Genomic DNA, 57671 nt, shown 5'->3' on the forward strand with positions numbered 1-57671 from the left:
GAGGTGAACTTTGGCGGTTGAAGCAAACGGCAATGATTTGTTGCAGGTGGTGGTGCTGTTGAGCGCAGGCGTCGTTGCCGCCCCGTTGTTCAAAAAAATCGGTTTGGGCTCCGTGCTTGGTTATCTGGCCGCCGGTCTTGTCGTTGGTCCCTTTGGGTTTGGGTTCTTTTCGGATTCGCAGGCCATTCTGCACATCGCCGAACTTGGCGTCGTGATGTTCCTGTTCGTCATCGGGCTTGAAATGCAGCCATCGCGGCTGTGGTCGATGCGCAAGGACATCTTTGGTCTCGGGGCATTTCAGGTGTTGGCCTGTATGGCAGGCCTGACGGTCATTGGCGTCAGCCTTGGTTATCCCGCCATTCCGTCGTTCGTGGCCGGTACCGGTTTCGTGCTGACCTCCACTGCCATCGTCATGCAGATGCTGCAGGAACGCGGCAGCATGTCGACGCTGAAAGGCCAGCGCATCATCTCCATCCTGCTGTTTGAAGACTTGGCGATTGTGCCTCTGTTGGCGCTGGTGGTGTTTCTCGGCAGCGGCGGCGAAGAAGTGACGGCATCGCAAAGATGGTTGTCCATTGGCATTGGCCTTGCAGCCATCGCAGCGTTGATTGTTGCCGGTCGTTATCTGCTTAACCCGTTTTTCCGATTGCTCGCCGCTTCCGGCGCACGAGAAGTCATGACCGCTGCAGCCCTTCTGGTGGTGCTGGGATCTGCTTTGTTGATGCAGATGAGCGGGCTTTCCATGGCCATGGGTGCATTTCTGGCCGGTGTGCTGCTGTCGGAATCGTCATTCCGCCACCAGCTGGAGGCCGATATCGAACCCTTCCGCGGCATCCTGCTAGGCCTGTTCTTCCTTGCTGTCGGCATGGCAATTGACCTGACCGTCATTGCCCAGAACTGGAAGATCGTCGTTGCCAGTGTGATCGGCTACATGGTGCTGAAGTCTGTCATCATCTACGGCGTGGCGCGTATTCTCGGCACCTGCAAACGTGAAAGCCTCGAGCGTGCGGTGCTGATGGCGCAGGGCGGCGAATTTGCCTTTGTGCTGTATGCTGCCGCCATTTCCGCCGGCATCTTCAACCGCGAAGAAAATGCGCTGTTGACCGCAACCATCATCATTTCGATGATCCTGACACCGCTGATGGTGATCTTGCATGATCGTCTGGTTCCTGCCGCCGTGCCAGATACCCATGATCTGGACCTGCCGGAAAATGTCGAAGGCACGGTGCTGTTGATCGGCTTTGGCCGTTTTGGCCAAATTGTCAGCCAGCCCTTGCTGGCGCGCGGTTACACGCTGTCGCTGATTGACCGTGATCCGGAATTTATCCGGGAAGCAGCGGAGTTCGGTTTCAAGGTCTATTACGGTGATGGTTCACGCTCTGAAATCCTGCATGCTGGCGGTGCTGCCACCGCCAAGGCTGTACTGATCTGCGTGGACGACAAGGAAGCGGCCATCCGCATTGCCGAGATCGTCAAGCACGAATTCCCGCTGGTGCCGGTGCTGGCGCGCGCCTTTGACCGTGCCCACGCCATCGATCTGTTGAATGCCGGTGTTGATTACCAGATCCGCGAGACGCTGGAATCGGCACTGAACTTCAGTGAAGAAGTGCTGAACGTGCTTGGTGAAGACATGGAAGTGGCAGCACGGCTGGTCGAAGAATTCCGCGATGTTGACCAGGAACGCTTCGCGCTTGAAGTTGTCGGCGGCATCTATGCGGGACGATCGCTGGTGCGTGGAAATGCCCAGCCGGCCGACCTTGTTGCGGCACGAACGGCAAAGAAACGTGCGCAGCAGGAAAGCGCCAGTGCAGAGGCGAGGGGATGACGGTTTACCGTCATTCTCCTGTCATGTGACGGTGCTTTCACACATGCATGAGAAGGTGAGGACAGATGAGTATCATACAGTCGGTTGAAGAATTGCAGGCCATTTACAATGGCGTTTCCGAAGCGTCGGTCGCCAAGGTCACGGAACGATTGACCGCCGAATACCGGCTGATGATCGAAACCTCGCCCTTTGTAGCCCTGGCAACCGTTGGTCCTGAGGGCATGGACTGTTCGCCGCGTGGCGACCGGGGCGGTGTTGTGCGGGTTGCCGATGACAAGACGGTGCTGTTGCCCGACTGGCGTGGCAACAACCGTATCGATTCCCTTCTCAATGTTGTTCGTGATCCACGCGTCGCGCTGATGTTCCTGATCCCCGGTTCCAACACCACCATGCGCATCAATGGCAAGGGACAGGTGTCGATCAATCCGGCTTTGCTGGAAAGCTTCGTGATGGATGGCAAACATCCACGCACCGTTTTGGTGGTGAGCATTGATGAGGTTTATTTCCAGTGCGCCAGAGCCTTGATGCGCTCGGAACTGTGGAACCCGGAGCACTTTGTTGACCCAGCGACACTGCCGACACCCGGTACCTTGCTGAAGGCTGCAAAGGCAGACTTTGACAAGGACACCTACGACAGCACCTGGGCTGCTCGTGCCGCCGTCACCATGTGGTGATGCGCGGTTTGCGGCGGACAGGACAACAGCCTGATCAATAAGACGACGACCAATAAAAAAGAGCCTGTCATGCTTGGGACATGACAGGCTCTTTTCATTCTGGATGTTTGGTGCTGGTTACTACTTGTAGATCAACCAGTTCTTGCCAACGTAATTCTTCTGCATGCCTTCTTCAAAGAAAATGCTGCGGTTACGCCCGGTTTCCTTGGCATGGTAAAGTGCGGTGTCAGACTGTGCGTAAAGCTCGCCAGGACCAGAGGCTTGCGACCCCATGGCATAACCGATCGAGATATTCACAGGGCCGTAATCCGTGCCCGAGCGCGAGTTGCGGAACGGTGTATTTTCCAGCGACAAGCGAATGCGTTCGCAGATTGTCATCACCTCATCGACATTGTTGCCTTCAAGGATGATTGCGAACTCTTCGCCGCCGGTGCGGGCCACAAACACGTCCTTGCGAACGTTGGAGCGGATGAGATTGCCGACGGTTGCCAGGATCTTGTCGCCAACCGGATGACCATAGGTATCGTTGATCCGCTTGAAGTGGTCGATGTCGAGCAACACGAGCGATGTCAGATGAAGGCCAATGGAACTGTCGAACAGGGAAGACAGCTTTTCATCAAAAGCGCGGCGGTTGGAAAGACGGGTCAGCGAATCCGTATTGGCGATACGCTTGTATTCGTCCAGTTCCTGACGAACCTGGTTCATCTCTTCGGAATGACGGCTGACGCTCTGCGCTGTCTTTTCACCATGGGCTGCGGTATTGCCGGTTGCATCCTGCAATACTTTGATAACGCTGCCGACAATATTGTTGCTGGTGATATTCTTGTTGGAAATACGCGCAACAGTTTCGACCAGCAGCTTGCTGTAGTTTTCCATTGAATTCTGTTCATGCTGCAAAAGCGACAGCAGGGATTCCAGCTCAGAGCGAACCTTGTCATGCGCAGTTTCAATGATACGGCCGTGATTATGGTCAAAATACTGGTCGCCCAGCGCGTCGAGTTCCTCCTGGGTCGCCTTGCTGCCAAGGGCAGCCAGCTCGCGGGTGAGGGCAGGGTTAGAGCCAATATAGGCTTCATAAAATAGACTGTAATTGCGGGGTATAGGTGCCACGCCCATGCTACGCATGGCATAGGTAATCTGACCGGCAATATCAGGAACCTGCGCCTTGGGCGTGGTTACTGTGCTCATCAAAGTCTCCAAATAATTCTAGGCTTAAATCATGCTAAATATTAGCACCCAATTTCTTTTGGAATATTTAATTTTGGTGATGTGTTCTATTATTTCGAAAATGATGATGTAAGTATAGTCGCAATTTAAGTTGCTGTTTTTATATTGCTTTTAAGGTCATCAACCGAAGATTGTTTTTGCTTTAGCGTTTTGCTTGTATAATTTTTTGCCATTGATTTTTCTTGGGTTAGTTTTGGGCATCAATGGTTTTTGCAATAACGCTAATACGTTGGCGAAAATTGCCAAATAAAAAACGGCCCCGTTTCCGGAGCCGTTCGATGTATATCTTTCAATCGACTTACTTCGGGCCGATCATCTCTTCTGGACGAACATACTGATCAAACTCTTCGTTGGTCAGGTAACCGCCGCCGACAGCCTCTTCACGCAGCGTCGTGCCGTTCTTGTGTGCAGTCTTGGCAATCTTGGCGCAGGCGTCGTAGCCAAGCTTGCTGTTGAGAGCCGTGACCAGCATCAGGGAGTTTTCAACGCCCTTGCGGATGTTGTCTTCGCGCGCTTCGATGCCAACAACGCAGTTGTCGGTGAAGGACACGGCCGCGTCGCCCAGAAGCTGGACGGACTGCAGGAAGTTGTAAGCCATCATCGGGTTGTAGACGTTCAGTTCGAAGTGGCCCTGGCTGCCTGCGAACGTAATGGCGGCCTGGTTGCCGAAGATATGCGCGCAAACCTGCGTCAATGCTTCAGACTGCGTCGGGTTGACCTTGCCTGGCATGATCGACGAGCCAGGCTCGTTTTCTGGCAGCGACAACTCGCCAAGGCCGGCGCGTGGGCCAGAGCCGAGGAAGCGGATGTCGTTGGCAATCTTGAACAGGGCAGCAGCGGCAGCATTGATGGCGCCGTGCGAGAAGACCATGGAGTCGTGCGCTGCAAGTGCTTCGAACTTGTTCGGTGCGGTGACGAAGTCGAGACCGGTGATGGAAGCGATTTCTTCGGCAACTTTTTCAGCGAAGCCGACTGGTGCGTTAAGGCCGGTACCGACGGCGGTGCCGCCCTGTGCCAGTTCGCAAAGGCCGGGCAGGGTCAGTTCAATGCGCTTGATGGCAGAAGCAACCTGTGCGGCGTAACCGGAAAATTCCTGGCCAAGCGTCAGCGGGGTGGCGTCCTGCGTGTGCGTGCGGCCGATCTTGATGATGTGGGCGAAATTCTTCGCCTTCTTGTCCAGCGCTGCATGCAGGTGCTTGAGGCTTGGCAGAAGGTGGTGAACGATCTCTTCGGCGCAGGCAATGTGCATGGCCGTCGGGTAGGTGTCGTTGGACGACTGGCTCATATTGACGTGATCGTTCGGGTGAACAGGCTTCTTTGAGCCCATCTCGCCGCCCAGCATTTCGATGGCGCGGTTGGAGATCACTTCATTGGCATTCATGTTGGACTGGGTGCCGGAACCGGTCTGCCAGACAACCAGCGGGAAGTGGTCGTTCAGCTTGCCGTCGATAACTTCCTGCGCTGCCTTGACGATGGTGTCGCCAACGGTGCTGTCCAGGCGGCCAAGTGCCATGTTGGCGCGGGCTGCTGCCTGCTTGACGATGCCCAGTGCACGAACAACCGAAAGTGGCTGCTTTTCCCAGCCAATCTTGAAGTTTCCAAGCGAACGCTGTGCCTGTGCGCCCCAATATCTGTCGCTTGCGACGTCGATCGGGCCAAATGTATCGGTTTCCGTGCGGGTGGCTGTCATCGGTCCTGCCTCTTAATGCTCAAATCCTCCGGCAAAACGGCACTTTTGCACGCCTTGCGCGCGCAGACATATAGAGCCATCCGCCCAGCATGGAAAGCCCATATGACCCTATCTTGAGTGTAACAATGGGGTTTGTCGAAAATCGAATATTCCGCGCCGTGGCATATCCGTCACATGGCGTTTTCGCGTAAAAACCACAGCAGTCATGATGTATTGATGTTTGTTATTTTATGTATAAGCCATCAAAAATAAAGGAAAATTTAACCATTTAATCCAACCCTGCATGGAGTGCTGACGATGGTGCTTCCGTAACGGAAAGTTGAGGTGCTCGATGCCCCGCACTGTCGTCCGTTTTCTTTTCAAAAAACCGGTAATCGGTTAGACAGTCATTAAATAAAGACAGGCGGAATCAGCTGCATTCCCGCCTTATGGTGTGAGGACGAAATTGCATACAGGATCTGGAAAAACATCGGCTGCATTCATGCTGGCAGCCGGGCTTGCGTTCTCGGTAGCCATGCCTTCATCTGCTGGTGCGGTCACGTTGCTTGATCTCTTGCGCGGTGGTCCGGGCAAGCAGGGCGCACGTGAGCAGCAGGCGCTGCCCGGTGTTGTCACAGGCAACGGAAGCAGTGCCCGTGTCACAAATGATGCCGATCCCGAGCCGCTGCCGCGTATCGCTGGTCCGCGTTATTACACCTATAAGGCTGACGCGACCCAGACGGTGAAAACCACCGGTTTCGGCCAGGCCGATAACGAGGCGCGTTTCCTTGATAATGCCAAGGTCACCGCACCGGTTGATGTCGCCAAGGCGCTGGAAGCCTATTATGGTGCTGGCGGCAAAACGCTTTGGGTCACCAATGGCGAAGTCAATGAAAAGGCCAATGCCGTTCTCGAGTTCTTCGCAGGCGTTTCGGCAAGCGGTCTAGATCCGGCCGACTACATCATTTCCGCTCCCGCCAGTGACGTTACCGCCAGCATCAGCGAAACGCCAGCAACTGTGCCAGAAGAGCCAGTCCAGCAGCAGGTGAGCGGCACCAACGACGCTTACCAGCGCGCATTGATGCAATTTGAACTGTCGCTGTCGGCAAAGGTCCTGACCTATGTGCAGGACAATATGCGTGGGCGCGTCGATCCGAACAAACTGTCCGGCTATCATGATTTCAAGCGCAAGACCGTCAATCTTACGCCGGTTCTGAAGCTGTCGCGCCTCAGCACCGATATTACGGCCTATCTGCGCAGCCGCGAACCATCAAACCCGGAATACCTGTCGCTGAAGGCGGAACTGGCTGCACTGCGTGAGCAGGACGGCAACGAGCACGAGCGTATCGTTCTGTCCGACAACCTGCTGCTCAAGCCCGGCAACACCAATGCTGAGCTCGCCAATGTTGTGAAGGCAATCCAGCACCGTTCGTCAGAAAGCCTGAGACAGCAGCATTCCGAGATATTCACAACCTACCAGCAGACCCCGGAATACACGCCGGAACTCGTGGAACTGGTCAAGGCCTTCCAGGGCGAACATGGCCTGAAGGCTGACGGCGTTATCGGCCGTGCAACGGTTCGCGCCATGATTGGCGACAGCAACGAAGCCAAGATCAACAAGGTCGTGGTGGCGATGGAGCAGGTGCGTTGGCTGCCAGCCGACCTCGGCCAGCGCTATGTCTTCATCAACCAGCCTGCCTTCATGGCTTATTACCACAATGAAGGTAAGGAAGAGTTCGGCATGAAGGTGGTTGTTGGCTCCAAGGCCAACCAGACCTATTTCTTCCAGGACCAGATCCAGACGGTGGAGTTCAATCCTTATTGGGGCGTTCCGCAGTCGATCATCGTCAATGAAATGCTGCCGAAGCTGCGCAATGACCCATCCTACCTGGACCGTCTAGGTTATCAGGTTGAGGTGGGCGGCAAGCCGGTTTCGTCGTCCAGCGTCAACTGGTACGGCTCCACAAATGCTATTGCGGTTCGTCAGCCGCCGAGCAGTGACAATGCGTTGGGTGACCTGAAGATCCTGTTCCCGAATGCGCACGCCATCTACATGCATGACACGCCTGCCAAGAGCTTTTTCTCCCGCGACATGCGTGCGCTGAGCCACGGCTGTATTCGTCTGGTTGATCCGCGTCGCATGGCTGCGGCCGTGATGGGTGTTGGCATCAGCGAGATCGACCAGCAGATCGCATCTGGCAAGAATCGTGCAGTTCAGGTGCCGGTTAAAATTCCTGTTTACGTCTCCTACTTCACGGCATGGCCGAACAAGGATGGCAAGGTCGAGTTCTTCGACGACGTCTATGACCGTGACAGCTACGTCATGAAGGCTTTCGGCGTCACCAGCAAGGCACGCGGATCGTCGGTCTGAGACGACATCACCAAAAACAAAAGCGCCCGAAAGGGCGCTTTTTTTATGCGATAAATTCTAAGGTCTGGCTGATATCAGGCCGCCTTTGCGCGCTCGGAAATCAACTGTAGCAACAGTTCCGGTGTCAGTTCGTCAAACGAGCTGATCACGTAGGATGGGTCCAGCTGTTCAACCGGTATGTCGGTGTAACCGAAGGTCACGCCGATGGATGGAACGCCAGCGTTTTTGGCGGCCATGATATCGTTGACGCTGTCACCGATCATAATGCAATTGTCCAGACGACCCTTGGCAAGTTCCACGGTGCCGATGATGTGGGCGGCATCGGGCTTGCGCACCGCAAAGGTGTCACCGCAGGTAATGGTCGGGAAGTACTGGGTCAGATCCAGCTGTTCCAGCAGTGGCAGTGTCAGCACGGCCGTTTTGTTGGTGCAGACGGCAAGCTCGAAACCGGCGTCTTTCAGACGCAGCAGCGCCTCGATAATGCCGGGGTAGGGTTTGCTGTCACCGGGAATGTTCTGCTTGTAATAGTCGATGAAGCGCAAAAACAGCTCTTCCAGCCGTTCGTCGGACAGCGGCTTTTCGCGCAGCGCATAGGCGCGCTTGATCATGGTTTTAGCGCCCTGGCCAACAAGATGCATGAGATCTTCGTAGGTCACAGGGGCAAGATTGTCTTCGGCAATTGTGCTGTTGAGGCTGGTGACGAGATCGGGTGCAGTGTCGATCAAGGTTCCGTCAAGGTCGAAAATGGCAAGTGGCGCAGTCAAAGGCGTTCTCTATGGCTGGGATTGAATGTCATGGGGCTCACAATTCTGTGCGGCAGCCTAAGCAATGCCATGGGCATTTGCAATAAACTGCTGTCATCCGTGATCTGTTCGCGCATAAGGGCTTTCGTTTGGCAAGCGAGGCGTGTAAACAGCACGCGAAGAAAACGACTGGAGATTTTGGCATATGGATGCCCGCCAGATGAAGATTAAAGCCGCCGAGGCTGCCTTGTCCTATGTTGAGGATGGTATGCGGCTCGGTATTGGCACTGGTTCGACAGCCGAAGAATTTGTCCGTTTGCTGGCCGAAAAGGTCGCAGGCGGTTTGAAAGTGCAGGGGGTCCCAACCTCCGAGCGGACCGCGCGTCTGTGTGTAGAACTTGGCATTCCATTGAAATCGCTTGAAGAATTGCCGCAGCTTGATCTGACCATTGATGGTGCGGATGAGGTGGATGGCAACCTTAGCCTGATCAAGGGCGGCGGCGGCGCATTGCTGCGTGAAAAGATCGTTGCAGCGGCATCGTCGCGCATGATCGTCATTGCTGACGAAAGCAAGGTTGTCGAAACGCTTGGCGCATTTCCGCTGCCAATCGAGATCAATGCCTTTGGACTTGCCTCTACACGCATTGCGATTGAGGCACTGGCATCGCGCCTCGGTCTGACGGGCGAGCTGAAATTGCGTGGAACAGAGGATGGTCCGTTCACGACTGACGGCGGCCACCTTATTTTTGACGCATCATTTGGGCGTATTCCTGATTCAGAAACGCTGGCGAACCAACTCAATGCGATTCCCGGTGTTGTGGAACACGGACTTTTCATCAATATGGCGTCGCTTGCCATTATTGCCGGCCCTGGCGGGGCACGTGCAATGCAAGCAAGAATATAACAGGAGCAAATATTTCATGATCAGAATAGCGGGACTGGGCCGCGCTGCCGCTGCTTCGATCCTTTTTTCAGGTCTCGTTTTCGGCTCTGCCGTACGGGCGCAGGAAATTTCGGAAGAGCACATCACTGCGGCTAAGCAGGCCATTGCAACGCTTGGCGTTACCGAGCGCTTCGATGCCATTCTGCCGGGCCTTGCCGAGCGTTTGAAGGCTCAGCTCATCCAGGCTTCGCCAAATGTTCAGGACGCGATCAGCCAGACGGTTGATGAAACTGCGCTGGCGCTGGCGCCACGTCGTGCCGACCTCGAGCGTGAAGCTGCTGCGACCTACGCAAAGACCTTCTCGATTGACGAGTTGAAGGCTATCAGCGCGTTCTACAACAGCGAAGCTGGCAAGAAGCTCCTGAAAGACGGACCGATTGCAACACGCGAGCTGTTGAAGGCTGCTGACATCTGGGCATCCGGTATCAACCGCGACCTCAGCGAAAAGAGCATGGCTGAACTTCAGAAGGTTGCCGGTGCCGATCTCGCACCACTGCCAGCCGAAGGCGCTGCCCCGGCTGAAGCACCGAAGCCTTGATCTTCAGTTTTTCGTGAATTCATTAGCCCGGCCTCATGGCCGGGCTTTTCATTTGGTGTGTTGAATACCTATATCAGCAGCACACAGACGCAAGGATACCGGGGCCGTTTATCGGGTATCTTCACAGGGGTATATTATGACAGCTTATGACTATGACCTTTTCGTTATCGGTGGTGGTTCCGGTGGCGTGCGCAGCGCGCGCGTAGCCTCTTCGCTTGGTAAAAGTGTCGCTATTGCCGAAGAATATCGTTACGGCGGAACCTGCGTCATCAGAGGCTGTGTTCCCAAGAAGCTGTTTGTTTATGCCTCGCAATTCCCCGAGCATTTCGAAGATTCTGCCGGTTTCGGCTGGACGGTCGGCGAGCGTAGCTTTGACTGGAAAAAGCTCGTTGCTGCCAAGGATCAGGAAATCACCCGTCTCGAAGGCCTGTATCGCAAGGGTCTGGAAAACGCCAAGGCTGACATTTACGACAGCCGTGCTGAGCTGGTGGATGCCCATACCGTCAAGCTGGTGAAGACCGGTCAGACCTTCACGGCTGAACGCATTGTCATTGCCGTGGGTGGTACACCCAATGAGCACAAGGCACTCAAAGGCCATGAGCTGACGATTTCCTCCAACGAGGCTTTCGATCTTGAAACGCTGCCGCGTTCCATCCTGATTGCCGGTGGCGGTTACATTGCTGTTGAATTTGCCAATATCTTCCACGGTCTTGGTGTGGAAACGACGCTGATCTATCGCGGCAAGGAAATCCTGTCGCGCTTCGATCTCGACATGCGTCGTGGCCTGCATGAGGCAATGGAAGCCAAGGGCATTCGCGTCATTTGCTCTGATGTTATCGAGGAAGTCTCCAAGGCACCGGACGGTGGTCTTGTGGCCCGCACCCTCAACAACGGCACGCTGTCGGTAGACACCGTCATGCTGGCGCTGGGACGTGACCCCAATACCAAGGGTCTTGGCCTTGAAGCTGCAGGCGTGGCGCTTGACAAACGCGGTGCGATTGTCGTGGACGAATATTCGCGCACCAACGTGCCAAGCATCTTTGCACTGGGTGACGTCACCGACCGGGTACAGCTGACGCCAGTGGCTATTCATGAGGCGATGTGCTTCATCGAAACCGAGTTCAAGAACAATCCGACCAAGCCGGATCATGATCTCATTGCCACCGCCGTGTTCTCGCAGCCGGAAATCGGTACGGTTGGTCTTTCGGAAGAAGAGGCGGCCTCGCGCTATCAGGAACTGGAAGTCTACCGTGCGCAGTTCCGCCCGATGAAGGCAACCTTGTCCGGTCGCTCCGAGAAAACGATCATGAAGCTGATTGTCAATGCTGAAGACCGCAAGGTTGTTGGCGTTCACATTCTTGGACATGAAGCTGGTGAAATGGCGCAGCTGCTTGGCATCACCCTCAAGGCCGGTTGCACGAAGGATGACTTCGACAACACCATGGCGGTGCATCCGACAGCGGCCGAAGAGCTGGTGACAATGTATTCACCGAGCTACAGGATCCGGAACGGCGAACGCGTCTGAATTCGGTTTTTCTGATATAATCGATTTACGGCCCCACCCGGGGCCGAAATGGTACTGATTGATGCAATGGCGACCTATGCAAGGGCGTCCGACAGGTTTATAAGCCGCCTCTATTTTGGCGAGGACGGCTTCCCGCATTGTGCGGGAAAGGAAACAGGTGAGTAAAATGGCACAGAATTGGAACCCGGCGAGCTGGCGACACAAGCCTATACAGCAGGTGCCTGATTATCCGGATCAGGACGCATTGCATGCAACCGAAGCCAAACTCGCAAAGTATCCGCCACTCGTTTTTGCTGGTGAAGCACGTCGTTTGACGCGCTCGCTGGCCAATGTTGCCAATGGCGACGGCTTCCTGCTTCAGGGCGGTGACTGTGCGGAAAGCTTTGCCGAGCACGGCGCTGATACTATCCGCGACTTCTTCCGCGCCTTCCTGCAGATGGCCGTTGTGCTGACCTATGGCGCGCAGCTGCCTGTCGTAAAGGTCGGCCGTATTGCCGGTCAGTTTGCCAAGCCACGCTCTTCGAATGTCGAAGTGCTGGATGGCGTGACGCTGCCAAGCTACCGCGGTGACATCATCAACGGTATCGAATTCAACGAAGAGTCCCGCGTTCCGGACCCTGAGCGTCAGGTCATGGCATACCGCCAGTCGGCTGCAACGCTCAACCTGCTGCGCGCCTTCGCCATGGGTGGTTATGCCAACCTGGAAAACGTGCATCAGTGGATGCTCGGCTTCATCAAGGATAGCCCGCAGGGCGACCGTTACCGCAAGCTGGCGGATCGTATCTCTGAAACCATGGACTTCATGAAGGCCATTGGCATTTCGGCAGAAAACAATCCAAGCCTGCGCGAAACAGATTTCTTCACCAGCCACGAAGCTCTGCTTCTCGGTTACGAAGAAGCGCTGACACGCGTCGATTCCACATCGGGCGACTGGTATGCAACATCCGGTCACATGATCTGGATTGGCGACCGTACGCGCCAGCCGGACCATGCCCATGTTGAATACTGCCGTGGCATCAAGAACCCGATCGGCCTGAAGTGCGGTCCGTCCATGACGGCAGACGGCCTTCTGGAACTGATCGATATTCTGAACCCTGCCAACGAAGCCGGTCGCCTGACGCTGATCTGCCGCTTCGGTTATGACAAGGTTGCCGACCATCTGCCGCGCCTCATCCGCGCTGTAGAGCGGGAAGGGCGCAAGGTTGTATGGTCATGCGATCCGATGCATGGCAACACGATCACGCTCAACAGCTACAAGACGCGTCCATTCGAGCGTGTTCTGTCGGAAGTGGAAAGCTTCTTCCAGATCCACCGCGCAGAAGGCACGCATCCGGGCGGCATCCACGTTGAAATGACCGGCAATGACGTAACGGAATGCACCGGCGGCGCACGTGCCGTAACAGCAGACTCGCTGTCTGACCGTTACCACACCCATTGCGACCCCCGCCTGAACGCAGACCAGGCCCTGGAACTGGCTTTCCTTCTTGCCGAGCGCATGAAGGGTGGCCGCGATGAAAAGCGTCTCGCTGTCGCGAACGCCTGATCTGGACTGTAAGGTCTGACATAAAGAAAGCCGTCGGAGAGATCCGGCGGCTTTTTAGTTGGCTGTAGGAGAGTTCAGCAGAGGAGAATTACTGCACGAGGGCAGGTTGCATGCAGCGCACATCCGTGACGCGTACATCGGCTTCACCGATCTTGATACCGAGTACCAGCAGCGTGTTGTAGAGCACGGTGTCGAGTGGTTTGGTAACCAGTGACAGGGTGTCTGCCAACGCTGATGTGACAAGGGTCGGTGTTCCCAGAGTCAGGAACAGAACCTTGATATCAAGATCGAGATTTTTAAGCAGCGACTGGATCAGCGAAGTCGCGGTATCCTTGGTCGAGACATTCTTGACGGTGCCTTGTGTTATGTCCGCCTGAGAGAAGGTCACTTTGGTTTTGGTCATGTTGGAGGCAGTGATTTGCGCCTTGCCAAGGATTTTCAACAATGCTGAATCCACCACCGCAGCCTGCACGACGCGCGGTGTCTTGCCAAAATTGTTGAACGCCGATGTATCGACATCGCCAAGCGCAATATCGGCGGCACCCGGCACCACGTCGACATCAACCGTGCCCTGACCGCCACCGGTGCAGCGAATGGCTGCAAGGCGTGCTTCGGACTGAGCTAGATCAATATAGATTGGCACTCGCACCCGAAGACCGGCAATAGCGCTCAAACCATCCACCGCCACTTCGACCGCCAGACGTGTCTGCGCAGTACGAACCACGGTGCCCTGTCCACCCACCGCCAGAGCAGGGGTGCCAACCGGCGCCTCGCCGATGGCCAGCTTGATCTTGGTGGAGGCAAGACCTGGAATGCCGGCGCCGAGGTCGACGGCAATCTGCTGGCCACCATTGGCGGCGATGGCTGAGGCGTTGAGAAGGTCAAACACGCTGTCCATGACCTTCAGATTGTCGCCGGCACCAATCAGCTGCTCCTGCACGGGACCTAGATTGAGGACTTGCGCCAGTTTCAGGGTCAGCTGGGTTTTGTTGGCGGCACGTTCCAGTGTCTTCAACACCGTGGCAACGGCCGGTTTGACGCCGGTGGTCTTGCCCAGCACACTCAACAGTTTACCGTAGGTAATGTCGGTGTTCAGCAGGTCCTTATAGGTACCTGCGGTTAGGTTAAGGTCGAGCGCCAGGGCATTGAGAACCTGCAACGCATTGATGTCTGCATCGATCAGCGCGTTGTAATCCATGACATTCAGATTGACTGTCGTGCCGAGCAATCCGCCGAGAATGGCATTGAGCAGACCGTTATTGACACTGGTCAGCCGTGAACCGATCGAAAAGGCTGCCAACTGGTTGCCTGACGCCGTGCCGCTTGCCGAAATGGTCGGAGCACTGGCAAAGGCACCGGCAAAAAAGATCTCGCCTTTTTCGGTAATTACCACCTTCAGCGCATTGGTCGGTGTCGCATTGGGCACAAAACGCTGGCCAACCGCGATATTGGGATCAGGCTCGTAGCGACCTTTGATCACTTCGGCATAACCATTGGCACTCGTAAATGGCTTTTGCGGATCAAAGGGCACAACGCCATTGGCGGTGATCAGGCCCGCCGGGCTGACGACGCCAAGATTAAGGTTGTTTAGCTTGAAATATTGCGCGACGGATTGCTCCGGATTGTTGATATCTGCGACACCGGATATCGCCGCGAGATCGGCCGCCTGTTGAACCTCACGCTTCTGGACAGTCAGATAACCATAGTCCACGCCGAGTGCTAGAATGCCGATGAGAATAGGGGAAGTCAGTGCTGCCGTCAGTGCAATATTGCCGGAAGTGTCGCCGGCGAAGCGACGGACGAGCTTCTCAAGATACCACATTCAGACTCCTCCGATCCTGATCGTGGAAAATCGCTTGATGCTTTTTTCCGGCAGGGCATAGGTATAAAGGTTCCAGATCGGCAGACCCCGGGCATCATACTCGATGGTCACAGTGAACTGGTTGGGATTGGACGGATCGCTTGCGACGGCAACGGTAAAGGCGTTCTTGTCGAGGAAAGCGTAGTTCAACGTGCTTTTCTTGACGAAATCCGTTGCCAGTGTTTCCCGTTCTTTTGTATTGAGCCCTGCAACAGCGGTGCGTGCAGCATCCGCCGCCACTTGCTGAACGGCGTAGGCAGCCGTCAGGTAAATGCCGTATGCGATCAAACTTAGCAGGATGAGGATGAACATCGGGGCGATGATTGCAAACTCGACTGCCGATGCGCCTGATTTATCGCGCAGCACACTACGTATTGAATGCATGATGCGTCCTGTTTTTCGTTTTATTATTATATTCGAATATACTGACGCTTATGTGTTAAGGAATCGTTGATGCGCGAGCGGGCAGCAACCTGCGCGGGAAGCGCCGAATAGTTTTGTTTTTACAGTGTCTTGGAAAACGGCAGCGAACACACGCTGACGTTAGATAAGGCCCATGCCCTTGAAGCTGACATGACCATCCTTGCCGATGATGATGTGGTCATGCACGGTGATGCCGAGCGGCTTTGCAGCTTCGATGATTGTGCGGGTCATGTCGATGTCGGCGCGGGACGGTGCGGGGTCACCACTGGGGTGATTATGCGCGAGGATCAAGGCAGTTGCCGACAGTTCCAACGCCCGTTTGATGACCTCACGCGTATAGACTGGTGTGTGATCAACCGTGCCTGTTCCCTGTACCTCATCGGCAATCAGCACATTGCGTTTGTCGAGAAACAGAATTCGAAACTGCTCCCGCGTCTCATGCGCCATGGCGGCATGGCAATATTCGACGACTGCCGACCAGGAGCTTAAAATCTGCTTGTTGCGGATTTCGCTTTTCAGCGTGCGGTGGCCGATGGTCGATATCAGCTTGATATCCAGCGCCACGGTCTCGCCAATGCCCTTGACCTCTTGCAGCAGTGCCGCAGGTGCGCCAAACACGCCGCTCAACGTACCAAACCGGGCAAGTAATGCCTTGGCAATCGGTTTGGTGTCCTTGCGCGGGATGAGCCTAAACAGCAGCAGTTCAAGGATTTCATAATCGGCAAGCGAGGTGTCGCCATTGTCCCGGTAGCGGCTGCGCAGCCGGTCGCGGTGGCCGTGATAATGGTGGTCGACAGATGGGTCGGCCTTGGCTGGGGCTTTCGCTGTTTTACCTGTCGCTTCGGGTATGCCGAAGAAAACACGTTCGTCGGCATCCGTCAGGGAAAGGTCCAGACTTTCCTGCCCGGCAGAGGTTGAGGCAAGTGCTTCATGTTCTGCTGTTCGGGCAGGGTCTCTGGCCATGGTTCAAGCCTTGAGCGGAGCAAGGCCCGGGCGGTCAAGGCCACCAGGCGACAGCGTGAAGATTTCACAGCCGGTCGCGGTCACGCCAACGGCATGTTCATATTGCGCGGTCAGGGAGCGGTCGCGGGTGACGGCCGTCCAGCCATCGGCCAAGACTTTGACATGTGGTTTGCCGAGATTGATCATTGGTTCGATGGTGAAGATCATGCCTTCACGCATTTCCGGACCTTCATGCGCTTCGCCATAGTGCAGGATGTTCGGCGTGTCGTGGAACAGCTTGCCAACCCCATGGCCGCAGAAATCGCGAACGACGGAGCAACGTGCCGCTTCCGCATGTGCCTGAATGGCGGCACCGATTGCGCCGGTGCGTGCACCCGGACGGACAGCCGCGATGCCCAGCATCAGGCATTCATGGGTCACTTCCAGCAGGCGCTCGGCAGCGCGCTTGATTTCACCAACCGGGTACATGCGGCTGGAATCACCGTGCCAGCCATCGACGATATAGGTCACGTCGATATTGACGATGTCGCCATCGCGCAGCGGCTTCTCATTTGGAATGCCGTGACAGACGACATGGTTGATCGAGGTGCAGACCGACTTGGTGTAACCGCGATAATTGAGCGTGGCGGGCAGGGCACCATGGTCCATGCCAAACTCAAACACAAAACGGTCGATCGTATCGGTGGCAACACCCGGTTTGACGATACTGGCAAGTTCATCGAGGCAGCGTGCAGTCAGCTGGCAGGCCTTTCGCATGCCCGCAAAATCCTCTGCATTATACAGCCGGATCGCCCCAGTATTCTTGAGTGGCGCAGAGGCTGCGTCGATATAGGTCACCATTGTCCGCTTTTCCTGTCGTTTTCTATACTGTTCATAAAACAGCAAGGCAGTGTTCGTCTATCGCAACCACCTCATCGACTGCAATTTCCAGCGGTGAAACACGACATTTTACCGCATAGGCTTCAACACCCTGCCGAATGGCGAGGTTGAAAGCAGTAGCGTAAACCGGATCGAGGTCAGAGCAAATCCGAAACTGGTCGCAGTCGTCGCGCTGGATCAGGTAGAGCATGACGGCACGGTGACCGGCCGTTACCATATTGCCAAGCTCCTGAAGGTGTTTGGTGCCGCGCAGTGTTGCGGTATCTGGAAACTCCGCCAGACCGGGCTGACGCATGAAATGCACGTTCTTCACCTCGACATAGGCATCCGCTCGGCCATCCGCTGACAGGAGAAAGTCGATTCGTGAGTTCTGGCCGTATTTCTGTTCCCGTCTCAGGGTGTCGTAACCGGAGAGGGGGGCAATCACGCCGTTGCGGATTGCCTCTTCCGCCAGCCGATTCGGCATACCGGTGTTAATGCCGACGATTGTGCCGTCGGCTTCCACCAGTTCCAGCATATAGGTGTATTTCCGGGTTGGACTGACGTTGTGTTGCGACAGCCATATGCGTGATCCGGGCTCGGTCAGGCCGCGCATCGAACCGGTATTGGGGCAGGAGCCGGTGATAAATGTACCATCTTCGAGTTCCGCGTCGAAAAGAAAGCGTTTGTAGCGGCTGACAAGACGGGCGGGAACAAGGGGTGTGCTGAAAATCATGCGGCATATCTGGGCGTTTGGACGTGAGGTTACAAGCCGATGCGTGACCCAGCTGTGGCCAAAGCATCGATGAAGAATTGCTCCACAATATTTATAATCTTTGTATTTGCACATGCCGGGCGAAAACGAATACAAGTTGAGCCGCAGAGCCTGAATGATGAGCTGGCTGGCAAAGTGAAGAAGTTTTATCCTGCGGGATAATTGCCGGGACAAGATCGATGAAAAACAGTTTGATGATTGTCAAAGCAGGAACGCGACTGGTCCCCGGTGCTTTTGTTGCTGTGTTGCTGGCAGGTTGCACAACGCCACAGCCGGTCGATACCACTGCCTCTTTTAATACCCGCCCGGTGGCGCAGGTTGTTGGCCCGCAGCCGGTAAGTTCCCAGCCTGCGGTCAAGCAAGACACCGGCACGTACCCAACCTTCTCAAAGCCACTGACTTCGGCTGCCGACCAGATGTCCGACACTGAGGCCATGGAACTGCAAAAGCGTCTTTCGTCGCTGGCATCTGCTCGCAAGGCCGGCCGGGTCAGTGAGGCGGACTATCGCCGCCAGTTGCAGGAACTGCAAAACCTTGCCACGCATCACGGTGAGGATGCACAGGCGCAGATCGCGCGATAATCCCTGTCCAAATTCTCTAGAACAATGGCGCGTCGGAGAAATTTCCGGGGCGCCATTTTTATGTTTAACCGAGGTTTAAAACGCTATCTGCGTTTTTACGTTTTGGCTTAATCGTTGAATTACTTGGTTTTTTAACGGCAAATCATGGTTTGTACGTTACAGTTCTCCCACGTCAATTAGGCCTTTCAGCAAGGCTTGAAGGGCGCTTGTCGCCGCCGGATCAGTGGCTGCGGTTTCTTGGGGACTGGGGAATGAAATTCGTTATCGCGGTGGTGCTGGCTTACGGGATCCTGTTTTCCGCAAGCGAAGCAAAGGCACCCTCTTTATTTATGTCGCATGATTCGGCCGGAGTTTCGAGTTGGCAAATCCCCGGCCGGATAGCTCAGTCGTTGCCTGCCGCATAATTCAGGCGGTCGAGATCGCCCACGGTGACGTGACGATTGTTCTCGATGTGAATGACACCTTCCTTGCGCAGCTTGGTCATTTGACGGCTGACAGTCTCAATGGTCAGACCCAGGAAATCGGCGATATCTGCGCGTGACAAGGGCAGGTCGAAACTGGACTTGTCCTCATTTTCCGGATCGATATGGGTGGCAATCAGGTAAAGGAAGCTTGCAACCTTCTCCTGCGCCGACTTGCGACCAAGCGTCAGCATCCAGTCACGCGCCTCATCCAGTTCCTTCAGGGACTGGTCGTAAAGCTTGTGCTCCATCTGCGGTGACTGGTTGAGAATGCGGTCCACCACATTGCGTGGGAAGATACAGATGTTGACATCCGTCGCCGCCTCGACCGTTGTGTTGCTTTCACCGACAAATGGCCGGCCAAGGAAGTCCGGTGCAAATTGCAATCCGACAATCTGCTGACGACCGTCAGACATCATCTTGGACAGCTTCACCACGCCGTTGAGAATATTGGCGTAAGTGGAAATAGATTCGCCCTGGCCAATCAGCTCATTGCCCGCCTCAAGCTTGCGTCGGCTGGAATGTTTGCTGAGTTCCATCAGCTGTGCAGGGCTCAGGGAGCTGCACACCCCGCCATGGCGGGCCTCGCAGGAGCGACAGACAACTGGCTCTTCCGAGTTATGAATGTTTTTAAGCAGCGTATCCATGAGGCAATATCCGATAGTTGCGGTAAAGTGCCGAAAAATCGGCACAAATTTACCCTTCCCAGTTTCTTAACGAAGCCGAATGTCCCCCTACGACTATCTTTGCGGAATGTACGCTTTGATTTGATCGAAGTCAAAGTTGCAAACTGTCGCAGACGCTACTTTCGGGTTATGTTTAGAATGGCCAAGGTAGAAATTGCATGTCGGAAAAGCTTCTCGAAAAATATTCCGGCGCGGTTCCGCGTTACACGAGTTACCCTACTGCACCCCACTTCCACGAGGGGGTCAGCTGCGGCATTTATGCGCAATGGCTGGGCAAATTGGGCGATAGCGACAATTTGTCATTGTATTTGCACATACCTTATTGCGATCGCCTGTGCTGGTTCTGCGCCTGTCACACCAAACACACGCTGAAATATGAGCCGATTGCCAGCTACCTCACGTCACTGAAACTTGAAATCGCAGCTGTCGGTCAGCGGATATCACGCGATGCCAGGGTCACGGCCGTACATTTTGGCGGCGGTTCGCCAACCATGTTGAAGCCTCAAGATATGATTGATCTGATGGACTGTCTTCGCGCGGCCTTCAATTTTGCCGAGAACGCCGAAATCAGCGTGGAGATGGACCCCAACGATCTCGATGAGCCGAGATATGATGCGTTGGCCGCCATCGGCATGACCAGAGCAAGTCTTGGCGTGCAGGACTTCGACCCCAAGGTGCAGAAAACCATAAACCGCATTCAGACCTTCGAGCAGACACGGTCGGTAGTGGAAGCGGTGCGGGCGAGGGGCGTACGTTCAGTCAATTGCGATATTCTTTACGGCTTGCCCTACCAGTCGCTGGACACACTGGCGGAAACCGTCAGGTCGATCATCTCGCTCGATCCGGATCGAATTGCACTGTTTGGTTATGCCCATGTTCCATGGATGAAAAAACACCAGACCATGATCCCTGACGAGGCACTGCCTGATATTGTCGAGCGTTACCGGCAAATGACGCTGGCTGGTGACATGCTGGTGGCGGCTGGTTATGTGGCAATCGGCATCGACCATTTTGCAAAGCCGGTCGATAGTCTGGCCGTTGCCTGTTCGAATGGGGACCTCAAGCGCAATTTCCAGGGTTATACCGATGACAGTGCCACGGCGCTGATTGGTCTCGGCGCATCTTCGATTGGCAAGCTGCCACAGGGGTATGTGCAGAACATGCCGGCGACAGGCGAATATCAGCGCATGGCTGAGACCGACGGCCTGTGCGTGGTGCGCGGTATTGAACTCAGTGACGATGACCGGGCCCGCGCCTGGGTCATTGAGCGCATCATGTGTGATTTCGCCTTCGACTTTGCCGAACTGGAGCGTGAATTCGGCCGGGATCCATCTGGTATTATTGCCGAAGCAAAACTGTTTGCGGCACAAAACAGCGATGGTATTGCGCAGATTAAAGGTCAGGTCTTTTCGCTCACAGAGGCGGGAAAACCCTTTGCGCGCACGGTCGCTGCGGCGTTCGATAGTTACTTATCCACTGGAAAAGGTCGCCATTCGGTTGCTGTTTAAGCAACACATTGACAGCAAATTACACGTTCTTTGCTGGTACCCATTGGCTTTTCAACTTGATTTGCCTATGTGGTGCGTCTGATAAGCGTTATTTGAAGACAAAAGACAGACAAGGATTATGGGCGTGACAGCTACATTTGACAAGGTTGCCGACATCATCGCCGACACCAGCGAAATTGACCGGGAAACCATTACGCCGGAGAGCCACACAATCGACGATCTGGGCATCGACAGCCTTGATTTCCTCGACATCGTATTTGCGATCGACAAGGAATTCGGCATCAAGATCCCGCTCGAGCAGTGGACCCAGGAAGTCAACGAAGGCAAGGTAACGACAGAAGAATACTTCGTGTTGAAAAACCTCTGCGCCAAGATCGACGAACTGAAGGCCGCCAAGGGCTGATCTGTTCCGGCATCCGCAATTTTGTGGACCGCTGAGTGAGTTGAATATTGGTTTATATCCCTCACGCCGGAACCGGCGGGAGGGATTGTTTTATTAAGCGGAGGGCAAATGCTTCTCGAATATTTCCAGATGATCGACCACATCGAGTCTGTCGATAAAACGGCGCGCATATTGAAGGCACGCTCTGTTGTGCCGGCAAAAAGCCCGGTTTTTGAAGGTCATTTTCCCGGAATGCCGCTTGTTCCCGGTGTTTTGCTGATTGAAACCATGGCGCAAGCCTCCGGCATGCTGGTTCTCAGCCTGACCGATTTTGCCGCCATGCCGTTTTTGATGACGGTTGACGGCGCCAAAATGCGCACTTTCGTGGAGCCGGAAGCGGTTCTGGATATCGAAGCGTTTCTGGAACATGAAGGTTCCGGTTTTGCTGTGACCAAGGCTAAGATCACCTCTGGTGGCAAGAAGGTCTGTGACGCGCAGCTGAAACTGCGCACAATGCCGTTCAGCGATATTCCGCTTGGTCCAATCGTCAAGAAACGCGCAGAAGAAGTCGGCCTGATGGCTGCTCTTGCCGCCTCTGAAGGTTGAAAAACGCGCTATCAGCCGGTTCGACCGGTGAATAAACAAGGTTTTGAAGGCCTCGTTCGGGCCTTCGCCATTGCCAAGTCGTTTTGTGCGGATTATTCGGCAAGCATGTAATGCCGCAAGCTGGCGCAAACGCATGAACAGCGGACGCGAACCACGGTGGGTCCTGCAACCGCAGAGGATGACGTATGAGCAAATCTGACAATGATGTGGTGATAACAGGTGTTGGTATCGTGACCTGTCACGGTGTCGGTACTGAAGCGCATATCGCTTTGCTTTCCGCAAGTGTAGCGCCGGAAACGATTGTCGAGAGCGAGAAGTTCAAACCTTACCCGGTTCACCCGCTGCCTGAGATCGACTGGTCTACGCAGATCGGCCGCAAGGATCAGCGCCAGATGGAAAACTGGCAGCGCCTTGGCGTGTTTGCCGCGGGTCTTGCGCTGGATGATTCCGGTTTCAAGGAAGACGCAGACGCCTGCGCCACCATGGACATGATCGTTGCTGCCGGGGGCGGGGAACGTGACATCAACGTTGATACGCTGATCGTCGATGAAGCCTTGAAGCGCAACGACCGCGAAATTCTTCTCAATGAAAAGCTGACGACGGAACTGCGCCCGACGCTATTTCTTGCCCAGCTTTCCAACCTGATGGCTGGCAATATTTCCATCGTGCACAAGGTCACCGGTTCGTCGCGTACCTTCATGGGTGAAGAAGCAGCCGGTATCTCTGCCGTCGAAACAGCCTTCCACCGCATCCGTTCGGGTGAATCAAGCCATGCGCTGGTTGGTGGTGCTTTCTCGGCCGAACGTCCTGACATGATTTTGCTGTTTGAAGCCATCAATGCCCACGCCCAGGGTGACTGGCAGCCATTGTGGTCGCGCAGCACTGATCATGGTGGTGGCATGATCACCGGTTCGGTCGGCGCATTCCTTGTTCTGGAATCGCGCAAACACGCCGTTGACCGTGGTGCAAAGATCTATGCCCGCATCGACGCCATCGAAGGCGACCGCGGCAACCGCGACGACGCGAAGATGGAAAAGCGCCTTGAGCGCCTGCTGTCTCCAGCCGGTGATGCGGCCGATACGCTTGTTCTGTCGGGCGCCAGCGGTTTCCATGACGTGACGAAGCGCGAAAAGGCTCTGCTGGAAAAGGCGCTGCCAAACGCTGTTATCCGTGGTTTCAGCGGTGTTACCGGCCATGCGCTGGAAGCGCAGTTCCCGCTCGGCCTGGCACTCGGTGCCCTTGCGATTGAAAGCGGTGCAAAGCTGCCAGCCTTTGATGGCGCACAGGAAAAGCCGATGTCGACAAGCGCCAACACGGCAGTGGTTACCACCGTCGGCCACGTGCGTGGCGAAGGCGTCGCCGTTTTGTCCCGTGATGTTTGAGGAGTAAAAAAGATGGCATCATCCAGCTTCAAGGATCATCTCGGACGCCCAATCGTTGCCGTGACCGGCATGGGCATCATCACCTCGCTCGGACAGGGGCTTGAGGACAACTGGTCTGCACTGACATCAGGCAAATCAGGCATTCACAACATCACACGTTTCCCAACCGACGGCCTGTCGACCAAGATCAGCGGAACCGTTGATTTTATCGAAATTCCGGCGCCGAACTCGGTCGAGCGTTCCTACGCCTTTGCCCGCGAAACCACCATTGAGGCGCTGGCACAGGCCGGTCTGTCGGGTGAATTCGGTGGCCCGCTGTTTTTGGCTGCGCCGCCAATCGAACCGGAATGGAGCGCACGCTTCGAACTGGCCGATCGTTCGCCACCGGCTGACCAGCCCGGCGACGCCTATAACCGTTTTCTGGCAGCCATGCGCCAGCGTCCGGATGCCGCGTTCCAGGAAGCAGCACTGTTCGGTGCGATTTCCGAGCGTCTGGCCGACCGGTTTGGCACACGCGGTCTGCCGGTAACGCTGTCCACGGCCTGTGCATCTGGCGCCACCGCCATTCAGTTGGGCGTTGAAGCCATTCGTCAGGGTCGTACAGACCGTGCACTGACGGTTGCGACCGATGGTTCGGTCAGCGCCGAGGCGCTGATCCGCTTCTCGCTGCTGTCGGCCCTTTCTACGCAGAACGACCCGCCGGAAAAAGCGTCTAAGCCATTCAGCAAGGACCGTGATGGTTTCGTGATTGCTGAAGGTGCGGCAACGCTGGTGCTGGAATCGCTCGAATCTGCCGTTGCACGCGGCGCCAAGGTTCTCGGCATCATCAAGGGCGCTGGCGAAAAGGCCGACAGCTTCCACCGCACACGCTCCTCGCCAGATGGCGCACCTGCCATTGCAACCATCCGCGCGGCTCTCTCGGATGCCGGTATCGCGCCAGAGGGCATTGGTTACATCAATGCACACGGCACCTCGACGCCGGAAAATGACAAGATGGAATATGGCGCGATGCTGGCCGTGTTCGGTGAAGGCCTGAAGGACATTCCATTGTCGTCCAACAAGTCGATGATCGGTCACACGCTGACGGCAGCCGGTGCGGTTGAGGCGGTGTTCTCGCTGCAGACCATGCTGACCGGCACCTTGCCGCCGACCATCAACTACACCAATCCCGACCCGGCCATCGCGCTTGATGTCGTGCCAAATGTGAAGCGGGAAGCGCAGGTCAGTGCCGTGCTGTCCAACTCCTTCGGCTTCGGCGGACAGAACGCAAGCCTTGTCATGACACGGGAACCGGCTTAATCGGTTTCCCAACGGCACCGGCTCGCATGACTGAACAGGTTTATGGGGCCGGATGCAGAAATTCAAAAAGGGTGAGCGTCCCTTGTGTGTCATGTCAGACGCGCGGGCGCTCTCAACCAAACAAAACGCCTTCGGGCGAAGGACTTTATCATGCGCGCCTTGCAACTCGTTGATGACCGTAAACTTGAAAGAGTGGAACTGCCGGAACCGGAAGCACCAGCACCGGGTGAAGTAACGCTTCGGGTCAAGGCTGTTGCGCTGAACCACATCGACGTCTGGGGCTGGCGCGGCATGGCATTTGCCAAGCGCAAGATGCCACTGACGATCGGCGCGGAAGCCTCCGGTGTTGTTGAGGCCATCGGCCCTGGCGTATCCAACGTTCTGCCGGGCCAGCTGGTGTCGATCTATGGCGCACGCATCTGTGGTCTGTGCAAGCCATGCCGTGAGGGCAGGGACAACCTGTGCGAACACGTTTCTGGCGTTCATGGTTTCCACCTCGATGGTTTTGCGCAGGAAAAAATCAACATTCCAGCCCGCCAGCTGGTGCCAGCGCCACACGGTGTTGACGCTGTTGCTGCCGCACTCGCACCGGTGACCTTCGGTACCGTTGAACATATGCTGTTTGACAATGCCAAGCTTGAGCCGGGCGAAACGATCCTGATCCATGCCGGTGGTTCCGGGATTGGCTCGGCTGCCATTCAGCTCGCCAAGAAGATGGGTTGCACCGTCATCACCACAGTTGGTTCCGACGACAAGATCGAACGTGCCAAGGCACTGGGTGCCGACCACGTCATCAACTACCGCACCGACCGCTTCGAAGGCGTTGTGCGCAAGCTGACCAAGAAAAAAGGCGTTGACGTTGTGTTCGAACATGTTGGCAAGGACACATGGGCCGGTTCCATGTTCTCGCTGAAGCGTGGCGGCCGTCTGGTGACCTGTGGTTCGACGTCGGGTGTTTCGACCGACATCAACCTGATGATGCTGTTCCAGCAGCAGCTTAAGCTGCTCGGCTCCTTCGGTTGCCGTATGGAAAACATGGCCAATGCCATGCAGAAGATGGCGCGTGGCATCGTACATCCAGTTATCGACACCGAAGTGACCTTTGACGATATTGATCGTGCGTTGGAGCGCATGGAGACCCGTCAGGTATTCGGTAAAATCGTTCTCAGAATGGATTGATGCCCGTGAAGATGCTTGTGACGCGCATCGTCTTGGCGCTGATGCATTTTCGGCAATGGCTGATTGCGCAATTTGCGTTTGGCCTGCTGAATGTCCTGAAGCTGTTCCCGGCTGATCCGGCCATGCGTTTTGCGGAACGTTTTGCCAGATGGGTTGGCCCCAAGACCAAGCGTCACAAGCTGATGCTCTATAATCTGGAGCGCGCATTCCCTGAGAAGTCGCAGCAGGAACGTCTAGATATCGCCATGGACAGTTGGGCGAATATGGGGCGTCTGGCGGCGGAATATGTATTTCTGGACCGGTTGTTCGACTTTGATCCGGAAAACACCACGCCAGGCCGCATTGAGGTCGAGGGTATCCCGATCTTCCTCGACCTGCGTGATAATCCGCGACCTTTCATCGTGTTTACCGCCCATACCGGCAATTTCGAACTTCTGCCGGTGGCAGGCTCTGCCTTTGGCCTGATGGTCACTGTGCTGTTTCGCCCACCGAACAACCCTTACATCGCCGACAAGGTATTCAACTTCCGTCGTGCGCGCATGGGCGATCTTGTTCCCTCGCATGCAGGTTCATCCTTTGCACTGGCGCGCCAGTTGGAACGGGGCGGTGGCGTTGGCGTGCTGGTTGACCAGAAGTTCAACAAGGGCCTGTCGACACAGTTCTTCGACCTTGACGTGAAAACCAACCCGCTGGTTGCCAAGCTGGTTCGCCAGTTCAATTGCGAGGTTTATCCAGCCCGTTGCATCCGTTTACCCGACAACCGTTACCGCCTGGAAATCGAGCCAAAGATCACGATTCCGGTCGATGAGAAGGGCAATGTCGATGTGGCCGGCACGGCCCAGTTGTTGAACGACAAGGTTGAAAGCTGGGTGCGGGAACACCCGGGGCAGTGGCTCTGGTACCATGACCGCTGGAACATCAAATCCAAGCTTTGAAACAGCTTTCGGGTCTCGAAAATCACGAAACCCTGGCACCAGCTTCAGAATTTATAAAACACGTGGATTTCGGCGGTTAACCAAACCAAGAGTAGCGGTTTGTAAACGCTTCTGTTTTTGTGATATTAGTCCACCATGAATTGAATTTTGGTTGATCGGTCTCAGCGTATCCCGGCCTTAGTTGAAGGGATAATTTCGGAGGTTCATCTGTAATTGCATGCGGATTGCGATAATCTTCTCGGGAGAATTGCTTTGAAGACTTTGGTTGAGCGGTTCTGGCAACAATATGCACGGCTGAGACATGCGGTCGAAACCAACGACGCGGTCGCTGTGGAGGCGCTTGATCGGGAACTTGATCCGATCCTTGAGGCGATCATCCACAAGGAAACCCGAAACCCTGATGAGATCCGGATCCAGTTCCAGTTCGCAATTGATTTGCTGAACGAGGAGGCTGAGGATTTTGCTGGCGTCCAGCGCAACACAGAGTTGCTGGAAACCCTGGTAAACCGCTACATCGGCAAGGGTTATTCCCCCAACGACAAGGACGGCAAAGAGCACACCGTGCTGGATGAGGCATGGTTTGACGAGCAGTCCGACCGCATCATCGTGGTGTCCACGGATTACCGTATCTTCTATTGCAACGCTGCCAATGCCAGCCGCTATTCGCTGTCGGTAGCCGATATGCTCGGCAAGCACATCGCGGAGTTTGTCGGTCTGCACCGCTTCCAGCATGGCCTGAAGGAAAAGCTGGTTCAGTGCTTCCAGGGTGAGGCGACGCAGTTTACCTACGCGGAAGATAATGATGGTCGCACCATCGTCGTTTCGCTTGGTCTCACACCTTGCTACTCGTCATCAGGCACGCTTCTCGGTGCGATGATTGTTCTGCAGGAAGCAGCTGACCGCCGCAGACGTTCGGGCGCTGCCTGAAACATTCCTTTGATTATTCCTGACCGTATGTGCTGCAACCGACTCCGGTTGCCGTTCGGTCAGCGTGTTATTTCCGGACATTGAACTGATTCACAATCTGACACAGCTGTTTCATTATGAGACAGGTAAGGGCGGCTGTACGCCGATCTGCAATCCCCAATTCGTACATATTGATTTGTCTAAAATCTGTTTCAAAATTGCGACACTTTGGGTGCTTTGCAGTTCGTGATGATTTGTTTTTTGAAGTATCGGAAATTTATTTATTTAAAATTTTCACGTAATTCATGTCCTGTGTTTTGAAATAAAGTAGAAAACAAATATCATTTTTTATGTTTATGCCTGTTTCATGTGATTTTGATTTTCCTCACGTATTGCTTTCGAATTTTCTGAATTATCCAGAGTGAGTTTCCGGAATATATTTAAGAATTCATAGTGTTTTCTGTGTTTTTGCTTTTGCTAAATTAAGAAATTCTAATTCAGCCGTCATTTGACTGATTGAATGTGAGGGGTCGTCATGTTAGTGCCTTCCAGAAGGAATGTGCGGGCATTTGACCATTCTCGCACACGGACATCCGTCGCATGTTTTTACCGCAGCGCGGATATCTGGCAGACCATTTTGGAGACTGGCATGTTGGGGCTTTTCGAAGCGTTTTCGACAAAATGTTTGCAGTTGCAGCAGGCCGTATCTGCCGGACATGACGAACTGGTCCGGGCTCTCGACCGTGAGTTGGACCCGCTCATCGGCATTATCTTGTCCTATAAAGCGCAAAATGCCTATGAAATGCATATGCAGATGCAGTTTCTGGCGGCGCTGATCCGTGAAGATGCGGATGATCCGTCAAGCGTGCTGCGCCATTCCGCTGCCATGTCGATGCTGATCGACCGTTATTTCGCCGACAGCACCATGCAGGCTGAAGACGCTCGCCCCGCCATTGTCGAGACGAGAGTAAAACAGCAGGTCTATCCTGATATGCTGTTCAGCGAAGTGGTGCTGGATCTGCTGCCAGACCGAGTGGTGGTGATCACCACCGACTGCCGTTTTCTCTACGCCAACAAGCGTTATTCGAAATATTTCAACAGAACGCCACTATCTCTGATCGGCTCATCGATTTCAGAGCTGGTTGGCAGCGAATATTTTGAAATGAAGATCAAGCCGCGCCTTGATCGTTGTTTTGAAGGGGAAAGCCTTGATTATACCCACGAGCCGTGGGGGCAGGGCGAACGGATGGCCCGTTACCGCATGACGCCGCTTCGTTGTGCTGACCACCGCATTGCCGGTGCCATCGTGGTCATGCAAGACTTGCATGAGGCCTGAGGCGCGGCATTGCGCCGTGCCATTGTCTGGTTGTTGATGGTCCCGCGACCAGGACCTTGTTTTCAGAAGTCGAAGACTGCCGTCATCCGCTCCCACAGGGCAGGGTCGACCTGACCAATAATCAACCGTGCCGCCATGGCAAGGCAGGAGATGATCAGCAGGGGACGGATCAGCTTTGCGCCATTTTTCATGGCGAAGTGCGAACCAAGCTGCGCGCCAATGAACTGGCCGATGCCCATGACAAAACCGATTTTCCACAACACTGCACCGCTGATCGTGAACACGATGAAGCTGCCGACATTGGAACCGAAGTTCAAAAGCTTGGTGTGAGCTGTGGCTTTCAGCATGCCGTAACCGGCCAATGACACGAAGGCCAGCATGAAGAACGATCCGGTACCGGGACCGAATATACCGTCGTAAAAACCGATCAGCGGCACGACCGTGCAGCCGAACATAAAGGATGAAATGCGTCTGTGGCGGTCCTGATCGCTCAGCTGCTGTTTGAATGCGAAATAGAGCGCAATACCAACCAGCAGGAACGGCATGATAAAACGCAACACTTCGGCCGGTACAAAGGCTGCGGCAATGGCGCCGAATACTCCGCCCACCATTGACAAAAGTGCCATCGGCAATTGGCTTTTCAGGTCTACCAGACCACGCTTTGTATAGGCGTAAGTGGCAGACGCCGAACCGAACTGCGATTGCAGCTTGTTGGTGCCCAGTGCCTCAAGCGGTGGAATGCCCATGATCAGCATGGCCGGAATGGTAATCAGCCCGCCGCCGCCGGCAATGGAATCGATAAAGCCGGCAACAATGGCGACAACAAACAGGGTGGAAAGCAGGTGCAACGTGACGTCGGTCAAGGGGAGAATTCCGGGAGGGGCAAAAGATGACAGCGTTATTGTCACTGAAGCCAATGCTTGGCAAACGCTATTTGAGTTCACGTTAGGGATTGCGGATGCGCCGCTTATGATTAATGTGCCCGCACCCGGCGGCACATCAGCCGGCATAGAGAGATTTTGCGGAGCATACTGAATGCATAAGGTGATATTTGATACGGATCCCGGCGTCGATGACGCAATGGCCCTGCTTTTCCTTCACAGGCACCCGGAGATCGATCTGATAGGCATCACCACGGTTTTTGGGAATGCGCCGATTGAGATCACAACGCGCAACGCGCTTTTCCTGAAGCAGCAATGGGGCATTTCCGCACCGGTCGCCAAGGGCGCCAATGTGACGTTTGATCCGTCCCGTCCCGAGGGACATTGGCCAACCTTCATCCACGGTGAAAATGGTCTGGGCGACATCGATATCCCCGAGACCATCGACCTGCCGGTCGATCCGCGTCCGGCCCACCACTTCCTGATCGAAACGGTGAAGGCCAATCCGGGCGAGGTGACGATCATTGCGGTTGGCCGCATGACAAACCTTGCACTGGCATTGCGCGAAGATCCGGATTTCGCCGCACTGGTGAAAGACGTCATCATCATGGGTGGCGCATTCGACATCAACGGCAACGTATCGCCAGCCGCCGAAGCCAATATTCATGGCGACCCGGAAGCGGCCGATCTGGTGTTTACCGCACCTTGGCGCGTCACTATCGTTGGTCTGGATGTCACGACCAAGACCGTGATGACCTCGAAATTCATGGATGACATGGCAAAAGCAGGTGGCAAGCCGGTGCAACTGCTGTCGGACCTGTCGCAGTTCTATATCGAGTTCTACAAGGTACGCACCGGCGACGGCATGGTTGTGCATGACAGCTGCGCCTGCGTTTATCTGGTGGCACCGGAACTGTTCGAGACACGCAGCGGTCCGGTTCGCGTGGTGTGCGGTGGTCTGGCCGATGGTGCGACCATCCAGAAGCCGGATGGTCGTGGTTTCCCGCCAGGCAACTGGGATGGTCATCCAAGCCAGCTCGTTTGCACCGATATCAAGCCGGATGCGGTACTTTCGCTCATCCGTTCTGTCATCGTGGACGGCAAGCACGCCTGATTGTCGGGCCGATTGCAGCAAAATGGCCGGTTTCCGGCCATGGTTGCCTTGCATTCAAACCAAAACTGGCGTTAAGCAAAAACGTGTTTACGCATCACTGCGTCGGATCGGCTGCCGTAAAAAAAGCTTATATCCGACACATCCATGCGCCACTTCATCTCAATGCAGATGACGATGTCCGGCGACATGGGATGGAGTGATCAGGCTGGCGCCAATTGACCGGTTAAATCGTTAGGATTTTCCGATCTTTGCGCTACAATACCAGAATCTGCAGGATGTGTTCGTGTCGGCAGGTTACTGTAATAAAAACGAACTTTCGCAAATGCGCCGGGCAGTGCTGGCGCATTTTCATGAGGAAGAAGATGGAAGAGTTTCACAAGGTCAAGCGTCTGCCGCAATACGTATTCGAACAGGTAAACCGTTTGAAAGCGAGCGCACGAGCGGGTGGCGCGGATATTATTGACCTTGGCATGGGAAACCCGGATCTTCCGACCCCGAAAGCGATCGTCGACAAGCTGTGTGAAGTCGTTCAGGACCCACGCACCCACCGCTATTCCTCGTCCAAGGGCATTCCCGGTCTTCGCAAGGCACAGGCCGCCTATTACGCCCGTCGTTTTGGCGTAAAGCTCAACCCCGATACCCAGGTTGTTGCGACACTCGGCTCCAAGGAAGGCTTCGCCAACATGGCGCAGGCAATCACTGCGCCGGGCGACGTTATTCTCTGCCCGAACCCGACCTATCCGATCCACGCTTTCGGCTTCCTGATGGCTGGCGGTGTTATCCGCTCCATGAATGTCGAGCCGGATGAGACATTCTTTGGCCCGCTGGAGCGCGCTGTGCGCCACTCCATTCCAAAGCCATTGGCGCTGATCATCAACTACCCGTCCAACCCGACGGCGCATGTTGCATCGCTTGATTTCTACAAGGACATCATCGCATTCGCCAAGAAGCATGACATCATCGTGCTGTCGGATCTGGCCTATTCGGAAATCTACTTCGACGAAAACAACCCGCCGCCATCGGTGCTGCAGGTTCCAGGTGCCATGGATGTGGCCGTTGAGTTCACCTCCATGTCCAAGACCTTCTCCATGCCCGGCTGGCGCATGGGCTTTGCGGTCGGTAACGAGCGTCTGATCTCGGCTTTGACCCGCGTAAAGTCCTATCTGGATTACGGCGCCTTCACGCCGATCCAGGTTGCTGCTACCCACGCCCTGAACGGCGATGGCTCCGATATCGCCGAAGTGCGCAACGTTTACCGCCGCCGCCGTGACGTGATGGTTGATACATTCGGCAAGGCTGGCTTTGAAGTGCCACCACCGGCCGCCACCATGTTTGCTTGGGCCAAAATTCCGGAAAAGTTCCGTCATCTGGGTTCGCTTGAGTTTTCCAAGCTGCTCGTCGAAAAGGCCGATATTGCGGTTGCTCCGGGTGTTGGCTTCGGCGAAATGGGTGATGACTATGTTCGTCTGGCTCTCGTTGAAAACGAACACCGCATTCGTCAGGCTGCGCGCAACTTGAAGCGCTTCCTGTCCACAGCTGATGAAACGATGCATAACGTCGTTTCTCTGAACGCTCACCGTTAATAACGGGGGCAACTCCCTGGGTGGCCGGTCCCGGCCACCTGTTATTACCAAAACAAATCAGGATTATATCAATGGCAGATTCATTGAGAATCGGCATAGCGGGGCTCGGCACTGTCGGCTCGTCGCTTGTGCGCATCATCCAGCAGAGAAGCAACGAGCTTGCGATTACCTGCGGACGCGCGATTGAGATTATTGCCGTTAGCGCGCGCGACCGTTCGCGCGACCGTGGCATTGATCTCACCGGTATTACCTGGTTTGACACACCCGAGCAGATGGCAGCCGAAGCTGAGATCGATGTGTTCGTTGAACTGGTTGGCGGTGCATCTGGCCCCGCCAAGGCAGCAGTCAGAACCGCGCTTGCCCGCGGTCTGCATGTGGTGACAGCCAACAAGGCATTGCTTGCCAAGCACGGTGTGGAACTGGCAACTACGGCAGAAGAGAAGGGTGTTCTCCTGAACTTCGAAGCTGCGGTGGCCGGTGGTATTCCCGTTATCAAGGCACTGCGTGAATCCCTGACCGGCAACCACGTGACCCGCATCTACGGTATCATGAACGGTACCTGCAATTACATCCTGACCAAGATGGAGAAGGAAGGCCTGTCTTTTGAGACGTGCCTGAAGGAAGCGCAGCGTCTTGGTTACGCTGAAGCGGACCCAGCCTTTGACATCGAGGGCAATGACACCGCTCACAAGCTTGCCATTTTGACGACGCTGGCATTCGGCAACAAGATTGCAGCTGACGACATCTATCTCGAAGGTATCACCAATATCTCGATTGAAGATATCCATGCCGCTGCCGATCTCGGTTACCGCATCAAGCTGCTCGGCGTTGCACAGATGACTGAGTCCGGCATTGAACAGCGCGTTCACCCAACCATGGTGCCGCTGGATTCCGTGATTGCGCAGGTGGATGGCGTGACCAACGCTGTTGCCATCGAATCCGATATCCTCGGTGAGTTGTTGATGGTTGGCCCCGGCGCTGGTGGTAATGCAACGGCATCTGCCGTTCTTGGCGATATCGCCGACATCGCCAAGAGCCGTCCTGGCATTCAGCAAGTTCCGGTGCTTGGCCGTCCGGCCAAGTCGCTGGAAAAGTACCGTCGCGCCAAGATGAAGAAACACGAAGGCGGTTACTTCATCCGCCTGACTGTCGCTGACCGCGCCGGCGTGTTTGCCAGCATCGCGACAAGCATGGCTGAAAATGGCATTTCGCTGGAATCGATCGTGCAGCGCTCGCGCGCCCAGACGCCGGATGCCCCGCAGACAATCGTGCTGGTGACCCATGCAACCATGGAAGACGCCGTTCGCAAGGCCGTCGCCTCCATCAAGAGCCAGGCTTACCTGACGGATGAACCGCAGGTCATCCGAATCGAACGCACAAAGGCTGCCTGATTCGCGCCGCATTTCGGTTTTCGCACCGAATTTTGGTTCCATTTTGACATTATCGATGCCCTGCCGCTGGTTATGCCCACGGCGGGGCATTCGCTTTTACAAAATGTGACTGCCGTTAGCCCCGATAGCCGCCTTTGAGTACTCTATTTTGCTTACGCAGTAAGGAGTAAGGCTGGTCAAGGGCGTTAAGTGACAGTACCATGACATCAACTGAAATCACCAAGCGAGGGAGGCGCGTCGTGAGTTCAATTGTTCTGTTCAAGGATATTGGTCCTGTCGAAAAGGCAAAGGTTCATCCTCTGCCAAACTTTTCGAACGACAATTTTGCCCTGTGTGAAAATGAAGAAAGTTTCGCCCGACGTAATTGGGCGGTGCTGACCATTCTGCTATCCGTCGTGGCCAGCAGCGTCGGAGCCTTGGCTCTGCCGATTGTTCTGGGCTGATTTGACACGATAACAGCCACCATGTCTGAGGAGGGTGGTGGCTGTTGTGATGGTCTGGAAACTGCATGCTTTCCGGACTTTTCCTAAAGCGGCGCACATCCATGATGTGCGTTGTTTTGGCTGGCGTAAAACGCCATGCCACGGCTTTGAATGTGACCAGCTTTGCAGCTCGAGCCTTGCCGTAAAGGCCGTTCGTGCAGTTGGGTGATGCCATGCTTTGCGGCCGGTCATGTCTTCCAACAAAGTTTTCGCCCTCTCTTGCTCTTGAAACTCCCGCACGACAGAATAAATGCTCGTCTTTAAGCCACGAAAGCTGTTTAACCGCTTTCATTATGTGTTGAGTTTGGCAGAGCAGGATAGTGAATGACGGAACCGGTCGATACCGTGCCACGTGCGTTTCTGGGTGTGGAGCGATCGGTCAGCGACCAGCGCTGGGTGTCACGGCTTGATCAGGCCGGGCAGAACCGCGCCCTCGCCATGGCGCAGCTTCACGGCATGCCGGAACTGATCGCCCGTGTGCTGGCCGGGCGTGGCGTTGCCGTTGATGAGGCACTGGAATTTCTCGACCCAACCATCCGTAACCTGATGCCCGATCCGCACACGCTGACGGATTGTGAACTGGCCGCCAATCGTCTGGCCGCCGCCATCGAGAAAAACGAAAAGATCGCCATTTTCGGTGACTATGACGTTGATGGTGCGTCGTCGGCTGCCTTGATGTTCCGCTTCCTTAATCATTTCGGGCTTGAGCCGGAAATCTATATTCCCGACCGTATTTTTGAAGGTTATGGCCCAAACCCCGCCGCGATGCAGCAACTGGCCGCCAATGGTGCCACACTGATCGTGACAGTGGATTGTGGCTCCACCAGCCATGAATCGCTGCTGGCCGCCAAGCAGGCCGGCACCGATGTGGTTGTCATAGACCACCATCAGGTCGGTGAAACGCTGCCGCCTTGCGTGGCGCTCGTAAACCCCAACCGCCAGGACGATCTCTCAGGCCAAGGCCATCTCTGTGCCGCCGGTGTGGTGTTTCTGGTACTGGTGGCAACGCTGCGAGTGATGAAGGACAAAAAGGACCGCCGCGCCTTCACGCTCGACCTTCTGTCCTTCCTCGATATCGTGGCACTGGCGACCGTGTGTGACGTTGTGCCACTGAAGGGGCTGAACCGTGCCTATGTGGTGAAAGGTCTGGTTGCAGCCCGCCACATGAACAATGCCGGTCTGGCGGCGCTGTTTAAGATTGCGGGTCTTGGCGGTCCGGTCACGCCCTATCATTTCGGTTTTCTGATTGGTCCGCGCATCAATGCTGGCGGCCGGATTGGCGATGCCGCACTTGGCAGCCGCCTGTTGACCATTGATGACCCGTCTGGTGCTGAAGTCATTGCGGCAAAGCTCGATGAACTGAACCGCGAACGTCAGGCGATGGAAACCGTGATGCTGGCCGAGGCGGAAGCCGAAGCACTTGCCGAATATGGTGACGGCTCCGGGGCAGGGGTTATTGTCACCGCCCGGCAGAACTGGCACCCCGGCATTGTCGGCCTGCTGGCATCACGCCTCAAAGATCGCTTCCGCCGTCCTGCCTTTGCCATTGCCTTTGATGCAAACGGCAAGGGCACCGGTTCCGGCCGCTCGATCAATGGCTTTGATCTTGGCCGCATGGTACGAGCTGCCGTCGACAATGGCCTTCTGGTCAAGGGGGGCGGCCATGCCATGGCAGCCGGCCTGACAGTGGAGCGCAGCGCGCTTGGCAAGCTTAGAACCTTCTTTGAGGAAAGCGCCTCCAAGGCCATCGCATCGCTGGTCGAAAACAGTGCGCTCAAGATAGATGGTGCAATTGGTGCCTCCGGTGCGACGCTGGATCTGATCGACCGGCTGGAAGCGGCTGGCCCCTATGGTTCGGGCCATTCACAGCCGATTTTTGCCATTCCGGCCCATCGCCTCAAAGATGCCCGCACCGTGGGCGCCAATCACGTCAAGATAACGCTGGAAGCGCTGGATGGCAGCCGGCTGGACGGTATTGCATTCCGCGCGGCAGATGCGCCGCTCGGCCAACTGCTGCTGAACGGCAGAGGCCGCTCCGTGCATGTTGCCGGAACATTGGGCGCGGAACAATGGCAGGGTCAACGCCGGGTGCAAATCCGCGTGCTGGACGCGGCAATCGCCAATTGATGTCACAGAAGCTGCTCGAAGGCTGAAGCAAGACTCTGATGCCGCAAGCGACCGCCCAGCAGTTCTGAAATGCTCAGTGTTGGTAGAGTTCAACCGTGCGACCGGTGGCAACTGCAAGCAAGTTGTATTCAGCGACCAATCCGCCGCCTTTGCATTTGCCATCACCCACACCAAAAGTCGGCGTTGTGATCGTGCCGTCAATATCCATGCCGACAATCTGCCCTTTGTCATCAAGTACGAAAATTTGTCCTTGATGATACAGCGGCTGGCCGACGATCTCGCCTGGTAACGGCTGGCTCCAGACCGCCTCGAGTCGCGCCTTTTTAAACAGCAACCCTTTCTTTTCCAGCGACGCAACACGGATCGTGCTGTTGTCGTCACCAGCAATGATGCGATTGCCGACAACCAGTGGACCTGACGTGATCGCCGTGCCCTCAGGAATGGCCAGAGATGCCTTCAGGGCGCCATTGGCAGGGTCGTAGAGGTGGATGGCATTGCGGGCGCCCCAGACCAGCAGGCCGTCCACAATGGCGGCATTGAAGTGATACTGATCCGCTGTCGTTGACCACAACCTGTTGCCTGACTGCTGGTCGATGCACAGCAGATGCACGGTCGATTCTCCGAACTTGGCGCCGGAAACAATTGCCGTGTGGAAGATCTTGCCGTCATGCGCCAGAAACCGGTAGGCGTGACCTCCGGTGTCATGGGACCAGAGGACGTCGCCAGTCGCTTTATCGAGACACCAGGTCTTCTGGCTGCCGCCACCGGTTTCGGCAATGAAGATACGATCCCCGCTCAGAACAGGCACATTGACATTGCGTGTGCCAAAGGCGCTGGTCCACAGCGTGCTGCCATCAGGCGCATAGGCGTGAACCGCGCCGGCGAAGCTGGCAACATAGATATTGCCATGATTATCAATCAGCGGTTCCGTCGCCACATGGTCGATCGTGTGTCGCCACACCTCACGCCCGTCGGTTTTTGAGAGGGCGATGACACTGCTCTCGAAGAAGCTCTTTTTGTCGTAATGAAAAACGCCGACAACCTGGTCCTTGCCAATAACAGGCGTGCGGGCCGAGACATTGCGCTCCTTGGGCAGCGCATAATTCCAAATCATCGTCCAACCGGTGTTCATGGCCAAACCTTCTGGATGAAAATGGTTCGATGGTGTCAAAGGGAAATAGCAACAAAGCGCAAGGTTGTGTACCCGCTAAAGCCACGCTGAGGGCAGGGTATGGCTTGCGCATGTCAGCGCATGGCAAAACGAACAAGCGACGTTGTCGCTGTGGCGTTTTTTATCATGATGTAGGGGAGAGAAGCACAGTGGTACGCCCTAGGGGAGTCGAACCCCTCTTTTCAGAATGAAAATCTGACGTCCTAACCGATAGACGAAGGGCGCGTACGCTGTGTTGGCGCCCTTATAGTCAGAGGTTTGATTTCCCGCAAGCACCAAATTGCATTTTTTTGCGTTTCGGCTGTGGAAAATTGCATTTTTTTCCAGTTGGCCTTTTAGGTGAGGGGATTGCTGTAAATATCTGAAAATGTCGGCATAAATCGACATGCAGAAAGATCGTTCCCGAGGCGGGAATGATGCAGTTTTTCAATTTAGGGGAGGATCACAGTGGTACGCCCTAGGGGAGTCGAACCCCTCTTTTCAGAATGAAAATCTGACGTCCTAACCGATAGACGAAGGGCGCATACGCTGTGTTGGCGCCCTTATAATCAGAGGTTTTATTTCCTGCAAGCGCCAATTTTCGTTTTTTGCAAAAAAATGACAATGCCGATGATTTTATTGTTCAGGTTTTGTAATTGTTGTTTTAAATCAGTGGCTTGTTGTTTTTCTGTCGCTCTGCGGTGACATTTAGTCGGGTATGTATAACGGCCATCTGGGCATAAAAAATGGGGCCGAAGCCCCATTTTTCCGTTTTCGATTCCTAGTGAAGAATCTGGCTGAGGAACAATTTTGTTCGCTCGTGCTGCGGATTGTCGAAGAACTCCTGCGGGGAGTTTTCTTCGACGATCTGGCCCTGGTCCATGAAGATAACCCGGTTTGCCACCTGGCGTGCAAAACCCATTTCGTGGGTTACGCACAGCATGGTCATGCCTTCTTCGGCAAGGCCCACCATCGTATCGAGAACTTCTTTCACCATTTCCGGGTCGAGCGCCGATGTCGGCTCATCGAACAGCAGGATTTTTGGCTTCATGCACAGCGAGCGGGCAATCGCCACGCGCTGCTGCTGACCGCCGGAAAGCTGGCCCGGATATTTGTGAGCCTGTTCAGGGATCTTCACGCGCTCCAGGAAGTGCATGGCAATCGCTTCAGCTTCTTTCTTTGGGGTCTTGCGAACCCAGATCGGTGCCAGCGTGCAGTTTTCAAGGATTGTCAGGTGAGGGAACAGGTTGAAGTGCTGGAACACCATGCCCACTTCGCGACGAACCTCATCGATCTTCTTCAGATCGTTGGTCAGTTCGATGCCATCCACCACAATGCTGCCCGACTGGTGTTCTTCCAGACGGTTGATGCAGCGGATCATTGTCGACTTGCCCGAGCCGGAAGGCCCGGCAATGACGATACGCTCACCGCGCATGACCTTGAGGTTGATATCGCGAAGCACGTGGAAATCGCCATACCATTTGTTCATGCCAACGATTTCGATAGCGACGTCGGTATCAGAAACCGTCATTTTTTGTGTTTGGGGTCCTGCCATGAGTGTTTCCCTTATCTTTTATGTCCGGTGTCGAGGTGTCTTTCCATAAAGGCAGAGTAACGCGACATGCCGAAGCAGAATATCCAGAAGATGAAGCCTGCGAAAATCAGGCCGGTCAATGGTGTTACCGGGGTAATCCACGTCGCATCGCGGAAATTGAGCTGCACAATACCCAGCAGGTCGAACATGCCAATGATCGATACCAGAGAGGTGTCCTTGAACAGGCCAATGAACGTGTTGACGATGCCGGGAATAACCAGCTTGATTGCCTGCGGCAGGATGATCAGCCGCGTGGTCTGCCAGTAGCCGAGACCGAGTGAATCGGCACCTTCAAACTGGCCTTTTGGAATGGCCTGCAAACCACCGCGAATAACTTCCGCCATGTAGGCAGATGCAAACAGCGCAACGCCGACGAGTGCACGCAGGAAGTTGTCGATTGTCCATCCGGTTGGCAAAAACAGCGGCAGCATGACGTTTGCCATGAACAGAACGGTGATCAGCGGCACGCCACGGATGATTTCGATGAAGCCGACGCACAATGTCTTGATGGCAGGCATTTTCGATTTTCTGCCAAGTGCCAACAGAATGCCGAGCGGCAGTGACACCGCAATGCCGACGAAGGACAAAATGAGCGTGACCATCAGGCCACCCCAAAGAGGTGTGTCTACGCGCTGCAGGCCGAAAGCACCGCCATGCAGAAGGTAGAAGGCAACCACTGGGAAGATGATGAACATCAGGACGGCGTTGATTGTCTTGCCAGGGATCTTTGGAATGAGCAGCGGCACCAGCAATGCAATGAGCATGACTGTTACCAGTAGCGGACGCCATCTTTCATCAAGCGGATAACGGCCGAACATGAACTGCGCAAAGCGGTCCTCGACAAATGCCCAGCAGGCACCGGTCCAGCCTTCCGGCTGAATGCCACCCTGGACGACGGTGGCACACACGGAACGGTCAGAGCCGACCCATGATGCCTTGATGAACAACCAGTCGATGGCCGGTGGTACGATAGCCAGGATGATGGCGACCGCAATGAGCGTCAAAATCACGTCTTTGGGGCCGGAGAACAGATTTTTCCGCAACCATGCAACAGCGCTTTTTTCGTCCTTTGGGGGAGGTGCCGCGCCAACCATGGCGGTGCGGACATATTCTACGTTTCTTGTGCTCATCAGCTTATCTCTCCACCAATGCCATCTTGGCGTTGAACCAGTTCATGAAGAGCGATGTGATGATGCTGATCGACAGATAGACAATCATCCAGATCGACACAACTTCGACGGCCTGACCGGTCTGGTTCAGGGTCGTTCCGCCGGTGGACACCAGATCGGGATAACCGATGGCGACACCCAGCGAAGAGTTCTTCGTAAGGTTGAGATATTGGCTGGTAAGCGGCGGAATGATGATGCGCATGGCCTGCGGCACAACGATAAGACGGGTGGTCTTGCTGGATTTCATGCCAAGCGCGGTCGATGCTTCCGTCTGTCCCTTCGGAACGCCGCGAATACCGGAACGAATGGTTTCGGCAATGAAGGCGGCGGTATAGAAGGAGAGGGCCAGATAAAGCGCGAAAAACTCCGGCAGAACAGTGCTGCCACCCCTGATGTTGAAGCCACCGGCAACAGGTACGTCGAAAGTCAGCGGCGCACCGGCAACCAGAAACGCCAATAGCGGCAGCCCAATCAGGATGCCGAGGCCGGCGCGGAAGATCGGGAAGGTCTGACCGGTTTTCATCTGGCGTTTTGTCGCCCATTTGGACAAGGCCACAACGGCAATGATCGCAACCGGAATGGAGATTGCGAAAATCAGCGAACCTTCGCCCCAAACAGGTCTTGGAATAGAAAGACCACGGTTGTTGAGGAAGATGCCAAACGGCAGATCGTAGGAATCTCTGACATTGGGAAGCAGGCGCAAGACGCCCGTGTACCAGAAGAAGATAACCAGAAGCGGTGGGATATTGCGGAACACCTCGACGTAAACCGTGCAAATCTTGGCGATCAGCCAGTTGTTGGACAGACGCCCGACACCGACGATGAAGCCAATGATTGTTGCGGTGATAATACCGGTTATCGCAACGACTAGTGTGTTGAGGAATCCGACGACCAGCGCCCGGCCATAGGTGGAATCGCTGGAATAAGCGATCAGCGTGTCACCAATGTCAAAACCAGCGCGGCTATTCAGAAAGCCGTAGCCAGACGCCGTGTTGGAACGTGCGAGGTTGGTCGCCACGTTGTTGGCAATAAACCACACGACGGCAACGAAGATGATGATGGTAACGATTTGAAAGAAGATTGAACGGACTAACGGATCATAAAGGAGTGAACCGGAGGATCTGTTGCCGGAAGACGCAATTGTAGCGTTATCTGCCATGTTTGCCCTATCCCCATGTGGCCATGTTGGCCATCTTGTTATTGTAAAAGGCAAGGCGGGTTTAAGCCGCCTTGCCGTTGACGAGGATTAGCGAATTGGTGGTGCGTACTGCAGGCCACCCTTTGTCCAAAGGGCATTCTGGCCACGCTGGATTTTCAGCGGAGAAGATTCGCCGAGGTTGGCCTCGAAGATATCACCGTAGTTACCCAGTGCCTTGACGATGTTGTAGGCCCAGTCATTGGTCAGGCCAAGGTCGGTACCAATCTTCGAATCAGTTTCCGTGCCAAGGAAACGCTTGATATCCGGGTTGGTGGTGCTTGCCTTGATTTCATCGACATTGGCTTTGGTGATGCCGAATTCTTCAGCCTGAACCAGTGCGTAATGGCTCCAGGAAACGATATCGAACCACTGGTCGTCACCCTGACGAACGGCTGGTCCAAGTGGCTCCTTGGAAATGATTTCAGGCAGAACAAGATGGTCATCCGGGTTTGGAAGACCAAGACGAACGGAATAAAGACCGGACTGGTCGGTGGTGTAAACGTCGCAACGGCCAGCGGCGTAAGCAGCGTTCACTTCTTCGAACTTTTCAAACACGACTGGCTTGTATTCGAGGTTGTTGGCCTTGAAGTAGTCGGCAAGGTTAAGTTCGGTCGTTGTACCGGACTGTACGCAAACGGCCGCACCGGAAAGCTCAAGTGCCGATTTTACGTTGAGGCTCTTAGGAACCATGAAGCCCTGGCCGTCGTAATAGTTGACGGTACGGAAGTTGAAGCCAAGTGCGGTGTCGCGGCTGATGGTCCAGGTGGTGTTACGGAACAGAACGTCGCCTTCACCGGACTGCAGAGCCGGGAAACGTGTCTGACCTGTTGTTGGTGTAAACTTCACCTTTGTCGGATCGTTAAAGACCGCGACTGCCACAGCGCGGCAAAAATCGATGTCGAAACCTGTCCAGTTACCGCTGGCATCCGGCGAAGCAAAACCCGGAAGACCTGTGTTCACGACGCATTGTACAAAGCCCTTGGCCTTTACGTCATCAAGTGTTGCGGCCGAAGCCACCGAACCTGCACCCAGCGCAGCTGTGCCGATAATGGCCGACAGAATTGCCTTTTTCATATTTTCCCAACCTTTGTTTATTATTTAATCGATTTAGAAAGGGCGAATACAATTATTTTCTTGTATTTCTCCCCCTCCGCATCACCTCCCGGTGCGCTCTTGCATCACAATCATAATTGCCTTCATGGTCAAGTCTTGGGAGAAATAAAATTGCCTAAAAAAGAGATTTTTCAGTTTGATGACTGTGAATGAAGCAATTGTATAAATTATAGGCGGTGAGTGGGCAAAAATATCGCGTTGCAACCGCCATCTTTAAAACGTTTCTTCTGAGGGTTGACCTGTTCGCTGCGGCCTAGCATGTTCACTGCACTAGATATCAGTGAGTGTTTATCCCGAAATGACAAACAAAAATCTTCTGCTTTCCGGTGCGGGCGACAATACGCGTCTGGCACATCTCGGAAATGATCCATCCGATTATTATGGCTTTGTAAATCCGCCTGTTGTGCGTGCCTCAACCGTGCTTTTCCCTGACGCGCAGGCCATGGCAGACGGCAAGCAGAAATACACTTACGGTACGCATGGCACACCGACCACGGATGCGCTTTGTGAAGCTATTAACGAGCTGGATGGTGCAGCGGGCACCATATTGGTGCCATCGGGTCTGGCAGCGATTACTGTGCCGTTCCTGGCCTATCTGTCGCCGGGTGATCACGCATTGATTGTTGATTCGGTCTATTTCCCGACCCGTCGTTTCTGCAACACCATGCTCAAACGCATGGGTGTAGAGGTCGATTATTATGATCCGCTGGTGGGCGCTGGCATCGAAGCTCTGATCAAGCCAAATACCAAGCTGGTGCATCTGGAAGCGCCAGGTTCCAACACCTTTGAAATGCAGGAAGTGTCGGTCATTTCGGCCATTGCCCACAAACATGGCTGCGTCGTTACCATGGACAATACCTGGGCGACGCCGCTCTATTTCAAGCCGCTCGACCACGGCGTTGATATTACCATGCAGGCGGCGACCAAATATCCGTCAGGCCATTCCGACCTGCTGATGGGCTTTGTGTCGGCCAACAAGGAACATTGGGACACGCTCAACGAAGCCAACATGTTGCTTGGCCTGTGTGCGGCACCGGATGATTCCTACCAGATGCTACGCGGCCTGCGCACCATGGGCGTGCGCCTTGAGCGCCATCAACAGAGCGCACTTGCCATTGCTGAATGGCTTGAGGGCAGGGACGATGTGGCCAGTGTGCTGCATCCGGCCCTGCCAAGCTTCCCCGGCCATGAAATCTGGAAACGCGATTTCAAGGGCGCAAGCGGCGTGTTCTCCTTCGTGCTGAAGGCTGGCGCAGATGAATTCAAGGCCAAGTCACACGCATTCCTCAATGCGCTGAGACTGTTCGGTCTTGGGTATTCCTGGGGTGGTTATGAAAGCCTGGCCGTGCCGGTTGGCCTGTCTGACCGCGTGATTGCCAAGGCACCTGAGGGCGGTCCTGTTATCCGCCTGCAGATCGGCCTTGAAGATGTCGCTGATATCCGCAAGGATCTTGAAGCCGGTTTCAAGGCGGCAAGCGCCGTCTGAATTGACGACCTTCGTAAGTTTTAAAGAGCGCCGCCATCAATGGTGGCGCTTTTTTATTCTGAGGGATGCATGAAAACACCAGAGACAAAGCCGCGTCTCTCCTTCATCCCTTGGCGTGGTAGCCATAAAGCCAGTCAAGGTCTGCTGCAAAAGATTGCGCCGGACGGACGGCAAACAGCAGGTCACGTCCAAGTTTGAACGGGCCGCTGGCATGGTAGGCAAACCGGTTCATCTGCGCCCGCTTGCGTGCCTTGTTGATGCGCGGCACGCGCAGGCTTTCAAACGCCGCCAATCCCTGAGGCAGGGTTGCCGCTGACATCACCTGACCGGCAAGTTCAAAGGCGTCCTCGATGGCCATCGCCGCACCCTGCGCCGCAAATGGCATCATCGCATGGGCGGAATCACCAATCAGCACCGTGTTCTGGCCATTGTGCCAGCAGCCTTCGCTCAATTGGTAAAGTGGCCAAAAATTGCCGTTTTCGGTCTTGGTCAGCAATTCTCTGATAGACGGGTGCCAGTCACGGAACTGCTCAAACAGCATTTCTTTCTGGTGGCCGGTCGATTCTGCCTTCCATGTCTGGCCTGGATCGGCACCGATGGAAATCGCCACGACGTTAAAGGCTGAAACCTCTTTCAGCGGATAGGCGACAATGTGACCCTTGGGACCTAGGAATGCCTTGACCGACTGCTTTTGCAAGAAGGACGGCGCCACATCATCATGGATTGTAAACCGCCATGCGACATTGCCTGAAAAACTGGGCGAGGGGCTTTCCGGAACCGAGTAGCGGGCGCTCGACCAGACGCCATCTGCGCCGATGATCAGATCATGATCGGCAAAAGTGATGGCGGAGATATCTGCCGTGCGCACGGTTTCAATGCGTTTGCCCAGATGCAGATGACAAAGCGGATTTTTCAAAACCGCACCCAGAAGCGCCTGCTGCAGGGTTGAGCGGTGCAGAACTCCGTAAGGTGCCCCCCAGCGTGCACGCGCCAACTGCCGCATGGGCAATGACATCAGGGTTTTCAGGGATTGGCCGGAGGTCAGGTCGATGGTTTCAGGTTCGACCCACAGCGGCTCGATATTGGCCAGCACATCCAGCTCGGACAAAATGCGAGAGGCATTGGGGGATATTTGCAGCCCGGCGCCCACCTCCGTCAGGTGATGGGCCTGTTCGATGATATGCGAACTTACGCCGTGCCGGGCAAAAGAAAGAGCGGCGGTCAAACCGGCAATGCCGGCACCGACAATAGCGACAGATTTTACGGGCATAAATGCACCGATCAGAAAGAGAGGAAAGCGGTCAGGCTGCCTTCACATGAAAAACACAGCCCGGTGGATTTGTCTGCTCGGCCTTGAGCGTTGGGTTGTAACGGAAAAGGGTCGAGCAATAGGAACAGACCTTTTCGTTGTCATCGCCCATATCGATGAAAATATGCGGATGATCGAAAGGAACGGAAGCGCCCGTGCACATGAATTCCTTGACACCGATTTCGATCATCGGGTGACCGCCATCGTTCTGGAAGTGAGGAATAGTGTGATGACCGGCCATGCGGATCTCCAAATGCTTTATGTAGATTGAAACCTTGACTGCTTTGGCATGACATCTAGCGATAAATGAAGTCAACCTCCACAGAAATCGAAACATATCAGGGTTCAACCTTCAGGATTCATGACATAAGGTCGGCCAAAAAGGATGTCTTTGATGAATCTCAATACCCCCGATTTTTCTTTTTATCAGCGCGATGGCCTGAAGCTGGCCTATTTCGATGAGGGCGACCCGGCGGGCGAGCCGGTTCTGCTCATCCACGGCTTTGCATCGACAGCCAGTGTAAACTGGGTGCATCCCGGCTGGTTGAAGACATTGGGAACCGCCGGTTACCGGGTGATTGCCATTGATAATCGTGGCCACGGCCAAAGCGATAAACCGCATGATTCCGAGGCCTATTACCCGCCGATCATGGCGGAAGACGCCATTGGCCTGCTCAACCATCTCGGCATTTCCGAAGCGCATGTCATGGGCTACTCCATGGGCGCGCGTATCTCCGCCTTTCTGGCGCTGGCCCACCCGGAGCGCGTGCGCTCGCTGGTGTTTGGCGGCCTTGGCATCAATCTCTGCAATGGTGTCGGCGATTGGGACCCGATTGCCGAGGCGCTTCTGGCACCTTCGCTTGACGGCGTTACCCACGAGCGTGGCCGCATGTTCCGCATGTTTGCCGACCAGACCAAAAGCGATCGCCTTGCGCTCGCTGCCTGTATTGCCACCAATCGCATTCTGGTCAGCCGCGAAGATGCTGCCCGGATCGACATGCCCTGTCTGATAGCTGTAGGAACCAAGGATGATATTGCCGGTTCACCACAGGAATTGGCCGACATCATGCCCAATGCCACCGCACTCGACATTCCCGGTCGCGATCATATGCTGGCGGTGGGTGACAGGGTGTTCAAGGCAGCCGTGCTGGAGTTTTATGCTGGTCTTACCAACAATGCCTGAGCGGTCATGAGCCCGATATTGTCCTGGGTTTATGGTCAGATGAAATGACTTTAAGGCGCTGTGATACCGCTTGCCGGACGGGCCGCGCCTTAAAAGTAGAAATGTTATGCTGGAGACGCGCCGATGGCTTGATATGCCATTGCGCTCACCCATTTCTATCCGAAACATTTTTCGGTATAAGAAATGTTCTAAGGTAAAAGGAGACCATTATGGTCGTGCGCAATGAAGTTCGCCAACTTGAACAGGTGGCCGTTGTCGATCCCATCTGGGGCAGCCTTCTTAACGAAGCGCGCAGTGCCGCTTCGCAGGATCCATTGCTGGCTGCATTTTTCTATTCGACAATTCTCAACCATCCTTCGCTCGAAGCGTCCGTCATTTACCGCATATGTGAGCTCCTTGATCACCCTGACATGCAGGCCGTTCTGCTGCGTCAGACCTTTGATGAAATGTTGAAGGACTGGCCGGAATGGGGCACCATTCTGCGCGTTGATATTCAGGCGGTTTATGACCGCGATCCTGCTTGCACGCGCTTCATGGAGCCGGTGCTGTATTTCAAGGGTTTCCACGCCATCCAGACACACCGCCTGGCACACTGGCTGTTGAAAAAGGGTCGCAAGGATTTTGCGCTTTATCTGCAAAGCCGTGCCTCGGTGGTTTTCCAGACGGACATCAACCCGGCCGCACAAATTGGCCGTGGTATCTTCCTTGACCATGCCACCGGTCTGGTGGTCGGTGAAACCGCCGTCATCGGTGATAATGTCTCCATTCTGCATGGTGTCACGCTGGGTGGTACAGGCAAGGAAGGCGCAGACCGCCATCCGAAAATCCGCAGCGGCGTGATGATTGGTGCCGGCGCAAAAATCCTAGGCAATATCGAAATTGGCAGCTGCTCGCGCATTGCTGCTGGTTCTGTCGTGCTGAAGCCGGTGCCGCCAAAGAGCACCGTGGCAGGCGTGCCAGCCAGGGTGATAGGAGAGGCCGGGTGTACCGAGCCATCGCGTATAATGGACCAGGTCATCGGCGCGGATATCTGATCCGCGTGTCTGCAATCATAGGTGCAATCGACGTGCATTTTTGATGCGCAAGAACACTTTTTGCGGACTTTACTTTGACCTTTGTCCCATGCCACAAGCGGCGCAAAGCGAACTGCACAGGAGATAGAGTGTGAAAACCGAAGAGATCAAAAAGCTCGACGCTTATTTCAAGCGCACCTTCAATCCGGAGATGGCGGTCAAGGCCCGTCCTCGTAAGGATGACTCGGCTGAAGTCTATCTCGGCGAAGAGTTTCTGGGCGTTGTCTATGTCGACGATGAAGATGGCGATCTGTCCTATAACTTCTCGATGGCCATTCTCGACGTCGATCTCTGATTGAGATTTGCACCAACTGTTGGGTGCCCAATAAAAAACCTCCGGTCATGCCGGAGGTTTTTTCGTTTCGGGTGATGATTGGAGCTAGAGCGGATTATTTCGTCAACGGTTTTCTCAACCGTCCGGCCAGATCCTGAATATATTGCCACGCAACACGGCCGGAACGACCGCCACGGGTGGTTGCCCATTCCAGTGCTTCTGCCTTCAATGTGTCCTCGTCGATGCCAAGTTCGAAATGTTCGGCGTAGGAATTGATCATCGTTAGATAGTCTTCCTGATTGCACTTGTGGAAACCGAGCCACAGGCCGAAGCGGTCCGACAGCGACACCTTTTCCTCAACCGCTTCCCCCGGATTAATGGCGGTGGACTGTTCGTTTTCCATCATGTTGCGCGGCAACAGGTGGCGGCGGTTTGAGGTGGCGTAAAACAGTACATTGTCTGGACGGCCTTCAATGCCACCATCCAGCGCTGCCTTCAGCGACTTGTAGGCGGTGTCGTCATGGTCAAAGGACAGGTCGTCACAGAACACGATGATGCGGTGATCCTGATCTTTCATCAGGCTCATCAGCGCGGGCAGGGTAGAAATGTCTTCCCTGTGCACCTCAACCAGCTTCAGGGAAACGCCGGTTGCGTTGCGCACATCTTCGTGAACAGCTTTGACCAGCGAGGACTTGCCCATGCCGCGCGCACCCCACAAAAGTACGTTGTTGGCGGGAAAACCTTCGGCAAAGCGCAGTGTGTTTTCATGCAGAATGTCGCGCACATGGTCGACACCGCGGATCAGCTGCAAGGCAATGCGGTTGGGGCGCGGTACTGGCTGCAATGACTTGTTTTCTGCCGACCATACGAAACAGTCTGCCGCACTCCAGTCGTTCTTGGCAGGCGCTGGGCCCGCCAGCCGCTCGACAGCATCGGTAAGCCGGCGAATTTCGTTGAGGAGGAGTGCAGTCGTCTGATCTTGGGTCATTATAGGTCTCACGCTGTTTAATGCAGGCGTTTTAAGGGGATATTAAGGTTCGGTAGCATGGCGTTTCGATGCTCGAAAGGTTATGAGGTGCTGAATCGGTACGCAGCATGTCCCATGTCTGTTGCATTCGTGGCGATCACAACTATATTCCGGCGGCTTGAAGCCGGGTGGGCGGAATTGTTTGCCCGTGAATATGAGGAGTTTTATATGTTAGTTACTGAAGCATTCGCCCAGGATGGAGCTGCTGCTGCTACCGGGTTCGGTTCCGGCCTTGAAATGCTGTTCCTGTTCGCACCGCTGATGGTCGTCTGGTATTTCTTCCTCATCCGCCCGCAGCGCGCGCAGATGAAAAAGCGTCAGGAAACACTGACTGCTATTCGTCGTGGCGACCAGGTTGTTCTTGGTGGCGGCATCACCGGCAAGGTGACCAAGGTTATCGACGACGCTGAAATTGAAGTCGAAATCGCTGAAGGCGTAAAGATCCGTGCACTGCGCACCTACATCGCTGAAGTTCGGGTCAAGGGCGAGCCGGTTAAAACCGAAACCGCTTCCTGATTTTTGACGCAGAGGGAAGGCGATACCGCCTCCCGACACCAACCTGGTCGAGACCTCTATGCTTTATTTTTCCCGTTGGAAAACCGTTTTTATCTGGCTTTCAGTCGCGATAAGCGCGTTTATTGCTTCCTCTAACCTGTTTTCCGAAGAACAGCTGCAGGGCATGCCCTCATGGTATTCGGACAACAAGGTTACACTTGGTCTCGATTTGCAGGGTGGTTCTCACATCATGCTCAAGATCGAGCGTTCCGACATTGTCAAGGAACGTCTTGAGACGATTGTGGGGGATGTTCGCACGCAGCTGCGTGACAAGAACGTTCGTTATTCCGGCCTTTCCGGTACCGGCCAGATTGTTCAGGTACGCATCACCGATCCGGCGCAGATTGACGCCGCAAAGGAAGCCTTGCGTGACCTGACCTTGCCTGTGTCTGCCGGCACGCTGGTCGGTGGCTCCGTCACCGAAGTCAGCATGAGCGATGATGGCAACGGCCTGCTGCGCCTGAGCCTGACGGATGACGGCATCAACTACCGTCTGTCGTCGGCTGTGTCGCAGTCGATCGAAGTTGTCCGTCGCCGCGTTGACGAACTGGGCACCACAGAGCCTCTGATCCAGCGTCAGGGCGATGACCGTATTATCGTTCAGGTTCCTGGCCTCCAGGATCCGCAGCGCCTGAAGTCGCTGCTCAACCAGACCGCCAAGCTCTCTTTCCACATGGTTGATACAACCATGCCAATCCAGGAAGCGATGAACGGCCGTCCACCTGCAACATCGCAGGTCATGTATTCGAATGATGATCCGCCAGTTCCATATCTCATTGAACGTCGTGCGCTCGTTTCGGGTGAAAACCTTGTTGACGCGCAGGCCAGCTTTAACCAGCAGAACAATGAGCCTGTTGTTACCTTCCGTTTTGACAGCCGTGGCGCACAGCGTTTCGCCCAGGCAACCCAGCAGAATGTTGGCCGTCCGTTTGCCATCGTTCTTGACGATCAGGTCATTTCCGCACCTGTGATCCGCGAACCGATCATCGGTGGTTCCGGCCAGATCTCCGGTAACTTCTCGGTACAGGGTGCCAACGATCTTGCCGTGCTGCTGCGCGCCGGTGCCTTGCCTGCAACGCTGACTGTTGTGGAAGAGCGTACCGTTGGTCCAAGCCTCGGTGCAGACTCCATCAATGCCGGTCTTTACGCCAGTGCCATCGGTGCCGTCGGCGTTCTGATCTTCATGGTGGTGTTCTACGGCTTCTTTGGTGTGCTCGCCAACATTGCTCTGATCGTCAACGTCGTCATGCTGCTGGCCCTTCTCAGTATCATCGGATCAACCCTAACCCTACCGGGTATAGCGGGTATCGTGTTGACCATCGGTATGGCGGTGGACTCCAACGTTCTGATCTATGAGCGAATAAGAGAAGAAGTCAGAAGCGGAAAACCGCTTATCCAGTCTCTCGACCAAGGCTTTACGCGCGCTTTCGCGACCATTATCGACGCCAACCTGACGACCCTGATTGTTGCTGGCGTTCTGTTCTACATGGGTACCGGCCCGGTTCGCGGCTTTGCCGTCACGCTCGGTATCGGTATCATCACCACCGTCTTCACCGCCTATACCCTGACCGCATGGATGTTTGGCGTGTGGGTCCGTCGTTCGCGTCCAAAGCACCTGCCAAAGGGTGTGCGTACGGCCATCTTCGACGGACGTGACTACCCGTTCATGGCCATTCGTCGCTACATTTTCATGTTTACGACCGTTTTGCTCATCGTCTGCGTTGGCGGCTTCGTGACCAAGGGTCTGAACCTCGGCATCGATTTCCAGGGCGGCTCGATCATCGAAATCAAGGCCAAGCAGGGTGAGGCGGATCTCGCTGATATCCGTGAACGCCTGAACGAGCTTAACCTCGGTGAAATCCAGGCGCAGGGCTTCGGCTCGCCACAGGACGCTCTCATTCGCATCCAGGCGCAGGAAGGCGGCGAAAATGCCGAGCAGTCTGCCATCACCCTGGTTCGTGGCGCGCTTGAGGACAATTACGACTTCCGTCGTGTTGAAGTGGTGGGACCTGCCGTTTCCGGCGACCTGACCTTCACCTCGACGATCGGTATCCTGATCGCCATGTTCGCAACCATGATCTATATCTGGGTGCGGTTCGAATGGCAGTTCGCGCTCGGCGCCATCATATCGATGGCCCACGACGTGATATTGACCATCGGCATGTTCGTGTACTTCGGGCTGGAATTCAACCTGACCAGTATCGCGGCGGTGTTGACCATCATGGGTTACTCACTGAACGATACGGTGGTTATCTACGACCGAATTCGCGAAAACCTCAGGCGTTATAAAAAGATGCCGCTACCGGTGCTGATCGATGCGTCTTTGAACCAGACATTGTCCAGAACGATCCTGACCGGTCTGACTGTTCTTCTGGCACTGGCTTCGCTCTACCTGTTCGGTGGTGAGGTTATACGCTCCTTCACCTTTGCCATGTTGTTCGGTGTTCTTATCGGTGTGTTCTCATCGGTTTACATCGCTGCACCGATCCTCATCCTCTTCAACCTTCGCCCAGATTCGAAGGCCGACGAGGAGAGCGATGGCAAGGCAACCGCCCTCACTGGCAAGGCCTAGGGGCTGAACCATGGCAGGTGGCATTGAAATACGCCCGGCCCATTTTCCCGGCCGGGCCCCGATAGATGCTTATGGCAATGGCGGTTTCCGCTTTGCCGAGATGTCACACCGCGGTTCGCTGCTGTGCCTGCCATCCGGCATCCACGGGTGGAATGCCACCGACCCGAAAAACCTGACGGTGGACCTGTTCGAAAAAGTTTTCGAGCAGGCCGCCGAAATCGAGTTCCTGCTTTTGGGAACCGGTGAGGGGATGCTGCTTTTGCCGAAAGAGCTGAGAGCAGCGTTCCGTGAAGCCGGTATTTCCGTCGACAGCATGAGCACCGGCGCTGCCGTCAGAACCTATAATATCATGTTGTCCGAAGACCGGGCTGTCGCCGCTGCATTCATCGCGGTGGACTGACACGAGACTGTCCGGCAATGGGGAGCATTCTGGCGTGAGCACTCAGGATACAGGCGCAATCTGCCTTAACATGTTGCGGGATCTCGACCGTGACAGATATCTGGCATGTCTGTTATCGCCAGAAGACAAGCGCCCCGCACTGGCTGCCCTTTATGCCTTCAATGCCGAAATTGCCCGCATCCGTGACGCGGTGAGAGAGCCGCTGCCCGGCGAAGTGCGCATGCAGTGGTGGCGCGATCTCCTGGAAGGCAACGCGCATGGCGACAGCCAGGCAAACCCGGTTGCTGCCGGCCTTATGGATTGTGTGGAGAAATACCGCCTGCCGCGTCCAACGCTGATCAACCTGCTCGAAGCGCGTATCTTCGATCTCTACGACGACCCGTTTGAAGACCGCAATGCGCTTGAGGGATATGCCGGTGAAACGGCATCCGCAATCATTCAGCTGGCAAGCCTCATTCTCGATCCGCAGGCCGCAGCCGGCAGTGCCGATGCCGCAGGCCATGCAGGCGTGGCGCAGGCGATGGCCGGAATGATGTTGCTGGCACCGCTGCACCGCCGTCGCGGACAGGTCTATATCCCCGTTGATATTCTCTCAGCCACCGGTCTTAACCGCGAGGCATTCCTTGCTGGTGAAGACAAGGACCGCATTACTGCGGCCATCGATATCTTCTGTGCAATTGCGCTTGATCATCTTGGCCATGCTCGCAAGACCAAAGTCGATGCGGCCTGTTTCCCCGCCTACCTGCCAGTGGCCATGACCGAGACGGTATTGAAGAGTGCGAAGAAGGCTGGCGCCTCTCTCTTTGAGGCTGACATTCAGCCGTCTCTGGTGCGTCGCCAATGGCTGATGACCAAATCTGTTTTCCTGAAGCGTTTTTGACAGACGGTAAAATTCGCACAAGCCTCGCAGTGTAGGAACATCTCGCTGCAGTCGGGCGTTTGTCCTGAAAAGGAGAAATAGAATGAATTTGATCGTCGGGGCCATACTTGGCGCTGTGCTTGTCGTTCTGGGGTACTACATCACCCGGATGCGTCGTGCCACGGATGATGACAACAGTCATGATACGGGCCAAGCGATCATTGATTTCTCGCGGGCATTCCCCACTGAAGCAATCAGAAGCCTGCATATGACCAAAAACGGTAAAGCTGTTTTTGTCCGGCTTCATGACAACAAGGCCGGCTTCATGCGCAACATGGGCTCGCACTACGCCTGCATGCTGATTGCACCGGGGTCATTGCGCATTGAACATTTGCCGACAGGCGATGGCTTTGCCATTCAGTTTGCCGACGCTCCAAAGCATAGCGGCGAGTTTCGCTTCCCGTCGGCCAGTGAAGCGGCTGATGTTTCCTTGTGGCTGCTCGGCAGCTTTGTCGAAGAAGAAAAGAAACATCCGATTGAAGAGGATGCCGCACCGGCCATCAGGCACGACACGGCAGAACCTTCTCCATCGGTATAATTCAGCTGTTTTGAGACGCGGTTACTCTGCCGCGTCCACTTCCGGTGATGGTGCAAACACCGGCGCTTCGACGCCCAGCCACTCGGCGCAATCGCGCAGCGCTCTGGCAGCCATCAACTGACGCTTCATGATCGTCTTGTCCTTGCCTCTAAAGCGCTTGACGCCTTCAGGCTTGACGATCGAACCCGGTTCCAGTTCCGGGAACAGGCCAAAATTGACATTCATTGGCTGGAATGAACGTTTGCCCGGCTCATCATCGGATGCAAGATGGCCGCCGGTAATGTGGTTGAGCAGAGAGCCAAGTGCCGTGGTTGCCGGTGGTAGGCTTGGTGTCTCGCCCTTGCGTTCTGCAGCCGTGAAGCGACCAACCAGAAGGCCGATCGAGGCGCTTTCCACATAACCTTCGCAGCCAGTGATCTGACCGGCGAAACGCAGACCCGGACGGGATTTTAGCGTCAGAGAGGGGTCGAGCAGGCGCGGGGAATCGATATAGGTGTTGCGGTGCAGCCCGCCCAGACGGGCAAACTCGGCATTCTCAAGGCCCGGGATCATGCGGAACACTTCCGCCTGCGCGCCATATTTCAGCTTGGTCTGGAAACCGACCATATTGTAGAGCGTGCCGAGCGCATTGTCCTGACGCAACTGCACAACGGCATAGGCCTTGACGGTCGGGTTATGGGCGTTGGTCAGGCCCATCGGTTTCATCGGGCCGTGACGCAGGGTCTCGCGACCGCGTTCAGCCATGATTTCGATTGGCAGGCAGCCGTCGAAATAGGGTGTGCCTTCCCATTCCTTGAAACCAACCGTGTCGCCGGCAATCAGCGCATCGATGAAGGCATGGTACTGCTCTTCATTCATCGGGCAGTTGATGTAATCCTTGCCCGTGCCGCCAGGTCCAACCTTGTCGTAACGCGACTGGTACCAGCAGATATCCATGTTGATGCTGTCGCGGTGCACGATCGGTGCAATGGCGTCAAAGAAGGCAAGCGCGTCTTCGCCGGTTTCAGCCTGAATGGCAGCGGCCAGATCAGGCGAGGTCAGCGGACCGGTGGCAATGATCGCCAGATCCCATTCCGTCGGCGGCAGGCCACTAATTTCCTCGCGCACGATGGTGATCAGCGGATGCGCTTCAAGCTCTTTGGTGACCGCTTCGGCAAAGCCATCGCGGTCAACCGCCAATGCGCCACCGGCCGGAACCTGATTCTTGTCAGCGCAGGACATGATGAGAGAGCCGGCGAGGCGCATTTCCGCATGGATGACGCCAACCGCATTGGCTGTCGCATCATCGGAGCGGAAGGAATTGGAGCAAACCAGTTCTGCAAGGCTGTCACCCTTGTGAGCATCCGTACCGCGAACGCCGCGCATCTCATGCAGGATAACAGGAACTCCGCTTTGGGCGATCTGCCAAGCAGCTTCCGAACCGGCAAGTCCGCCACCGATGACGTGAATGGGAGAATATTTGTTATCTTGCATCACATACTCACAAAACGCCGCTCAAACATTGTCGCGGGTAAAGCCTTCATTGGGGGATTATTTGAAAAAGCTCCCAAGAGTTTTTGAGTATCGCATCTCTCGTTTGACAGTGCGCTTATCCAGCAACCTTGTTTGATGAGCATTTGCCCATTGCACTATCATGGGGAGGGCAGGCTTCCAATAGGAAGCACAAAAAGAAAACGGCGCCAGATGGCGCCGTATCCTTTAGGTTTTCCGTCAAGGGTCCGCTGGGGAGGTCATCCAGCGAGCGCGCTTTGATTAACGGAAAGAGCGTGCAGCAACGTTGCGAATGTCGTGGCGGGTAAGGCCAATGTCATTCAGTGCCTGGTTGGAGAGACCACCAAGTTCGTTAAGTGTACGACGGTAGCTGATCCAGTTTTTTGCAATGCGAATCGGGTTCATGGGTGTTTCCTCAAACTTCTGATCTTGTGACCGGGGCAGAGGTTTCTGCTCTCTCGGTGTTGAGGGTCTTATATATACAACCTGCTATGTTGTGGAGTGCATTAAATAGGCGACTGCCATGCAAATGTGCAGTGAGTTGGCTAAGAAAGCGGCCGTGCCTGTTATTTAGGCTGCGATGTCTGCCTATTGGGCATGATGCAGACAAAAGAAAAAGGCCGCAAGCTTTTTCAAGCTTCGGCCTTTTTAGGTGCTATTCGACAGAACCTCTTGGGATGGTTTGCCGACTAGCGAAGTCAGTGGCTAGTATTAGTAGCCAACTGCTGTGCGTGCTACGCGGCGGATGTCGCCACGGCCAATGCCCAGGTCGTTCAGTTCGCGGTCGGTCATGCGAGCGAGTTCTGTAACGGTCTGTCTGTACTTGCGCCAGTTGTTAAGCGAGCGAGTGATGTTCATGATCGTGATCCTTTTGATCTCTGTTGTGGTGCTCTGCAGTGTTTTTTGCTGCACCCGTTTTCTGAAGCTGAATATAGCGATTTCAGCGAAAACAAACAGAAACAAGAATAGATGACACCTATGCGTCAAATGCACGGCTAGGGCGCCCTGCGACCCGTTTTGGTGAAATAAAAAGCTTATTTTTGATGCAGAAGCGATTTGAAGCGGCATTTTTGGGTGATTTTCACCAGCGGTGCGCCGTGAATGCTTAGCAAAACGTAAATTTAAATCGATCTGGAAGCGCTGATACAGCTGTTGAAGTGCCAAATGTCGGAGGTGGGGCAAATAGATGGCAGACATGTGTCGAGTGCATGTCTTTTGGGCTGCGGCAGATATCTCAGTGCATCGTTGTGTCTATGGCGATTTGACGGCTTGGGTTGTGCAGTTTGCGAGGGTTTGGCTGCATTGAAATGCGGGTAGGGGACGACCTCTGCTGGTCGGACGTCTTTGTCTGGGCCGGCGTATATATAATGAGTCGCCACGCGTCTTGTCATGCGAGGGGCAACAGGATGCTCCATGTGTCGCAATCGGCAGGAAATGTCCCTTAGCTGGCTTAAAAGATGTGTGACCCTGCTGCGATCATTCTCTATTTACGCCGGGAATGGCGGGATATTGCAGATAGCTGCTGGATGACGACGAATAACTGTCATTTTTCCTTTGAACTCCTGAAAACGGATGATATAGAGACGCGCGCTCCGGAAGGCCTCATGTGCCAGATGTTGTTTATGCAGGATTCAAGAGCGCGGGTATGGCGGAATTGGTAGACGCACCAGATTTAGGTTCTGGCGACGAGAGTTGTGGGGGTTCGAGTCCCTCTACCCGCACCATCTGAATCGCTTAAGAAGAATGTGTGAAGCTTCTTGCTTCGCCGCTTCTTTGGCTCAAGCGCAGTTTTTGCTCGGCAAAAAGTTTGTGCATGAAGTATATATAGCCACGTCCGGTTTTA

At 55.1% G+C, this 57671-nt stretch carries 52 protein-coding genes and 3 tRNA genes; 32 read left to right on the forward strand and 23 right to left on the reverse strand.

What is annotated here, in order from left to right:
• The first annotated feature begins 10 nt into the window (after positions 1 to 10).
• On the forward strand, positions 11 to 1825 hold the full coding sequence (locus IB237_RS06235) for a monovalent cation:proton antiporter-2 (CPA2) family protein (protein ID WP_192487690.1): 1815 nt from the start codon (positions 11 to 13) through the stop codon (positions 1823 to 1825).
• Positions 1826 to 1890: 65 nt separating this feature from the next.
• The gene (locus IB237_RS06240) at positions 1891 to 2499 is read left to right on the forward strand and encodes a pyridoxamine 5'-phosphate oxidase family protein (RefSeq protein ID WP_192487691.1); all 609 of its coding nucleotides are present in this window, start codon (positions 1891 to 1893) and stop codon (positions 2497 to 2499) included.
• A 120-nt stretch (positions 2500 to 2619) separates the two neighbouring features.
• Here the strand turns inward: IB237_RS06240 and IB237_RS06245 are convergent, their stop codons facing one another.
• A complete protein-coding gene (locus IB237_RS06245) occupies positions 2620 to 3687 on the reverse strand; it encodes a GGDEF domain-containing protein (protein WP_192487692.1) in 1068 nt (355 codons plus the stop codon).
• Between the two features lie 337 nt (positions 3688 to 4024).
• Positions 4025 to 5416: a class II fumarate hydratase gene (fumC, locus tag IB237_RS06250; RefSeq protein ID WP_192487693.1), complete on the reverse strand. Its 1392-nt coding sequence runs from the start codon at positions 5414 to 5416 to the stop codon at positions 4025 to 4027.
• A gap of 481 nt (positions 5417 to 5897) precedes the next feature.
• On the opposite strand from fumC, the gene IB237_RS06255 reads away from it, so the two are divergent.
• The gene (locus IB237_RS06255) at positions 5898 to 7766 is read left to right on the forward strand and encodes a murein L,D-transpeptidase (protein WP_192487892.1); all 1869 of its coding nucleotides are present in this window, start codon (positions 5898 to 5900) and stop codon (positions 7764 to 7766) included.
• Positions 7767 to 7840: 74 nt separating this feature from the next.
• Here IB237_RS06255 and IB237_RS06260 read toward each other — a convergent pair whose 3' ends face one another.
• Positions 7841 to 8530 carry an HAD family hydrolase gene (locus IB237_RS06260; RefSeq protein WP_192487694.1) on the reverse strand — a complete coding sequence of 230 codons (690 nt, stop codon included), beginning with the start codon at positions 8528 to 8530 and terminating at the stop codon, positions 7841 to 7843.
• A gap of 184 nt (positions 8531 to 8714) precedes the next feature.
• Here IB237_RS06260 and rpiA point away from each other — a divergent pair, with 184 nt between their 5' ends.
• The 4 genes from rpiA (at position 8715) to IB237_RS06280 (ending at position 13058) form a co-directional block, all read left to right on the forward strand.
• A complete protein-coding gene (gene rpiA, locus IB237_RS06265; protein ID WP_192487695.1) occupies positions 8715 to 9413 on the forward strand; it encodes a ribose-5-phosphate isomerase RpiA in 699 nt (232 codons plus the stop codon).
• A 16-nt stretch (positions 9414 to 9429) separates the two neighbouring features.
• A complete protein-coding gene (locus tag IB237_RS06270; RefSeq protein WP_192487696.1) occupies positions 9430 to 9990 on the forward strand; it encodes a DUF2059 domain-containing protein in 561 nt (186 codons plus the stop codon).
• Between the two features lie 136 nt (positions 9991 to 10126).
• Positions 10127 to 11515 (forward strand): glutathione-disulfide reductase, encoded by a 1389-nt coding sequence (gene gor, locus IB237_RS06275; protein ID WP_192487697.1) that lies wholly within the window; start codon positions 10127 to 10129, stop codon positions 11513 to 11515.
• A gap of 166 nt (positions 11516 to 11681) precedes the next feature.
• A complete protein-coding gene (locus tag IB237_RS06280; RefSeq protein WP_192487698.1) occupies positions 11682 to 13058 on the forward strand; it encodes a class II 3-deoxy-7-phosphoheptulonate synthase in 1377 nt (458 codons plus the stop codon).
• An 88-nt stretch (positions 13059 to 13146) separates the two neighbouring features.
• On the opposite strand, the gene IB237_RS06285 is transcribed toward IB237_RS06280, so the two are convergent.
• The 5 genes from IB237_RS06285 to sfsA form a co-directional block, all read right to left on the reverse strand.
• Positions 13147 to 14880: a TadG family pilus assembly protein gene (locus IB237_RS06285; protein WP_192487699.1), complete on the reverse strand. Its 1734-nt coding sequence runs from the start codon at positions 14878 to 14880 to the stop codon at positions 13147 to 13149.
• A complete protein-coding gene (locus tag IB237_RS06290; protein ID WP_192487700.1) occupies positions 14881 to 15303 on the reverse strand; it encodes a TadE/TadG family type IV pilus assembly protein in 423 nt (140 codons plus the stop codon).
• A 159-nt stretch (positions 15304 to 15462) separates the two neighbouring features.
• Positions 15463 to 16305 carry a DNA repair protein RadC gene (radC, locus tag IB237_RS06295; protein ID WP_192487701.1) on the reverse strand — a complete coding sequence of 281 codons (843 nt, stop codon included), beginning with the start codon at positions 16303 to 16305 and terminating at the stop codon, positions 15463 to 15465.
• A gap of 3 nt (positions 16306 to 16308) precedes the next feature.
• Entirely contained in the window at positions 16309 to 17145 is an 837-nt protein-coding gene (gene map / locus IB237_RS06300) for a type I methionyl aminopeptidase (RefSeq protein ID WP_192487702.1), read from the reverse strand.
• 31 nt (positions 17146 to 17176) lie between these two features.
• The gene (gene sfsA, locus IB237_RS06305) at positions 17177 to 17899 is read right to left on the reverse strand and encodes a DNA/RNA nuclease SfsA (RefSeq protein ID WP_192487703.1); all 723 of its coding nucleotides are present in this window, start codon (positions 17897 to 17899) and stop codon (positions 17177 to 17179) included.
• Positions 17900 to 18117: 218 nt separating this feature from the next.
• Between sfsA and IB237_RS06310 the strand changes: the two genes are divergently transcribed.
• Positions 18118 to 18519, forward strand: a complete 402-nt coding sequence (locus tag IB237_RS06310) for a hypothetical protein (protein ID WP_192487704.1) — start codon at positions 18118 to 18120, stop codon at positions 18517 to 18519.
• Between the two features lie 382 nt (positions 18520 to 18901).
• Here the strand turns inward: IB237_RS06310 and fnrN are convergent, their stop codons facing one another.
• Positions 18902 to 19627 carry a transcriptional regulator FnrN gene (gene fnrN / locus IB237_RS06315; protein ID WP_192487705.1) on the reverse strand — a complete coding sequence of 242 codons (726 nt, stop codon included), beginning with the start codon at positions 19625 to 19627 and terminating at the stop codon, positions 18902 to 18904.
• Positions 19628 to 19824: 197 nt separating this feature from the next.
• On the opposite strand from fnrN, the gene hemN reads away from it, so the two are divergent.
• The 9 genes from hemN (at position 19825) to IB237_RS06360 (ending at position 29199) form a co-directional block, all read left to right on the forward strand.
• Positions 19825 to 21174, forward strand: coding sequence for an oxygen-independent coproporphyrinogen III oxidase (hemN, locus tag IB237_RS06320; protein WP_192487706.1), 1350 nt, complete (start codon positions 19825 to 19827; stop codon positions 21172 to 21174).
• Positions 21175 to 21292: 118 nt separating this feature from the next.
• The gene (locus tag IB237_RS06325) at positions 21293 to 21577 is read left to right on the forward strand and encodes an acyl carrier protein (protein ID WP_192487707.1); all 285 of its coding nucleotides are present in this window, start codon (positions 21293 to 21295) and stop codon (positions 21575 to 21577) included.
• Positions 21578 to 21685: 108 nt separating this feature from the next.
• Positions 21686 to 22162 carry a 3-hydroxyacyl-ACP dehydratase FabZ family protein gene (locus tag IB237_RS06330; protein ID WP_192487708.1) on the forward strand — a complete coding sequence of 159 codons (477 nt, stop codon included), beginning with the start codon at positions 21686 to 21688 and terminating at the stop codon, positions 22160 to 22162.
• A 185-nt stretch (positions 22163 to 22347) separates the two neighbouring features.
• Positions 22348 to 23544 (forward strand): beta-ketoacyl-ACP synthase, encoded by a 1197-nt coding sequence (locus IB237_RS06335; protein WP_192487709.1) that lies wholly within the window; start codon positions 22348 to 22350, stop codon positions 23542 to 23544.
• A 12-nt stretch (positions 23545 to 23556) separates the two neighbouring features.
• Positions 23557 to 24843, forward strand: a complete 1287-nt coding sequence (locus tag IB237_RS06340) for a beta-ketoacyl-ACP synthase (protein ID WP_192487710.1) — start codon at positions 23557 to 23559, stop codon at positions 24841 to 24843.
• 150 nt (positions 24844 to 24993) lie between these two features.
• Positions 24994 to 26022, forward strand: a complete 1029-nt coding sequence (locus tag IB237_RS06345; protein ID WP_192487711.1) for a zinc-binding dehydrogenase — start codon at positions 24994 to 24996, stop codon at positions 26020 to 26022.
• Entirely contained in the window at positions 26022 to 26957 is a 936-nt protein-coding gene (locus IB237_RS06350; RefSeq protein WP_371815239.1) for a lipid A biosynthesis lauroyl acyltransferase, read from the forward strand. Before IB237_RS06345 ends, IB237_RS06350 begins: the two co-directional genes overlap by 1 nt.
• Positions 26958 to 27209: 252 nt before the next feature.
• Entirely contained in the window at positions 27210 to 27884 is a 675-nt protein-coding gene (locus IB237_RS06355; protein ID WP_192487713.1) for a PAS domain-containing protein, read from the forward strand.
• 628 nt (positions 27885 to 28512) lie between these two features.
• Positions 28513 to 29199: a PAS domain-containing protein gene (locus IB237_RS06360; protein WP_192487714.1), complete on the forward strand. Its 687-nt coding sequence runs from the start codon at positions 28513 to 28515 to the stop codon at positions 29197 to 29199.
• A 62-nt stretch (positions 29200 to 29261) separates the two neighbouring features.
• On the opposite strand, the gene IB237_RS06365 is transcribed toward IB237_RS06360, so the two are convergent.
• The gene (locus IB237_RS06365) at positions 29262 to 30062 is read right to left on the reverse strand and encodes a TSUP family transporter (RefSeq protein WP_192487715.1); all 801 of its coding nucleotides are present in this window, start codon (positions 30060 to 30062) and stop codon (positions 29262 to 29264) included.
• 172 nt (positions 30063 to 30234) lie between these two features.
• Between IB237_RS06365 and IB237_RS06370 the strand changes: the two genes are divergently transcribed.
• From IB237_RS06370 to recJ, 5 genes are all read left to right on the forward strand, one after another.
• Positions 30235 to 31194, forward strand: coding sequence for a nucleoside hydrolase (locus tag IB237_RS06370; RefSeq protein WP_192487716.1), 960 nt, complete (start codon positions 30235 to 30237; stop codon positions 31192 to 31194).
• Positions 31195 to 31556: 362 nt separating this feature from the next.
• Positions 31557 to 32777: an LL-diaminopimelate aminotransferase gene (locus tag IB237_RS06375; RefSeq protein WP_192487893.1), complete on the forward strand. Its 1221-nt coding sequence runs from the start codon at positions 31557 to 31559 to the stop codon at positions 32775 to 32777.
• Positions 32778 to 32848: 71 nt separating this feature from the next.
• Positions 32849 to 34168 carry a homoserine dehydrogenase gene (locus tag IB237_RS06380; RefSeq protein ID WP_192487717.1) on the forward strand — a complete coding sequence of 440 codons (1320 nt, stop codon included), beginning with the start codon at positions 32849 to 32851 and terminating at the stop codon, positions 34166 to 34168.
• Positions 34169 to 34407: 239 nt separating this feature from the next.
• Positions 34408 to 34611: a hypothetical protein gene (locus tag IB237_RS06385; RefSeq protein ID WP_192487718.1), complete on the forward strand. Its 204-nt coding sequence runs from the start codon at positions 34408 to 34410 to the stop codon at positions 34609 to 34611.
• 363 nt (positions 34612 to 34974) lie between these two features.
• Positions 34975 to 36777, forward strand: a complete 1803-nt coding sequence (recJ, locus tag IB237_RS06390; RefSeq protein ID WP_192487719.1) for a single-stranded-DNA-specific exonuclease RecJ — start codon at positions 34975 to 34977, stop codon at positions 36775 to 36777.
• A 73-nt stretch (positions 36778 to 36850) separates the two neighbouring features.
• On the opposite strand, the gene IB237_RS06395 is transcribed toward recJ, so the two are convergent.
• The 7 genes from IB237_RS06395 to IB237_RS06425 form a co-directional block, all read right to left on the reverse strand.
• Entirely contained in the window at positions 36851 to 37909 is a 1059-nt protein-coding gene (locus IB237_RS06395) for a PQQ-binding-like beta-propeller repeat protein (RefSeq protein ID WP_192487720.1), read from the reverse strand.
• A 189-nt stretch (positions 37910 to 38098) separates the two neighbouring features.
• Positions 38099 to 38173 (reverse strand) — tRNA-Glu (locus IB237_RS06400).
• A gap of 223 nt (positions 38174 to 38396) precedes the next feature.
• A tRNA-Glu gene (locus IB237_RS06405) sits at positions 38397 to 38471 on the reverse strand.
• A 237-nt stretch (positions 38472 to 38708) separates the two neighbouring features.
• Entirely contained in the window at positions 38709 to 39482 is a 774-nt protein-coding gene (locus IB237_RS06410; protein WP_275641007.1) for an amino acid ABC transporter ATP-binding protein, read from the reverse strand.
• A gap of 11 nt (positions 39483 to 39493) precedes the next feature.
• The gene (locus IB237_RS06415; RefSeq protein WP_192487721.1) at positions 39494 to 40651 is read right to left on the reverse strand and encodes an amino acid ABC transporter permease; all 1158 of its coding nucleotides are present in this window, start codon (positions 40649 to 40651) and stop codon (positions 39494 to 39496) included.
• Between the two features lie 4 nt (positions 40652 to 40655).
• Positions 40656 to 41849, reverse strand: a complete 1194-nt coding sequence (locus tag IB237_RS06420; RefSeq protein ID WP_192487722.1) for an amino acid ABC transporter permease — start codon at positions 41847 to 41849, stop codon at positions 40656 to 40658.
• A gap of 87 nt (positions 41850 to 41936) precedes the next feature.
• On the reverse strand, positions 41937 to 42962 hold the full coding sequence (locus tag IB237_RS06425) for an amino acid ABC transporter substrate-binding protein (RefSeq protein WP_192487723.1): 1026 nt from the start codon (positions 42960 to 42962) through the stop codon (positions 41937 to 41939).
• A gap of 337 nt (positions 42963 to 43299) precedes the next feature.
• On the opposite strand from IB237_RS06425, the gene IB237_RS06430 reads away from it, so the two are divergent.
• On the forward strand, positions 43300 to 44487 hold the full coding sequence (locus IB237_RS06430; protein ID WP_192487724.1) for a cystathionine beta-lyase: 1188 nt from the start codon (positions 43300 to 43302) through the stop codon (positions 44485 to 44487).
• A gap of 103 nt (positions 44488 to 44590) precedes the next feature.
• Here IB237_RS06430 and IB237_RS06435 read toward each other — a convergent pair whose 3' ends face one another.
• Together IB237_RS06435 and IB237_RS06440 are read right to left on the reverse strand one after the other, a co-directional pair.
• Positions 44591 to 45757: an FAD-dependent monooxygenase gene (locus tag IB237_RS06435; protein ID WP_192487725.1), complete on the reverse strand. Its 1167-nt coding sequence runs from the start codon at positions 45755 to 45757 to the stop codon at positions 44591 to 44593.
• Between the two features lie 31 nt (positions 45758 to 45788).
• On the reverse strand, positions 45789 to 46037 hold the full coding sequence (locus IB237_RS06440; protein ID WP_192487726.1) for a zinc-finger domain-containing protein: 249 nt from the start codon (positions 46035 to 46037) through the stop codon (positions 45789 to 45791).
• A 153-nt stretch (positions 46038 to 46190) separates the two neighbouring features.
• On the opposite strand from IB237_RS06440, the gene IB237_RS06445 reads away from it, so the two are divergent.
• The 3 genes from IB237_RS06445 to IB237_RS26260 all read left to right on the forward strand — a co-directional run bounded on the left by IB237_RS06445 (position 46191) and on the right by IB237_RS26260 (position 48347).
• On the forward strand, positions 46191 to 46979 hold the full coding sequence (locus IB237_RS06445; protein WP_192487727.1) for an alpha/beta fold hydrolase: 789 nt from the start codon (positions 46191 to 46193) through the stop codon (positions 46977 to 46979).
• Positions 46980 to 47188: 209 nt separating this feature from the next.
• Positions 47189 to 48013, forward strand: a complete 825-nt coding sequence (gene cysE, locus IB237_RS06450; RefSeq protein ID WP_192487728.1) for a serine O-acetyltransferase — start codon at positions 47189 to 47191, stop codon at positions 48011 to 48013.
• Positions 48014 to 48143: 130 nt separating this feature from the next.
• The gene (locus IB237_RS26260; protein WP_192487729.1) at positions 48144 to 48347 is read left to right on the forward strand and encodes a DUF3126 family protein; all 204 of its coding nucleotides are present in this window, start codon (positions 48144 to 48146) and stop codon (positions 48345 to 48347) included.
• A gap of 94 nt (positions 48348 to 48441) precedes the next feature.
• Here IB237_RS26260 and IB237_RS06460 read toward each other — a convergent pair whose 3' ends face one another.
• A complete protein-coding gene (locus tag IB237_RS06460; protein ID WP_192487730.1) occupies positions 48442 to 49314 on the reverse strand; it encodes an ATP-binding protein in 873 nt (290 codons plus the stop codon).
• A 207-nt stretch (positions 49315 to 49521) separates the two neighbouring features.
• On the opposite strand from IB237_RS06460, the gene yajC reads away from it, so the two are divergent.
• From yajC to IB237_RS06485, 5 genes are all read left to right on the forward strand, one after another.
• Entirely contained in the window at positions 49522 to 49869 is a 348-nt protein-coding gene (gene yajC / locus IB237_RS06465) for a preprotein translocase subunit YajC (protein ID WP_192487731.1), read from the forward strand.
• Between the two features lie 58 nt (positions 49870 to 49927).
• On the forward strand, positions 49928 to 52480 hold the full coding sequence (gene secDF / locus IB237_RS06470; protein ID WP_192487732.1) for a protein translocase subunit SecDF: 2553 nt from the start codon (positions 49928 to 49930) through the stop codon (positions 52478 to 52480).
• Positions 52481 to 52490: 10 nt separating this feature from the next.
• On the forward strand, positions 52491 to 52880 hold the full coding sequence (locus IB237_RS06475; protein ID WP_192487733.1) for an Mth938-like domain-containing protein: 390 nt from the start codon (positions 52491 to 52493) through the stop codon (positions 52878 to 52880).
• Positions 52881 to 52950: 70 nt separating this feature from the next.
• On the forward strand, positions 52951 to 53760 hold the full coding sequence (locus IB237_RS06480; protein WP_192487895.1) for a phytoene/squalene synthase family protein: 810 nt from the start codon (positions 52951 to 52953) through the stop codon (positions 53758 to 53760).
• 82 nt (positions 53761 to 53842) lie between these two features.
• Positions 53843 to 54337 (forward strand): hypothetical protein, encoded by a 495-nt coding sequence (locus tag IB237_RS06485; RefSeq protein WP_246787657.1) that lies wholly within the window; start codon positions 53843 to 53845, stop codon positions 54335 to 54337.
• A gap of 21 nt (positions 54338 to 54358) precedes the next feature.
• On the opposite strand, the gene trmFO is transcribed toward IB237_RS06485, so the two are convergent.
• The 3 genes from trmFO to IB237_RS06500 form a co-directional block, all read right to left on the reverse strand.
• Positions 54359 to 55810, reverse strand: a complete 1452-nt coding sequence (gene trmFO / locus IB237_RS06490) for a methylenetetrahydrofolate--tRNA-(uracil(54)-C(5))-methyltransferase (FADH(2)-oxidizing) TrmFO (RefSeq protein WP_192487734.1) — start codon at positions 55808 to 55810, stop codon at positions 54359 to 54361.
• Between the two features lie 279 nt (positions 55811 to 56089).
• Entirely contained in the window at positions 56090 to 56233 is a 144-nt protein-coding gene (locus IB237_RS06495; protein ID WP_192487735.1) for a DUF1127 domain-containing protein, read from the reverse strand.
• Between the two features lie 306 nt (positions 56234 to 56539).
• The gene (locus IB237_RS06500; RefSeq protein WP_192487896.1) at positions 56540 to 56686 is read right to left on the reverse strand and encodes a DUF1127 domain-containing protein; all 147 of its coding nucleotides are present in this window, start codon (positions 56684 to 56686) and stop codon (positions 56540 to 56542) included.
• A gap of 781 nt (positions 56687 to 57467) precedes the next feature.
• Between IB237_RS06500 and IB237_RS06505 the strand changes: the two genes are divergently transcribed.
• Positions 57468 to 57552 (forward strand) — tRNA-Leu (locus IB237_RS06505).
• Positions 57553 to 57671: the final 119 nt, after the last annotated feature.

This window comes from Agrobacterium sp. AGB01 (assembly GCF_014851585.1).
Classification (GTDB): domain Bacteria; phylum Pseudomonadota; class Alphaproteobacteria; order Rhizobiales; family Rhizobiaceae; genus Agrobacterium.

Excerpts from the sequence above, each read along its gene's own strand:
- IB237_RS06240 (WP_192487691.1), top strand. The coding sequence starts at position 1,891 with ATGAGTATCATACAGTCGGTTGAAGAATTGCAGGCCATTTACAATGGC.
- IB237_RS06245 (WP_192487692.1), bottom strand. The coding sequence starts at position 3,687 with ATGAGCACAGTAACCACGCCCAAGGCGCAGGTTCCTGATATTGCCGGT.
- fumC (WP_192487693.1), bottom strand. The coding sequence starts at position 5,416 with ATGACAGCCACCCGCACGGAAACCGATACATTTGGCCCGATCGACGTC.
- IB237_RS06255 (WP_192487892.1), top strand. The coding sequence starts at position 5,898 with ATGCTGGCAGCCGGGCTTGCGTTCTCGGTAGCCATGCCTTCATCTGCT.
- rpiA (WP_192487695.1), top strand. The coding sequence starts at position 8,715 with ATGGATGCCCGCCAGATGAAGATTAAAGCCGCCGAGGCTGCCTTGTCC.
- IB237_RS06270 (WP_192487696.1), top strand. The coding sequence starts at position 9,430 with ATGATCAGAATAGCGGGACTGGGCCGCGCTGCCGCTGCTTCGATCCTT.
- gor (WP_192487697.1), top strand. The coding sequence starts at position 10,127 with ATGACAGCTTATGACTATGACCTTTTCGTTATCGGTGGTGGTTCCGGT.
- IB237_RS06280 (WP_192487698.1), top strand. The coding sequence starts at position 11,682 with ATGGCACAGAATTGGAACCCGGCGAGCTGGCGACACAAGCCTATACAG.
- IB237_RS06285 (WP_192487699.1), bottom strand. The coding sequence starts at position 14,880 with ATGTGGTATCTTGAGAAGCTCGTCCGTCGCTTCGCCGGCGACACTTCC.
- IB237_RS06290 (WP_192487700.1), bottom strand. The coding sequence starts at position 15,303 with ATGCATTCAATACGTAGTGTGCTGCGCGATAAATCAGGCGCATCGGCA.
- radC (WP_192487701.1), bottom strand. The coding sequence starts at position 16,305 with ATGGCCAGAGACCCTGCCCGAACAGCAGAACATGAAGCACTTGCCTCA.
- map (WP_192487702.1), bottom strand. The coding sequence starts at position 17,145 with ATGGTGACCTATATCGACGCAGCCTCTGCGCCACTCAAGAATACTGGG.
- sfsA (WP_192487703.1), bottom strand. The coding sequence starts at position 17,899 with ATGATTTTCAGCACACCCCTTGTTCCCGCCCGTCTTGTCAGCCGCTAC.
- IB237_RS06310 (WP_192487704.1), top strand. The coding sequence starts at position 18,118 with ATGAAAAACAGTTTGATGATTGTCAAAGCAGGAACGCGACTGGTCCCC.
- fnrN (WP_192487705.1), bottom strand. The coding sequence starts at position 19,627 with ATGGATACGCTGCTTAAAAACATTCATAACTCGGAAGAGCCAGTTGTC.
- hemN (WP_192487706.1), top strand. The coding sequence starts at position 19,825 with ATGTCGGAAAAGCTTCTCGAAAAATATTCCGGCGCGGTTCCGCGTTAC.
- IB237_RS06325 (WP_192487707.1), top strand. The coding sequence starts at position 21,293 with ATGGGCGTGACAGCTACATTTGACAAGGTTGCCGACATCATCGCCGAC.
- IB237_RS06330 (WP_192487708.1), top strand. The coding sequence starts at position 21,686 with ATGCTTCTCGAATATTTCCAGATGATCGACCACATCGAGTCTGTCGAT.
- IB237_RS06335 (WP_192487709.1), top strand. The coding sequence starts at position 22,348 with ATGAGCAAATCTGACAATGATGTGGTGATAACAGGTGTTGGTATCGTG.
- IB237_RS06340 (WP_192487710.1), top strand. The coding sequence starts at position 23,557 with ATGGCATCATCCAGCTTCAAGGATCATCTCGGACGCCCAATCGTTGCC.
- IB237_RS06345 (WP_192487711.1), top strand. The coding sequence starts at position 24,994 with ATGCGCGCCTTGCAACTCGTTGATGACCGTAAACTTGAAAGAGTGGAA.
- IB237_RS06350 (WP_371815239.1), top strand. The coding sequence starts at position 26,022 with ATGCCCGTGAAGATGCTTGTGACGCGCATCGTCTTGGCGCTGATGCAT.
- IB237_RS06360 (WP_192487714.1), top strand. The coding sequence starts at position 28,513 with ATGTTGGGGCTTTTCGAAGCGTTTTCGACAAAATGTTTGCAGTTGCAG.
- IB237_RS06370 (WP_192487716.1), top strand. The coding sequence starts at position 30,235 with ATGCATAAGGTGATATTTGATACGGATCCCGGCGTCGATGACGCAATG.
- IB237_RS06375 (WP_192487893.1), top strand. The coding sequence starts at position 31,557 with ATGGAAGAGTTTCACAAGGTCAAGCGTCTGCCGCAATACGTATTCGAA.
- IB237_RS06380 (WP_192487717.1), top strand. The coding sequence starts at position 32,849 with ATGGCAGATTCATTGAGAATCGGCATAGCGGGGCTCGGCACTGTCGGC.
- recJ (WP_192487719.1), top strand. The coding sequence starts at position 34,975 with ATGACGGAACCGGTCGATACCGTGCCACGTGCGTTTCTGGGTGTGGAG.
- IB237_RS06395 (WP_192487720.1), bottom strand. The coding sequence starts at position 37,909 with ATGAACACCGGTTGGACGATGATTTGGAATTATGCGCTGCCCAAGGAG.
- IB237_RS06410 (WP_275641007.1), bottom strand. The coding sequence starts at position 39,482 with ATGGCAGGACCCCAAACACAAAAAATGACGGTTTCTGATACCGACGTC.
- IB237_RS06415 (WP_192487721.1), bottom strand. The coding sequence starts at position 40,651 with ATGAGCACAAGAAACGTAGAATATGTCCGCACCGCCATGGTTGGCGCG.
- IB237_RS06420 (WP_192487722.1), bottom strand. The coding sequence starts at position 41,849 with ATGGCAGATAACGCTACAATTGCGTCTTCCGGCAACAGATCCTCCGGT.
- IB237_RS06425 (WP_192487723.1), bottom strand. The coding sequence starts at position 42,962 with ATGAAAAAGGCAATTCTGTCGGCCATTATCGGCACAGCTGCGCTGGGT.
- IB237_RS06430 (WP_192487724.1), top strand. The coding sequence starts at position 43,300 with ATGACAAACAAAAATCTTCTGCTTTCCGGTGCGGGCGACAATACGCGT.
- IB237_RS06435 (WP_192487725.1), bottom strand. The coding sequence starts at position 45,757 with ATGCCCGTAAAATCTGTCGCTATTGTCGGTGCCGGCATTGCCGGTTTG.
- IB237_RS06440 (WP_192487726.1), bottom strand. The coding sequence starts at position 46,037 with ATGGCCGGTCATCACACTATTCCTCACTTCCAGAACGATGGCGGTCAC.
- IB237_RS06445 (WP_192487727.1), top strand. The coding sequence starts at position 46,191 with ATGAATCTCAATACCCCCGATTTTTCTTTTTATCAGCGCGATGGCCTG.
- cysE (WP_192487728.1), top strand. The coding sequence starts at position 47,189 with ATGGTCGTGCGCAATGAAGTTCGCCAACTTGAACAGGTGGCCGTTGTC.
- IB237_RS06460 (WP_192487730.1), bottom strand. The coding sequence starts at position 49,314 with ATGACCCAAGATCAGACGACTGCACTCCTCCTCAACGAAATTCGCCGG.
- yajC (WP_192487731.1), top strand. The coding sequence starts at position 49,522 with ATGTTAGTTACTGAAGCATTCGCCCAGGATGGAGCTGCTGCTGCTACC.
- secDF (WP_192487732.1), top strand. The coding sequence starts at position 49,928 with ATGCTTTATTTTTCCCGTTGGAAAACCGTTTTTATCTGGCTTTCAGTC.
- IB237_RS06475 (WP_192487733.1), top strand. The coding sequence starts at position 52,491 with ATGGCAGGTGGCATTGAAATACGCCCGGCCCATTTTCCCGGCCGGGCC.
- IB237_RS06480 (WP_192487895.1), top strand. The coding sequence starts at position 52,951 with ATGTTGCGGGATCTCGACCGTGACAGATATCTGGCATGTCTGTTATCG.
- IB237_RS06485 (WP_246787657.1), top strand. The coding sequence starts at position 53,843 with ATGAATTTGATCGTCGGGGCCATACTTGGCGCTGTGCTTGTCGTTCTG.
- trmFO (WP_192487734.1), bottom strand. The coding sequence starts at position 55,810 with ATGCAAGATAACAAATATTCTCCCATTCACGTCATCGGTGGCGGACTT.
- IB237_RS06495 (WP_192487735.1), bottom strand. The coding sequence starts at position 56,233 with ATGAACCCGATTCGCATTGCAAAAAACTGGATCAGCTACCGTCGTACA.
- IB237_RS06500 (WP_192487896.1), bottom strand. The coding sequence starts at position 56,686 with ATGAACATCACTCGCTCGCTTAACAACTGGCGCAAGTACAGACAGACC.